The 57,671-nt window shown below is 47.5% G+C and carries 54 protein-coding genes, 1 tRNA gene, 1 other RNA gene and 1 riboswitch (2 of these 57 running past the window's edge); of the genes, 23 read left to right on the top strand and 33 right to left on the bottom strand.

The genetic code is table 11. From position 1 onward, the window contains the following. The 9 genes from BT105_RS00720 to BT105_RS00680 form a co-directional block, all read right to left on the bottom strand. A protein-coding gene (locus tag BT105_RS00720) for a glycoside hydrolase family 9 protein (protein WP_081367745.1) crosses the window boundary here: on the bottom strand, positions 1-1,950 show its 5' portion. Its footprint begins 780 nt before the window's first position; the window shows 1,950 of its 2,730 coding nt (coding positions 1-1,950); its start codon is at positions 1,948-1,950; the stop codon falls past the left edge of the window. Positions 1,951-1,986: 36 nt separating this feature from the next. Next, the gene (locus tag BT105_RS00715) at positions 1,987-3,918 is read right to left on the bottom strand and encodes a glycosyl hydrolase (RefSeq protein ID WP_081367767.1); all 1,932 of its coding nucleotides are present in this window, start codon (positions 3,916-3,918) and stop codon (positions 1,987-1,989) included. Between the two features lie 267 nt (positions 3,919-4,185). Then, positions 4,186-5,085, bottom strand: a complete 900-nt coding sequence (locus tag BT105_RS00710) for a leucine-rich repeat domain-containing protein (RefSeq protein ID WP_177243900.1) — start codon at positions 5,083-5,085, stop codon at positions 4,186-4,188. A gap of 464 nt (positions 5,086-5,549) precedes the next feature. After that, positions 5,550-6,161, bottom strand: a complete 612-nt coding sequence (locus BT105_RS00705; RefSeq protein WP_072298956.1) for a manganese catalase family protein — start codon at positions 6,159-6,161, stop codon at positions 5,550-5,552. 3 nt (positions 6,162-6,164) lie between these two features. After that, positions 6,165-6,413, bottom strand: a complete 249-nt coding sequence (locus BT105_RS00700) for a spore coat protein CotJB (protein WP_072298955.1) — start codon at positions 6,411-6,413, stop codon at positions 6,165-6,167. Beyond that, entirely contained in the window at positions 6,410-6,673 is a 264-nt protein-coding gene (locus BT105_RS00695; protein WP_242940054.1) for a spore coat associated protein CotJA, read from the bottom strand. The genes BT105_RS00700 and BT105_RS00695 overlap by 4 nt, the downstream gene beginning before the upstream one ends. Positions 6,674-6,806: 133 nt before the next feature. Further along, positions 6,807-8,804, bottom strand: coding sequence for a metallophosphoesterase (locus BT105_RS00690; RefSeq protein WP_072298954.1), 1,998 nt, complete (start codon positions 8,802-8,804; stop codon positions 6,807-6,809). A 66-nt stretch (positions 8,805-8,870) separates the two neighbouring features. Further along, a complete protein-coding gene (locus BT105_RS00685) occupies positions 8,871-10,313 on the bottom strand; it encodes a penicillin-binding transpeptidase domain-containing protein (RefSeq protein ID WP_072299311.1) in 1,443 nt (480 codons plus the stop codon). Positions 10,314-10,507: 194 nt separating this feature from the next. Next, positions 10,508-11,962, bottom strand: coding sequence for a penicillin-binding transpeptidase domain-containing protein (locus BT105_RS00680; protein ID WP_072298953.1), 1,455 nt, complete (start codon positions 11,960-11,962; stop codon positions 10,508-10,510). A gap of 170 nt (positions 11,963-12,132) precedes the next feature. Between BT105_RS00680 and BT105_RS00675 the strand changes: the two genes are divergently transcribed. From BT105_RS00675 to ssrA, 7 genes are all read left to right on the top strand, one after another. Beyond that, positions 12,133-12,606 carry a COG2426 family protein gene (locus BT105_RS00675; protein WP_072298952.1) on the top strand — a complete coding sequence of 158 codons (474 nt, stop codon included), beginning with the start codon at positions 12,133-12,135 and terminating at the stop codon, positions 12,604-12,606. 243 nt (positions 12,607-12,849) lie between these two features. Next, positions 12,850-13,452: a bifunctional phosphoserine phosphatase/homoserine phosphotransferase ThrH gene (gene thrH / locus BT105_RS00670; RefSeq protein ID WP_028514747.1), complete on the top strand. Its 603-nt coding sequence runs from the start codon at positions 12,850-12,852 to the stop codon at positions 13,450-13,452. 48 nt (positions 13,453-13,500) lie between these two features. Continuing rightward, complete coding sequence (locus BT105_RS00665) at positions 13,501-14,028, top strand: cysteine hydrolase family protein (RefSeq protein WP_072298951.1); 528 nt, start codon at positions 13,501-13,503, stop codon at positions 14,026-14,028. Between the two features lie 16 nt (positions 14,029-14,044). Further along, positions 14,045-14,794 (top strand): NAD(+) synthase, encoded by a 750-nt coding sequence (nadE, locus tag BT105_RS00660; RefSeq protein WP_072298950.1) that lies wholly within the window; start codon positions 14,045-14,047, stop codon positions 14,792-14,794. 222 nt (positions 14,795-15,016) lie between these two features. Further along, a complete protein-coding gene (gene smpB / locus BT105_RS00655; protein ID WP_072298949.1) occupies positions 15,017-15,481 on the top strand; it encodes an SsrA-binding protein SmpB in 465 nt (154 codons plus the stop codon). 27 nt (positions 15,482-15,508) lie between these two features. Next, positions 15,509-15,853, top strand: coding sequence for a S66 peptidase family protein (locus tag BT105_RS00650; RefSeq protein WP_081367744.1), 345 nt, complete (start codon positions 15,509-15,511; stop codon positions 15,851-15,853). A gap of 148 nt (positions 15,854-16,001) precedes the next feature. Next, positions 16,002-16,371, top strand: a transfer-messenger RNA (tmRNA) gene (gene ssrA, locus BT105_RS00645). A gap of 201 nt (positions 16,372-16,572) precedes the next feature. Here ssrA and BT105_RS00640 read toward each other — a convergent pair. Genes BT105_RS00640 through BT105_RS00610 form a run of 7 tightly spaced genes read right to left on the bottom strand, consistent with a single transcriptional unit; the run spans position 16,573 to position 24,234 of the window. Beyond that, a complete protein-coding gene (locus BT105_RS00640) occupies positions 16,573-16,800 on the bottom strand; it encodes a hypothetical protein (RefSeq protein WP_028514413.1) in 228 nt (75 codons plus the stop codon). 18 nt (positions 16,801-16,818) lie between these two features. Next, positions 16,819-17,217, bottom strand: a complete 399-nt coding sequence (locus BT105_RS00635) for a hypothetical protein (protein ID WP_242940052.1) — start codon at positions 17,215-17,217, stop codon at positions 16,819-16,821. Between the two features lie 16 nt (positions 17,218-17,233). Further along, positions 17,234-20,194 carry a signal peptidase I gene (locus BT105_RS00630; RefSeq protein ID WP_072298947.1) on the bottom strand — a complete coding sequence of 987 codons (2,961 nt, stop codon included), beginning with the start codon at positions 20,192-20,194 and terminating at the stop codon, positions 17,234-17,236. 27 nt (positions 20,195-20,221) lie between these two features. After that, entirely contained in the window at positions 20,222-21,799 is a 1,578-nt protein-coding gene (locus BT105_RS00625) for a hypothetical protein (RefSeq protein ID WP_072298946.1), read from the bottom strand. Between the two features lie 41 nt (positions 21,800-21,840). Beyond that, on the bottom strand, positions 21,841-22,713 hold the full coding sequence (locus BT105_RS00620) for a signal peptidase I (RefSeq protein WP_081367742.1): 873 nt from the start codon (positions 22,711-22,713) through the stop codon (positions 21,841-21,843). Positions 22,714-22,731: 18 nt separating this feature from the next. After that, entirely contained in the window at positions 22,732-23,445 is a 714-nt protein-coding gene (locus BT105_RS00615; RefSeq protein WP_242940051.1) for a hypothetical protein, read from the bottom strand. A 30-nt stretch (positions 23,446-23,475) separates the two neighbouring features. After that, the gene (locus BT105_RS00610) at positions 23,476-24,234 is read right to left on the bottom strand and encodes an EAL domain-containing protein (RefSeq protein ID WP_072298945.1); all 759 of its coding nucleotides are present in this window, start codon (positions 24,232-24,234) and stop codon (positions 23,476-23,478) included. Between the two features lie 748 nt (positions 24,235-24,982). Between BT105_RS00610 and BT105_RS00605 the strand changes: the two genes are divergently transcribed. The 4 genes from BT105_RS00605 (at position 24,983) to BT105_RS00590 (ending at position 30,422) form a co-directional block, all read left to right on the top strand. Then, positions 24,983-26,173 carry an EAL domain-containing protein gene (locus tag BT105_RS00605; protein WP_072298944.1) on the top strand — a complete coding sequence of 397 codons (1,191 nt, stop codon included), beginning with the start codon at positions 24,983-24,985 and terminating at the stop codon, positions 26,171-26,173. A 321-nt stretch (positions 26,174-26,494) separates the two neighbouring features. Beyond that, entirely contained in the window at positions 26,495-29,218 is a 2,724-nt protein-coding gene (locus BT105_RS00600; RefSeq protein ID WP_072298943.1) for a CotH kinase family protein, read from the top strand. Positions 29,219-29,323: 105 nt separating this feature from the next. Beyond that, on the top strand, positions 29,324-29,896 hold the full coding sequence (locus BT105_RS00595; RefSeq protein WP_072298942.1) for a TetR/AcrR family transcriptional regulator: 573 nt from the start codon (positions 29,324-29,326) through the stop codon (positions 29,894-29,896). 10 nt (positions 29,897-29,906) lie between these two features. Continuing rightward, positions 29,907-30,422, top strand: coding sequence for a cysteine hydrolase family protein (locus BT105_RS00590; RefSeq protein ID WP_177243899.1), 516 nt, complete (start codon positions 29,907-29,909; stop codon positions 30,420-30,422). Positions 30,423-30,475: 53 nt separating this feature from the next. Here the strand turns inward: BT105_RS00590 and BT105_RS00585 are convergent. Together BT105_RS00585 and abc-f are read right to left on the bottom strand one after the other, a co-directional pair. After that, positions 30,476-30,547 (bottom strand) — tRNA-Gly (locus tag BT105_RS00585). A gap of 91 nt (positions 30,548-30,638) precedes the next feature. Next, the gene (abc-f, locus tag BT105_RS00580; protein WP_072298940.1) at positions 30,639-32,165 is read right to left on the bottom strand and encodes a ribosomal protection-like ABC-F family protein; all 1,527 of its coding nucleotides are present in this window, start codon (positions 32,163-32,165) and stop codon (positions 30,639-30,641) included. Between the two features lie 449 nt (positions 32,166-32,614). Here abc-f and BT105_RS00575 point away from each other — a divergent pair, with 449 nt between their 5' ends. From BT105_RS00575 to BT105_RS00530, 10 genes are all read left to right on the top strand, one after another. Beyond that, entirely contained in the window at positions 32,615-34,159 is a 1,545-nt protein-coding gene (locus BT105_RS00575; RefSeq protein WP_072298939.1) for a serpin family protein, read from the top strand. Between the two features lie 382 nt (positions 34,160-34,541). Beyond that, positions 34,542-35,003, top strand: a complete 462-nt coding sequence (locus BT105_RS00570) for an RNA polymerase sigma factor (RefSeq protein ID WP_072298938.1) — start codon at positions 34,542-34,544, stop codon at positions 35,001-35,003. Beyond that, complete coding sequence (locus BT105_RS00565) at positions 35,000-36,169, top strand: hypothetical protein (RefSeq protein ID WP_072298937.1); 1,170 nt, start codon at positions 35,000-35,002, stop codon at positions 36,167-36,169. The genes BT105_RS00570 and BT105_RS00565 overlap by 4 nt, the downstream gene beginning before the upstream one ends. Positions 36,170-36,299: 130 nt before the next feature. Beyond that, positions 36,300-37,709 carry a dockerin type I domain-containing protein gene (locus tag BT105_RS00560; protein ID WP_072298936.1) on the top strand — a complete coding sequence of 470 codons (1,410 nt, stop codon included), beginning with the start codon at positions 36,300-36,302 and terminating at the stop codon, positions 37,707-37,709. 17 nt (positions 37,710-37,726) lie between these two features. Then, complete coding sequence (locus tag BT105_RS00555; RefSeq protein WP_072298935.1) at positions 37,727-38,524, top strand: hypothetical protein; 798 nt, start codon at positions 37,727-37,729, stop codon at positions 38,522-38,524. Continuing rightward, on the top strand, positions 38,517-39,563 hold the full coding sequence (locus BT105_RS00550; RefSeq protein WP_072298934.1) for an acyltransferase: 1,047 nt from the start codon (positions 38,517-38,519) through the stop codon (positions 39,561-39,563). The genes BT105_RS00555 and BT105_RS00550 overlap by 8 nt, the downstream gene beginning before the upstream one ends. Before the next feature lie 74 nt (positions 39,564-39,637). Next, entirely contained in the window at positions 39,638-40,375 is a 738-nt protein-coding gene (locus BT105_RS00545; RefSeq protein ID WP_072298933.1) for a GNAT family N-acetyltransferase, read from the top strand. Positions 40,376-40,455: 80 nt separating this feature from the next. Beyond that, positions 40,456-40,785, top strand: a complete 330-nt coding sequence (locus BT105_RS00540) for a hypothetical protein (RefSeq protein ID WP_072298932.1) — start codon at positions 40,456-40,458, stop codon at positions 40,783-40,785. A 178-nt stretch (positions 40,786-40,963) separates the two neighbouring features. Further along, a complete protein-coding gene (gene recD2 / locus BT105_RS00535; RefSeq protein WP_072298931.1) occupies positions 40,964-43,186 on the top strand; it encodes an SF1B family DNA helicase RecD2 in 2,223 nt (740 codons plus the stop codon). A 15-nt stretch (positions 43,187-43,201) separates the two neighbouring features. After that, entirely contained in the window at positions 43,202-44,221 is a 1,020-nt protein-coding gene (locus BT105_RS00530) for a rod shape-determining protein (protein ID WP_028514428.1), read from the top strand. Between the two features lie 165 nt (positions 44,222-44,386). Here BT105_RS00530 and BT105_RS00525 read toward each other — a convergent pair whose 3' ends face one another. From BT105_RS00525 to BT105_RS00485, 9 genes are all read right to left on the bottom strand, one after another. Continuing rightward, positions 44,387-45,055, bottom strand: coding sequence for an HAD family hydrolase (locus BT105_RS00525; RefSeq protein ID WP_081367740.1), 669 nt, complete (start codon positions 45,053-45,055; stop codon positions 44,387-44,389). Beyond that, positions 45,055-45,522, bottom strand: coding sequence for a 6,7-dimethyl-8-ribityllumazine synthase (gene ribH / locus BT105_RS00520; protein WP_028514437.1), 468 nt, complete (start codon positions 45,520-45,522; stop codon positions 45,055-45,057). Before ribH ends, BT105_RS00525 begins: the two co-directional genes overlap by 1 nt. 21 nt (positions 45,523-45,543) lie before the next feature. Further along, positions 45,544-46,062 carry a hypothetical protein gene (locus tag BT105_RS00515; RefSeq protein ID WP_072298929.1) on the bottom strand — a complete coding sequence of 173 codons (519 nt, stop codon included), beginning with the start codon at positions 46,060-46,062 and terminating at the stop codon, positions 45,544-45,546. 15 nt (positions 46,063-46,077) lie between these two features. Further along, positions 46,078-46,560 (bottom strand): hypothetical protein, encoded by a 483-nt coding sequence (locus BT105_RS00510; protein WP_072298928.1) that lies wholly within the window; start codon positions 46,558-46,560, stop codon positions 46,078-46,080. Between the two features lie 10 nt (positions 46,561-46,570). Continuing rightward, entirely contained in the window at positions 46,571-47,770 is a 1,200-nt protein-coding gene (locus BT105_RS00505; RefSeq protein ID WP_072298927.1) for a bifunctional 3,4-dihydroxy-2-butanone-4-phosphate synthase/GTP cyclohydrolase II, read from the bottom strand. Between the two features lie 5 nt (positions 47,771-47,775). Then, complete coding sequence (locus BT105_RS00500) at positions 47,776-48,666, bottom strand: hypothetical protein (RefSeq protein ID WP_072298926.1); 891 nt, start codon at positions 48,664-48,666, stop codon at positions 47,776-47,778. A 12-nt stretch (positions 48,667-48,678) separates the two neighbouring features. Beyond that, the gene (locus BT105_RS00495) at positions 48,679-49,323 is read right to left on the bottom strand and encodes a riboflavin synthase (RefSeq protein WP_072298925.1); all 645 of its coding nucleotides are present in this window, start codon (positions 49,321-49,323) and stop codon (positions 48,679-48,681) included. After that, positions 49,304-50,413 (bottom strand): bifunctional diaminohydroxyphosphoribosylaminopyrimidine deaminase/5-amino-6-(5-phosphoribosylamino)uracil reductase RibD, encoded by a 1,110-nt coding sequence (ribD, locus tag BT105_RS00490; protein WP_072298924.1) that lies wholly within the window; start codon positions 50,411-50,413, stop codon positions 49,304-49,306. The genes BT105_RS00495 and ribD overlap by 20 nt, the downstream gene beginning before the upstream one ends. A 73-nt stretch (positions 50,414-50,486) precedes the next feature. Beyond that, positions 50,487-50,864, bottom strand: a complete 378-nt coding sequence (locus BT105_RS00485; RefSeq protein ID WP_072298923.1) for a hypothetical protein — start codon at positions 50,862-50,864, stop codon at positions 50,487-50,489. A 76-nt stretch (positions 50,865-50,940) separates the two neighbouring features. Next, positions 50,941-51,055: riboswitch (FMN riboswitch) on the bottom strand. 381 nt (positions 51,056-51,436) lie between these two features. Between BT105_RS00485 and BT105_RS00480 the strand changes: the two genes are divergently transcribed. Continuing rightward, entirely contained in the window at positions 51,437-52,261 is an 825-nt protein-coding gene (locus tag BT105_RS00480; protein WP_072298922.1) for an Mrp/NBP35 family ATP-binding protein, read from the top strand. Positions 52,262-52,448: 187 nt separating this feature from the next. Beyond that, positions 52,449-53,183 carry a GIY-YIG nuclease family protein gene (locus tag BT105_RS00475; RefSeq protein WP_072298921.1) on the top strand — a complete coding sequence of 245 codons (735 nt, stop codon included), beginning with the start codon at positions 52,449-52,451 and terminating at the stop codon, positions 53,181-53,183. A gap of 100 nt (positions 53,184-53,283) precedes the next feature. Here the strand turns inward: BT105_RS00475 and upp are convergent, their stop codons facing one another. The 6 genes in view from upp to BT105_RS00445 are tightly spaced (at most 16 nt apart) and all read right to left on the bottom strand, a layout consistent with a single transcriptional unit that may run on beyond the window. Then, positions 53,284-53,913, bottom strand: a complete 630-nt coding sequence (gene upp / locus BT105_RS00470) for a uracil phosphoribosyltransferase (protein ID WP_072298920.1) — start codon at positions 53,911-53,913, stop codon at positions 53,284-53,286. Between the two features lie 2 nt (positions 53,914-53,915). Then, positions 53,916-54,491 carry a GNAT family N-acetyltransferase gene (locus BT105_RS00465; protein ID WP_072298919.1) on the bottom strand — a complete coding sequence of 192 codons (576 nt, stop codon included), beginning with the start codon at positions 54,489-54,491 and terminating at the stop codon, positions 53,916-53,918. Then, positions 54,491-54,925: a ribose 5-phosphate isomerase B gene (gene rpiB / locus BT105_RS00460; protein ID WP_072298918.1), complete on the bottom strand. Its 435-nt coding sequence runs from the start codon at positions 54,923-54,925 to the stop codon at positions 54,491-54,493. The genes BT105_RS00465 and rpiB overlap by 1 nt, the downstream gene beginning before the upstream one ends. A gap of 16 nt (positions 54,926-54,941) precedes the next feature. Then, positions 54,942-55,628, bottom strand: coding sequence for a tRNA (adenosine(37)-N6)-threonylcarbamoyltransferase complex dimerization subunit type 1 TsaB (gene tsaB / locus BT105_RS00455; protein WP_072298917.1), 687 nt, complete (start codon positions 55,626-55,628; stop codon positions 54,942-54,944). After that, the gene (tsaE, locus tag BT105_RS00450) at positions 55,609-56,049 is read right to left on the bottom strand and encodes a tRNA (adenosine(37)-N6)-threonylcarbamoyltransferase complex ATPase subunit type 1 TsaE (RefSeq protein WP_028514443.1); all 441 of its coding nucleotides are present in this window, start codon (positions 56,047-56,049) and stop codon (positions 55,609-55,611) included. The genes tsaB and tsaE overlap by 20 nt, the downstream gene beginning before the upstream one ends. Positions 56,050-56,064: 15 nt before the next feature. Then, positions 56,065-57,671: the 3' portion of a formate--tetrahydrofolate ligase gene (locus BT105_RS00445; protein WP_072298916.1), read on the bottom strand. It continues 67 nt past the right edge of the window; 1,607 of the gene's 1,674 nt are visible here — the last part of the coding sequence; the start codon falls outside the window, past its right edge; its stop codon occupies positions 56,065-56,067.

The raw sequence follows: 57,671 nt of genomic DNA, 5'->3' as shown, positions 1-57,671 counted from the left end.
TACATTGAAGAAGTAACGTACTGATGTCTTCTTTGAAGGATTGCTCTCGCCTGAGAGAACCTTGAAGGATACCTGTGTTGTACCTGAACCGTCGCCGTTGAGGTTTGGCTTGTCAACGCCGATAGCCTCTATCCAGTAGCCGCTTCCGCCGCCGTCGCCGCCGTTTGTGCCGTAAACTCTCTTCTCGTCCTCAGGTGGGAAGTTTGGAGTTATAGCCATTTCTGGAGTGCCGTATACAGCATAGAGAGCTGCTGCTGCACCCGGGAGACAAGCGTTATAGTCGATAGTTACCTCGTTCTCTGTCCAGTCCTTTGTAGCGTCGTCATGTCCGTCGCTTGCGTCAGGACCGCCTGCAAGAGCGCCCCAGAGAATGTGCTTCTGCTCACGGGGATCCTCAGCCATGAGGAGTCCTGAAGCTGCACGGTGATGAGGATTCTTTACAGCGCTGTCATTATAGCCGACAACGAATGCTCTTGGACCGTGAGTACCGTTCTTGCCTGCAAGAACTGCGTACTTGGCATCTTCCTTGTACTTGATATCGTTCTTTCCGAGAACGTAATCCATCTGCTTCTTAGCCCATTCGCTCCACTCGCTTGGCTTGCTGTCATTTACGTACTTATCATAGAGGAGGCAGATGAACTGCATAGCAGTATTGTAACGGCAGCTGCCCCATGTGTCAAGGTGAGCAAATCCGCCGGGAGTCTCCTTCTGCTTCCATGCCTTGAGGCACTTGCCTACGCAGTCGTCGTCCCAGAAGTTGTCGAAAACATACTGGTTCTTGCCCTGTGCGTCTCTGACCTTCTGAACGAGGTCGAGCTCAGGGTGCTGCTGGTTTACTATAGCCCACATAACGCCTGCACCGCTCCACATATCGTTCCAGCAGTAGCACCAGCCGGAAGGAGCGTAGTAGTCGAATATCTTTACAGCGTAATCGAAAGACTTCTCGTCCTCTGTTACAATATACATCCATGCAGCAGCCCAGCAGTAGTCGTCTTCCCACTTGCTTGACTTGTAGAACTGTACAGGACCGTCAGCGTTATCTGAGATAAGCATATCCTTGTCCTTTGTGCTTGTAGGACCGTACTCTTCGATAGCGTCGTTGGCAAACTTCCAGAGAGCCTTTGCGTATTTCAGCGACTTGGCTGCGTAATCGGGATCGCTCTCCTTGAAGTTGAGGTAGTTGATAGCCAGTGAAGCACAGGCTGAAACAACATAATCGATCTGCGGCTTCTCAGCTGTAAGGAAGAATGCCGGACGAGGCATAGTATCAACCTCAGGGCTGTTCCAGATAGCGTGGTCTATGTTGCCCTCGCCTACCTGATAGCAGTGAGCGATGACCTTGCCGTCATCGTCGATAAATGTACACTTCATAAGATAATCGTTGAAGTGGCGGAGAATAGTCTCCATGTGTTCGTCCTGCTTGAGCTTCTTGAATACGTCGCCGTACTCATAGTATTCCCAGCCGAGAGTAGCAGCTGTGTAGTTCTCAGGCATACCGAACTCAACGTGGTCGCCTGCGTCGTGGAAACCGCCTGCAACGTCGATAGTGCCGTCACCGTCAGGATCGAGAATGTCCTTGTACTTGGACATGAATTCTGCTGAAAGGTTAGTACCGCCTGTGCTGGTCTTTGTAGTAACGCCGTCCCACTCTATCATAGGAACATGAGCGTCATAGGTGTGGCAGCTGCCGCGCCATGAGAGCCTGTTCTCGTTTTCTTTGAATTCTCCGCACATATTTGCGTCGTAGAAATAGAGCGAGTACTGAAGTGCACGGGCATAGTCGATATCAAGTCCCGAGTCCTTAACGACCTCGCTTATGGGAGCGCAGAACTGCTGCTCCTCAGTAGTGTCAGCGTCTACCGCATTTACAGGCGATATCACCGAGCACAGTGAAGTTGCCGCAGTAACGATACTAAGTAACGCTGCGGTCAGTTTTTTGTGATTCATCATAATTCCTCCCTTTTAATGTGAACCAATATTTATTTTTTATTTATCCCACTTTGAAAGACCGAGAAGATACTTCTGTATCTCCAGAGCATCGTTTGAAGTGAGTCCTTTGCTTGTGGTGTCAACATCGGCGTTTTCCGCGCCCTGCACTGTAATGTGCTTTGCGTCGGAGCCGCTTGTGCCGAATTTATTGGGATTTGCCAGAGACTGCATTACCAGTACCACATCGCCCATATCAACTGAGCCGTCGCAGTTTGCGTCGCCCTTCTTATACTTGCCGTCAGTGGGCTTCACTGTTGTAGTGGTAACCGCTGAAGAAGTTGTTGAAGTCGGCTTAGGAGCTGTTGTGGTAACTGCTGTAGTTGTTGTACTACTGACAGTCTTTGCTGTTGTGGTGGTTGTAGTAACAGCAGGCTTTGTAGTAGTTACCGAGACAACTGTCTCACCGCCGCCGCTTATAGGATATTTCTTTAAGTCGGGCAGCTCGTCAAGAGTGATACAGTAGTCGCTCTGGTATATCTCGATAAGGTTGTCAACAGGGTTGTTCTGCTCGCTTGTGAGGTAGTTCATGTACCACGGGCAGAAGTAAAGCCATGCAGCCTTGTCGTTTACGAGATTTTCAAGTGACGGTATAGAGTCGTTCTCGGACATGGTCACCATTTTCTGACCGTCAGTTATCTGGACCATGCTGTAGAATGTGGACGCTATAGAACTGAGGTTAGCTACACCGTCTGCGCAGTTGTACTTGTCGCAGCCGAGGATATCCACAACATCGTCGCCCGGATACCAGTCCTTGGCGGCAGGTGAAGTTGAGCTTGTCCATATCCAGATGATATTGTCCAGACCATACTCGTTGGTCAGCTTGTCATAGAGGAGACGGTAGAGCTTCTTGCAGGGCTCAGGTCCCTCAGCTCCCCACCAGAACCATGCGCCCTCAGCCTCGTGGAGAGGTCTGAAAAGTACAGGAACATCGGCGTCCTTGAGCTTCTTGAACTCGCCTGCTATGAGCTCGATATCCTTCATTATGACTTCGTTTTCCCATGTGCCCTCTTCGAGAGCCTTGGAAATACTGAATGTAGTAAACTTTGGATTTGCGGATTCAACATAGAACGCAACATCGTCGCTTCCCTTTTCGCATGGCACGTTCCAGTGCCATGAGACAGTTGCGATGCCGTGGTACTTGTTTACCCACTCGATAACACGCTCTGGAGCGTGGTCGCGCCAGTCCGAAGATGAATTATAGGCGAGGAAGTCGATTCCGCGGATAGCAGGCTGCTTGCCTGTCTTTTCCTTGATGTACTCGAACTCCGCCTCGTTGTCCTTGATAAACACATCGGGACTGTTCCACAGATTGTAGTTATGGTCGCCGCAGTACTCCTGCTGACCTGAGATGACGTGCTTTCCGTAGACGTCGCAGAGATAGCTGTAAAGCCTCTTTGTACTTTCGGAAGCCTTAGGGTTGCAGAGTTCTCTCGTGGGCGAGAGATTTGTCAGCTTCTCGGAAGCAGGCTTGAGGGTAAGGTAGTCAAAGAAGGTATAGCCCCAGTAAGCCTTTAGCTCAATGGTGTTTTTGCCTTTTTTGAGGTTTACCACTCCGCCTGAGGTCTCGGCGAATTTGTTTGTGTAGGGACAGGTCAGCTCTCCCTGATTCACGCCGTTGACATTGAGATACTGCACCTTCTTGCGCGGATCGCTGGGCTCGCAGTAGCAAATGGTCAGCTCATAGAGACCTGCCTCGGGCACATCGACCTCAACGCTTAGGGTAGTACCCTTCTGGTCGAGGTAAGCAAAGCCCTTTCCTGAGTATCCGCTAAGGTCGGTATCTTCGGGGAAGTCGCCAAGCTTTACGTCTGAAACTCCGTTTGAATGGATCTTTCCTCCGCTGGTCTTGCCGTCCTCGAACTCATATTTGAGGACATTGTCGGCAGCCGACACTCCCGCAGGAGCTTTCGGCGCAGAGGGAAGGCTCATCGCCGCCGCAGCGATGACAGCAGCCGCTACAGTGCTCACGGACCGCTTTAGTTTTTCTTTCTTCAATTTGATCCCTCCAGATCATTGTATAATATTTATTAAACCGATAATTTAAGTGCCTAATCTTAAATATCGGACTTAACGCATACACACATATATATCATAGCATATTTTTACAGAAAAAGCAAGCTATTTCTGCAAATATTCCTCAAAATGGTAAGCATTTTACAAAGCGCAATTTATGGTCAGAGCCGCTGTAAGCGTTAATTATTTAAGCTTTTGGTCTGACCAATCAGTAAAAACAATTCTCAGAAAGGATAATATCAGTATCAAAACTATAACAGCTCCCACAAACACCTCACATAAGCGTTTTTCCTCAGCCCCATTATCAGTTCCCGTCACCAAAAATGCCTCCGAAGCCTTTTCTGCTTCATAAAAGCGAAAGCCGTTTTCTTCGGCATAGCGCTCCGCGACAGAACCTTTACTCCCCTTTACGAGGAGCTCACGCTGACGAAGCACTATATTCCCGTCACAGGTATAGCCCACAGCCTGAGAGCCAATTTGCTTGCAAACAGGCGGAATGTAAAGGCTTTTAAGCCTGCCGCACATAAAAAAAGCCCTCTCCCCGACAGAAAGCAGTTCCTCCCCTGTCTCGGCTTTTTCAATGGAGGTGCAGCCTGCAAAGCAGAAATTTCCGATCTCTTTCAGCTGATCCGGCAGCTTTATCTCCCTAAGCGATGTGCAGGCGCGAAAGCAGGAATCGGGCAGTATCTCCAGAGTATCGGGTATCGATGCAGACGTCAGTCCCGTACAGCCGCAGAAGCAGCCCTCGCCAATCTCGGCAAGTCCCTCAGGAAGTTCCGCACTTTTCAGTGAATAACAGCCATAAAAGCTGTGATGTCCTATCTTCATAAGAGTTTCGGGCAGAGTCATGCGTTTCAGCGACGTACAATTACAGAATGCGTTGTCACGTATCTCAGTAACGGGGTAACAGCCGATAAAATCGGGGATTACGACCTCTGTCGGCTCCCCCTTGAAGCCGACTATCACCGCTTCGCCGCCGATAATGGAATATTCAAGATCATCTTTTTCCGCTCCGTAAGCTTTAAAAACTGCGGTCATAAGCAAAAAAACAGCGGCAAAAATGCCGAAAAGAATCCTTTTCACTTCACTCACTCCTTTTAAAGCAAGTATAACAGCTCGGGAGCTGCCTGCAAAGCAATTATTCTCAACATTTTCCGCCGCATTATCCTTTTTTTCTGTGGGTTCGGACATTTCTCAGCATTCAGAAACAGCTTATTCAGGTAAAAAAAGTCGGTTCGTCCCGAATTATTCCCGCAAAAGCCGTCGTAAACGCACGAAGCTGCCGACAAAAATCGGCAGCTTCATTATCCTCTTTCGATTCCCCATCTATACTTTTCATTTCCGACGTTCAGGCATCGGATAAGTCAAGTACTTTTCTTGTATACATTATAACATAATACTCTCAGTAAGTCAAGCATAAATTGGAGAATTTTGCATTATTTCGCTGTTTCAGCTAAACACAAGCGCTCTTTTTATATATTATAACGAAATAAGAAGCCATCATTTATACGCGCAGTAAATCAAATATAAAGTATTACCCAGCGGTATCAAACTTTGCCGCAGTTTTTATCGAAAGAAGGATTGCAGGCATAGAAGTTCTTGGAGTTCAGCTTATCCTGCGCTATCCTCAGAGCTTCTCCAAAGCGCTGATAATGAACTATCTCGCGTTCGCGGAGGAAACGGATAGGATCGCGTACATCGGGATCGTCAGCAAGTCTGAGGATATTGTCATAGGTGGTTCTCGCCTTCTGCTCGGCAGCCATATCCTCGGAAAGATCGGTTATGATATCGCCCTTTGACTGGAAATAAGTTGCAGTAAAGGGAGTTCCCGAAGCCGCTACAGGATAAATGCCTGTGGTATGGTCTACAAAATAAGTGTCAAAGCCGCTTTTCTTTATCTCTTCCATGGAAAGGTCCTTGGTAAGCTGATAAAGTATAGCTGATATCATCTCGAAGTGAGCCAGCTCCTCAGTTCCAATATCGGTCAGAAGCCCCTTTACTTCGCCGTATGGCATTGCATAGCGCTGATTGAGATAGCGCAGGGACGCAGCAAGCTCGCCGTCAGGACCTCCAAGCTGTGAAATAATGACCTTTGCCAGCTTTGCATTTGGCGTTTTTATTTTTACAGGGTACTGTAATTTTTTTTCATACTGCCACATATATTATCTCCTTTCCCACGGCCACGGATCGTCAGTCCATGTCCAGCGCTCGCTGTTGTTCACCTGCTCGGGTGTGAGCGGTCCGAATTTCCGTGTATACTCGTCAACGGCATTCTCACGGAGTTTCCTGTACTTATGGAACATAGCCAGACCGCGCCGACAGTTCGGGTGGGTGTCAAGATAAAGGTTAAGCTCCTTGAGAGTGAAATCGTACTTCTTTATCTTGCTGAGAAGCATTTTCTGCTCATTCATCTGCTGTCGCCTCCTCCCGAAAAGGGCAAGTCAAGCTCGGGGAAAAGTGTTCCCTTGCTGAGCGCCTCATCGTCGCCGTAGGTCTCTCCCCACTGCTGAAACGGCACGTATGCCATTGCAAGGGGCGTTTTTGCAGGGAAACGTGATACAGAATCGTTTCCGTTATTTGAAATATTGAACTTCATTTCCATTGCGCCCATGGAATTTTCGCGCTCATGGAGAATCAAGCCTTCCATATCGTCAAAAAGATCCAATTTCATTGATATGTCCTCCTTTCCTGCGCGGAGAACAAGTGCAGAAGTCCTCCGCACATTACATACTATGAAAAAGAAGCCGACGGGGTTACAAAAGTAAAGTCCGAATACGCAAACAAGTTACGTATCCGGACTTATATCACTTATTTTTTCTCTTTCTGCTCAGGAAAAAGACAAATAAAGCTACAGGCACAGCCGCAAGCACAGCTCCCGACCCGTCCCCTGTTTTCGGACTGTCTGCGGAGTTCTTTGCCTTTGCCGCAGACAGCGCTGTGGTAACGCTTGCCGCTGTTGTTGACACAGCAGGCTCGATGAAGTCGCTTTTTGCCTTGATATCCCTGTGACGGACTGTCTCGCCGTCAAGATTCATGATATTGTAGGAATAATGGTCGCCGTCACGATAAATGAAGCTGAAACGCGCATTTGCACTGCCTATTGTCGTTGAAAGGAATCCCGAATGGCCGTATGTGAAGCTGAGCTCCTGCGAATTATAGCTTGAATCGGCGTATTTTTCGGTGCTTATGAGAGTATCACCGTCGCCGAGTATGAACTCTGTCTCCCCACGTGAATGGTCGTGACCGAACAGGTACATTATATCCATATCGTACTTTTCGGCATAGCTGTTGATAAGCTTCGCAAGCTCGTAGGAACTGTCGATATTGTACTGATTTTCGCCTATCCATTTACCGATAGACCTGCCGTTTGCGTTGACGCACTCGGGCTGAATTCCCAGAACATGAAGTCCCGAATGTGCGGATATCACCACAAGCTCGCCTTTGTAATTTTCGGCTGTCTTTTTCAGGAAGCTGTCAAGGTCTTTCAGCGTTCTGTCGTAGGAATAAGTAAATTCATTGCCATTTCGGTAAAGAGCGTTCTCGAAGTTCATTCCGTATACCGTGATGCCCTTGGCATATTTACTGTTTCTGCCCTTTGATCTCACAGCATCGGACATACCGCGAAATATCTGTCCGCCGCCGAAGCCGTTATCCATATCAGCTCCAAGACCAGCTCTGAGCGACATAACAGAAGCCGCCTCTCCCGAGTCGTGATTTCCCGATACGAACACAGCGTCAAGTCCGCCTAAATGGGACACTATCTGAGGGTAATACCTGTTCAGCATTCTGTCCTTGTCTGCTGTAGGACCGTTTACAAGGTCGCCTGTGCAGACCACCAGTGACGGGATATAGCCGCCTGTGCTCTCCATTATCTTTTCAACGGCGCGGTCTATGAACTCATACTGCTCATGGATATCCGAGAACGACATGAATGAATCGGGCAGAACTCCCTTTGCAATAACAAAAGCCGCATCCGCAGAGCGCTCCCTGTAGTGAACGCCGTCGGCGTCGTGTCCCTCGATAAGACAGCCCACGCGATGAACTCCCACAGGCTTACCCTTCAAAGAATCTGCCGTGAATGTAAGCTTTGCGCAATCCTGCTCCTCGCCGTCCACGAACCATTTAACGCTATCCGTGATGATATTTTTATCTGACAGCTCTACCGTGAATTTCGGCGCGGCATAGCCGCTGCCCTCTATGACATAGCTCTCGGCGGCAGGCTGTTTCCCTATACAGCGGCTAAGCTGCTCACCCTTGGCGTAAATGCAGACCTGAGCCGCCTCCGCCGCATTATCAGTGCAGGAAAAAGGTCTGTTGCTTTCCTCGGTGTATTTCAGATAATGGATACTGCCGTTTTCGCTGAAGTTCAGAGTACCGCCGCTGTAATCCCAAACATTGTCGCCGTCAGTCCACCAGTCTGCGGAGGTATAGAGCTGCCCCTCATGGTAGGTAAGGCGGAACGAGCTTGATGACAGCGTGGTATACTTCGGAGCAACACTGGTGACGATAGTTCTTCTGAAATAATGCCAGATATACTCACTGCTGCGGCTGTCCTCAGCGGTAAATATTTTCTGACTGCCGTCGCTGCTCTTTACGCAGATGATGTAGTCGTTTTCGTCCTCAAATCCGTTGACTTTATACCATTTCTGTCCGTCGGCAAGAGTCAGGACGCCGTTTTCCTCACCCTGCGGAGCTTTAACAGTGTAGTATGGCTCGTCAGCCGCATATGCATACATATGGATACCGAATGAGCATACAGCGGCAGCTGTTATTATCACAGTTCTTTTCTTAAAAATGTCCATAAAAAACTCCTGTTATACCAAGAAAGCCATAGCACATCATGTACTATGGCTTTAACTTTTGTATTATCAATATTCCGAAAGCACGATATTAACAATGCCCTGATAAAGGAAACCTGTCTCACTGGCGAAATTAAAGCCGAAATCCGCAGGATTCTGAAGCTGCATAACGATTATGTATGAGCCGTCCTGAGCGTAATTGCTGTAGTCACTGTAAACAGGCTTTTCTGCTGACTTGTCGGCAACGTTCCTGAGACAGCCTGTGATATACAGGAAGTCCCCTGCGCCTGTCTCCGCAGTTCCTGTTTTGGCGAAGAATTCGTAGTTTTCGGGAACGTATACGCCTATATTATTAGCAACGCCCCTCATTCCCTCAAGAAGATTCTGTCGGTACTCCTTTGGTATGCTTGCTATGACTTCATAGGGAGCGCTTCCCTTTGCGCACTCCTTATTGGGATCGGTGGTATCAACTACCTGCTGTACCACAAAGGGCTTTACCATATCGCCGAAAACAGCCTCTCTGCCAAGAGCCGCAAGATATATCGGGCAGGTCTTTACATAGGACTGACCGAATGCGCTCCTGCGCAGGTCGTCAAGGCAGTATATCTCGATATTATTCTGGATAGTTCCGAAATCGCAGTCTATAGGATCGCAGAAGTGGAAAATGCCGCCAAGCTCTTCAAGGACCTTTTCCGAGCCAAGCTGGTCGAATACCTTTGCGAAGAAGATATTGCTGGAACCTACAAACGCGGAACTGAGAGTTCTTTCGGGGATAGGATACATACCCGAATCGTGATCCCAGTTCACGATAGTAGCGCCGCTGTCGAACCACTCGCCGTCGTCATAGACAGTGTGTATGCCGTTCTTGTCGGCAATGACCTCGGACATTATCTTGAAGCATGAACCCGGCGAAGCGTTCTGGAACGCCTTGTTCTGCAACGTGCCGCTGTAGAGATTGCTGCTGTACTCAGTATCGGAGTAGAACAGCTCGGGATCATAGTTGGGGTAAGAAGCCTCCGCCATTATGGAGCCGTCCGTTCTCAGCACGACTACGGAGCCTGCCATACCCATATTAGCCATATATGTACATAATTCTGTCTGCTTATCTGCGTCAATGGTAAGTCTTACCGACTCGCCAACATTATTGCTTTCATTAACAGGGGTTGGATTCTTGGTGCAGAGCAGGTCTTTAAGCGCCTCGTCAAGACCTGACGAAGCCACACTGATTATATTTCCGAATGGATAACCGCAATCCTCGCCGTAATAGCGCTGATCCTCGTTTTCATAGGCATATGTGCCATAGGTCAGAAGCCTGTGATTGGTATCGTATATGTTCCCCCTATATACGAATTCAGTTGTAGTAGTTACAGTGGTTTCTGGAGCAGCAGTCTCTTCTGTAGTTTCTTGCCTTGCCGAGCGGGAGCTTTTATCATTGTGGACTTCAAACTGTCCTACCTCTGCTGAACAGGACGGAAACGACAGCGCCGCTGCTGCTGCTATTAACAGCGGCATAAGTCTTTTTCCCCTGATTATCATTACTGATTACCGTCCTAAATTGATATGTGTGCTTAGCGCCGCAGACCGCAGCGCGGAAAGTCTACTATTATTATACATTTATTTCCTTAATTCGTCAATACGTTTTAAAAAATATTAAAAAATAATGATAAAAAATCCCTTTCGCGGCTGCAAAAGGGATTTTTCGACATTTATTTACCTGCAACGATATTCATGATGCCGTTATAAAGTCCTGCGGACTGTGATGCAAACTCAAAACCGTGGTCTGCGGGGTTCTGTATCTCCATAACAACTACATAAGAACCTGTTTCGCCGTAGTTATCATAGTTTTCATAAGTCTGTGAGCCGTTGTCGCTGTTGTTCTTAGCGCAGCCTGTTATGTAGAGATAATCGCCGCGCCAGCCCTCGGCTGTGCCTGTCTTGGCATAGAAGCTGTAGTTTCCTGCCACGTAAACTCCGATATCAGAGCCTACTCCTCTCATGCCGTTAAGAAGATTATCGCGGCACTCGGGCGGAATTGAAGCTATAACATCGTAAGCCTTTGAGCCGTCACCTATCTTTGTATTGGGATCGCTGCTGTCAACGATGTCCTTCAGCACGAACGGAGTTACCATATCGCCGAATACGGCCTCTCTGCCAAGAGCGGTAAGGAATATAGGGCAGGTCAGGACTTTTGACTGACCGAACGCGCTTCTGCGGAGATCGTCAACGTCCTCTATCTCGATATTATTGCTCAAAACTCCGAAATCACACTTGATATCGTCGGAATCATCAGCTCCGAAGTGGAAAATGGTCTTTAAATCGCTGAGAACCGCGTCTTCGCCGATATTATCGAAAGCCTTTGCAAAGAAGATATTGCTGGAGTTGATAAACGCGGAGCTGAGTGAGCGCTCCATAGGGTAGCTCGCCTTGTTGGTCTCGTGATCCCAGTTTACAATGGGGTGGTCGTTGCCGAAATCCCATGTGCCGTCGTCATGAAGTGAATAAACGCCGTGCTTGTCGGAGATGACCTCGGACATTATCTTGAAGCATGAGCCGGGCTCATAGTTGCTGAAAGCCTTGTTTCCCACGTCGCCCCATGCAAGGTCCTCGTCGTATTTCTGGTCGGCAACTGCATTGGGATCGTATGAAGGATAGCTTACCTGCGCCATGATAGAGCCGTCTGTGCGGAGAACTACAGCCGCGCCCACGATGTTATTGCTCTCCATGTAGCCGTATATCTGATTCTGCACGTCGCCGTCAAGCGTCAGCTTGATCGCCTGCGGACTTCCGCTCGGAGAAGTCTTTGTGAGTATATCCTCAAAGGCTGTATCGTAGCCCTCGGACATGGTAGTGAGGATATTGGCAAAGGATACCGCGTACTCGTCGGCAAATACTCTGCGCTTGCCGTCCTCGGAAGTTGAAACGAGAAGATGTCCCTTTGCGTCGTAGATATTGCCCTTTGCCCCTGCGGACTGCGGTACTGTAGTTGTTTCAGCAGTACTTGCAGTCGTTGTCACGGGAGCTGTTGTCACCTCGGCAGCCGTTGTTTTCTCGGCAGGACCGTCTGCGCCCTCTATCTTTCCCACTGATTTTGAAGAGCAGGAAGCAAAGCCTGCAAGCATTGTAATTGAAGCGGCAAGAGCCGTTATTTTTCTTATTTTCATAATAAACTTTCCTTTGTTATCATAAATTTTCAAACAATAATATTATATACTATAGCCGTGATTTCGTCAACTGTCCGCAGAAAAAATAAAAAAATCCCGAAAAAGCTTGACTACAGACAAAAAATATGCGATAATAAGACTTGTGAATTTTTAGGAAAGCGAGTTTTATTATGTTAAAATATCTTTTGACATTTCTTATTTCAATGATCCCTATCGTAGAACTCAGAGGCGGTATCCCATTCGGCGTGAGCATGGGAGTAAAATGGTATCACGCTGTTATTATCTGTATGATCGGAAATATGATACCTGTACCGTTTATTTACCTTTTTGCAAGAAAGGTCCTTGAATGGGGCGCTGACAAGCCCGTTATCGGCAAGTTCTTTACATGGTGCCTTAAAAAGGGACACAGCGGCGGCGAAAAGCTCAAAGAAAAGGCAGGAAAGGGTATGTTCTGGGCACTTCTCCTCTTTGTTGGCATTCCGCTCCCCGGTACTGGCGCATGGACAGGCACTCTTGCAGCAAGCTTCCTTGAAATTGACTTCAAGAAGAGCATTGTCGCAGTTGCCTGCGGTGTTGTTCTCGCAGCAGCCATCATAACTGTTGCTACACTTTGCGGTGTTGCAGCATTTACAGCAGCAAAATAAGCAAAAAGCGCAGCGCAAAGCTGCGCTTTTTTAGTTGAGAGTTGAGAGTTTAGGTGTTCGCTCTGCTCACATTATTTAAATAATGTCTCCGCAGGAGACACCATAACTCTTAACTCTCAACTCTACACTCTCAACTCTTAACTTAGTGGAACGCCGAGGGCGGCGTTCCCTACATTGGGACTTTACAAATAACTACAAAAGTAGTATAATATGAGTATATTTATTTTAATGGAGGAATTTATTATGTATATAACCTGTCTCGACCTTGAAGGAGTTCTCGTACCTGAGATCTGGATCGCTTTTGCTGAGGCAAGCGGCATTCCCGAACTCAAAAAGACTACCCGTGACGAGCCCGACTACGACAAGCTCATGAACTGGCGTCTCGGCGTTCTCAAGGAGCACGGTCTCGGTCTTAAAGAAATACAGGACACTATCGCTAAGATCGAGCCTATGGAGGGTGCTAAGGAGTTTCTCGACGCGCTCCGCGAGCTTGGTCAGGTAATCATCATCAGCGATACATTCACACAGTTCGCAGCTCCTCTTATGAAGAAGCTGGGCTGGCCTACTATTTTCTGCAATTCCCTTGAAGTTGCTCCCAACGGCGAAATAACTGGCTTCAAGATGCGCTGCGAGAAGTCAAAGCTCACTACAGTAAAGGCTCTCCAGTCTATCGGCTACGATACTATCGCAAGCGGCGACAGCTACAACGACCTCGGCATGATAGAAGCAAGCAAGGCTGGTTTCCTCTTCAGAAGCACAGAGCAGATAAAGAAGGATCACCCTGAGCTCCCTGCTTTCGAGACATATGACGAGCTCCTTGCAGCTATCAAAAAGGCAATGGTCTGAGACCATTCCCATACAGTTCAAAAACTTTATCTAAAGGAGGCTAACCCCATGAAAGTACTTATCGTCATTGATATGCAGAACGACTTCACCACAGGAGTTCTGGGCAATCCCCAGACTGCCGCTGTTACGGCAAATGTCGTTAAGAAGATAAACGAGTTCCGCAAGTCAGAAAAGGACGGGCGGATAATCGCTACCCTTGATACTCACACCGAGGACTACATGAATACTCAGGAGGGAAAGAATCTCCCTGTTCCCCATTGTATCCGCGGCTCTGAGGGCTGGAAGCTCGTTCCCGAGGTGGAAAAGGCTCTCGGCAAGGACTGCACTATCGTGGAGAAGCCTACCTTTGGCGCAATAAACCTGCCCGAGATAATAGGCGAAGGCAAGGATATCGAGGAGTTCCTGTTCATCGGCGTATGCACCGATATCTGCGTAATTTCAAACGCTATGATAATCAAGGCGGCATATCCCGAGATACCCGTTAGGGTAATTTCGGACTGCTGTGCAGGAGTTTCTCCCGAAAGCCACGAAAATGCTCTGAACGCAATGAAAGTCGTTCAGATGATAGTTGAATAGAATGGAGCGTATAAATATGAGCTATAGTTTTAACGCTGAACAGGTCACAAATGAAATAGTACAGTGGATACGCGACCTCTTTGAGAAAACAGCAACTCCGCAGACAAAGGCTGTTATCGGCATATCAGGCGGCAAGGACAGTTCCGTAGCTGCTGCGGTATGCGTAAAGGCTCTCGGCAAGGACAGAGTTATCGGCGTCCTCATGCCTCAGGGCGAACAGGCTGACATTGCATACAGCCGTCTGCTGGTGGATACTCTCGGCATAAAGAGCTACACTATCAATATCGGTGAAACAGTTTCCACATTCATGAACGAGCTGAAAAAACACATGGAACCCTCAAATCAGGCTGTTGTAAATACTCCGGCACGAATCAGAATGACTACTCTCTATGCAGTTGCAGCAAGCCACAACGGCAGAGTTGTCAATACCTGCAACCTTTCCGAGGACTGGGTGGGCTATTCCACTAAATTCGGCGACGCAGCAGGAGACTTCTCTCCCCTTTCCGACCTGACAGTTACCGAGGTATTGCAGGTGGGCGAATATCTGGGACTTCCAAATGAGCTTGTCCACAAAACACCTATAGACGGTCTCTGCGGCAAGACTGACGAGGAGAATCTCGGCTTCACATACGCTATGCTGGACAAGTATATCCGCGGTCTGGACGACCTGAGCACAGTTCCCGAGATAAAGGAAAAGATAGACCGTATGCACAGAGCTAATCTCCATAAATTACAGCTCATGCCTAAGTACGAGCAGAACAAATAACAGCTTAACGCTATTTTCAATATCAATGGGCTATCGGGGACGCCAGCCCCTACAGTTGACTATCTGAAAGCATTTGTAGGGGACGGCGTCCTCGACGTCCCGAATCAACAGCCTGAGTATTCTCGGGCTGTTTCTTTGTACATCAGCTTACTTTGACACTGTTTTCAGTTGACTTTTTTTCTGCGATAGTGTATAATTTTTACATGAACAGGAGATGATAAAATGCGCTCAAAAGGTACTAAAACTATTGCCGAGAACCGCAAGGCAAGACACGACTATTTTGTACTCGAATCCTATGAAGCAGGTATCGAGCTTGTTGGCACTGAGGTAAAATCCATACGTCAGGGCGGCGTCAACCTCAAGGACTCATGGTGCTCTATAGATAAGGGCGAGCTTTTCGTCCGCGGTATGCATATCTCCCCATATGAGAAAGGCAATATCTTCAACCGCGATCCCATGAGAGTGAGAAAGCTCCTCATGCACAAGCGAGAGATAAATAAACTCTACGGAACTCTTAAACAGGAGGGACTTTCCCTTATTCCGCTGAGCCTTTATTTCAAGGACTCACGGGTGAAAATGCAGGTGGGGCTCTGCAAGGGCAAGAAGCTCTACGACAAACGAGCTGATATCGCAAAGCGCGACGCTAACCGTGAAATAGACCGCAATCTCAAATCACGCAACCAGTAACGAGAGGACTTCACAAAACAGAACGAGATTACCCGAAAAAACAATATCATTCCCACTGACGAGGAATGGCGCGGCAAGATACTATTTGCTGAAACAAGCGAGGTAATGCCGACTCCCGAAATGCTGAGAGAATACCTTGAAGCTCTGGAAAACGAGGGCGTTTTCGGCAATATCAACGGTATCATCATCGGCAAGCCCATGAACGAGAAGTATTATGAGGAATACAAGGACGTCTGGCGCGATGTGGTAAATAACGCGGAGCTCCCCATACTCTATAATGTGAACTTCGGTCACGGAACTCCGAGAGCTATCCTCCCCTACGGAGCTATGGCTCACGTTGACGCGGAAAAACAAGAAATCACCTTGTTATGATATCCGACGGGTGCACACTATGCGCTCCTACAAGCTAATGGCTTGAAAAGACTCGGTTCGTCATTTTTAGCAGTTGACAAATCTTCAAAAACAAGTTATAATATTATTCGGAGCACTGCAGCTCCCTAACCTGTACCCTCATTTATATGGGGGCGTAAAGGTTTCGACGGGGGTTTTGAAGTGTGATAAGCGAGCGGAGAATGGCGTGATCTCCATAACCTGCGCCACGTTTAAATATAAACGCAAGAAATAACATTACAGTTTCTAGAAATAGCGAACTGGTAGCTGCTTAAGTCAGCTTCTGTCCACCGAGGGAGTACCGCGGCTCTCGCTTGGGCATCGATGAGCGGTGAACGATTGGCGGAAGTGTCCGTGTCCGTCAATTGTATACGGACTACCTGTTTTTTCAGCCCGTTTATCGGCGGTATTTACAGGGAATCATAATAGGTAAAATACGCTCGTAGAAAGTTGCATGAATGAGCTTTCGGACAGGGGTTCAATTCCCCTCGCCTCCACCACAAGCTGAGCCAGCTTGACCGCTGCCACATTGCCGCTCGCAAGCTTGCTCACAATTTCATAAACTGCTGCACGTACATCGCTTACGGCACTTTGGTTTATTTGCGCCTCAGTTAAACTGAGGCGCTTTTTCATTTTATAAATATCATCAGCGTGCTAAATACAAAAACCGGACGTCAGTTTTTCACTGACGTCCATTTTGATTATCCGAGTGATTTCAGCTTCTTCTGAAGCTCTATCATATGATTACGGCAGGCAGTTATCTCGCCTGTGTACTTGTTGAACCACTCAACGTCCATTTCATCAGGCTGCTCCTGCAAAAGGATCGCCTGTACCAGAGCCGACTGTGAACGCGAACGCTTTCGCTCGATCTCCTTAATGGTGCTCATGCAGAGCTTTATTTCCTTTTTAAGACGGCTTTTTTCACCCATTGTAAAACCTCCTCTGCACTAATATCCTTGTTTATCCACCGCTCCGACTACTGCCGAGACCTCGTCGTAGCCCTTGTCCAGCTCGTCAATGATATCATTGACTGCTGTTTTCAGCTCTTCAAGCTTTGTTTTCATCTGCTCGGGATACTTCATAAGGCACGCGGTTATTTCATTGATAGCTTTCTTTTTTTCTTCAGGACAATCTATAAGGAATACAAATGAATTTGCCGCGCTCATGTCACTGACGATACGCATATATCTCAGCTCAAAATCGCCTTCGCCGTTTGTATAGGAATCTATATCGGTAACCACCTTTGTAAGATTCGCTTTGTACTGCTTGCGGTATGTTTCCTGTACCCTCTTGGTCTCGTCCATGTAGAGTGCGATGAATACAAGAAGAGCTACAAATGTTATCATAAAGAGTATGATCGCTCTAATCATTCTCCTTTTCATCAGTTTCTCTTGATTCAATCGTATTCACCTCGTTTTCGGGATCAAAGCCCATCTCTTCAAGGCGCTTCTTCTCCTTTTCGATAGCCTCACGCATTGCGGCTTCACGTTTTTCCTCGGGAGTAAGCTTATCCTTTTCTGCCACCTCTCTGCCTATCTTCACAACGGTCTTTGCCTCATAAAGTGATATCAGCAGCATTGGTATAACTACCAGCAGCAGAAGCAGCTTCTTGGCATTCACAAAGGAATTCACCCAGATAAAGAACCTTGCCTTGCCTGTGTATTTGCCGACTATCTTATCCTGCGTTACGCTTACCGTATCAGAAACAGGATTTGCGTCGCCCTTTGTGATATAGCTTCCGTCAGTATTCTTCCCCACTATTCTGTGAGTCACAAGAAGTCCGCGGATATCGCTCTGCTCCGAATAGAAGGAGATGATATCGCCTTCTGAGAGCGCATTGGTATCGGTCTTTTCAACGACGATGTAGTCGCCCACGTGTATCGAAGGCTCCATACTTCCCGTTACGACCTTGAGAACGCTTTTGCCGAAGACATTTACTGCCTTGCCCTTAGCCGAGCAAACCATTACGTATATTACGAACGCAAGAGCAATCGCCGTTATAACGGCAACAATGATATTTGCTGTCCTGTTTGCTCCGTCGTCCTTTTCGGCTTTCTCTATGTCCTCATTGCTTATGCTTGCTTCGCTCTCGCGGATACTCTTTTCTATCTCCAGCTTATCCTTTTTGCGCTCCTGAATCGCAAGAACTATCTTCTTGACAACACTTACGTGGTACTCTCTGTAGAGTCTCTTCATCTCAAGGTCGATAGTCTTCTGCTCCTCGGGAGTTCTGTTAGGCGGAGTGTATGCCGGTTTCGGCTTGTTCTTGTCAGCCTTGCGCTTCTTGCGCTTGAACTTCATGTCGCCGACGAATCTCAGAAAATCGTACTTAACACTGTGGGCGTACTTTCTGTAGTACACCTCCATATCCTGACGTTCCTGCTTTTCGTGCTCCTTGAGCTCCTGTTTTTTCTTCTTATCGGCAAGTATCTGCCTGTACCTCGGGTTATCCGTATCCGCAGGCACGATACCCAGCACAACTGCTAAGAAATGCCGTATAAGTCTTATGAGAACGTATATAGGATTCCACGAATATTCGCGGTATATCACCTTGAAAGGCTTGCTTTCCAGACGTTTTCTCTCGGCTTTCAGGCGCTGAGCCCGTTCTGTCTCGGCTCGTTCCTTTTCCAGTCTCTGCTGCTCCAGCTTCTTTCGTGCCGCAACAGCTCTCGGATCCTCAAAGGCTTCGCCCTCTGTCTCAGCCTCATTCTCCATTTCAGCCTTGACTTCCTCGATCTCCTCTTCGGTGACCTCACTGTAAGCCTGCTTTTCAAGCTCTTCCTGATCGGGCTCCTTAGTCTTGAGAGCTTCCTCGTCGAGACCTTCCGCCTCGCCCAGCTCGTTACGAGCCATTTCCTTGTTCTGCTTGATACGCTCACGCTCGGCAGCGATTCGCTCTTCTTCCTCGCGTTTCAGGCGCTTTTCTTCTTCTCGCAGACGTATCTCTTCCAGACGGGCAAGACGCTCCTCTTCAAGCCGCTGGCGCTCCCGCTCCTCTGCTTCCTGCTCGGCGCGTTTCTTTTCCAGCATTTCCTGAACTCTGCGTTCTTCCTCCTCTTTTTCGAGTCGGATACGCTCCAGTTCTGCCAGTCTTGCTTCTTCGATACGCTGCTGCTCGGCAAGTCTTGCTTCCTCCTCCTGCCGTCGCTTTTCTTCCTCTGCCCTTGTCTGTTCGAGCTCGGCAAGATACGCCGTTTCGATCTTTATGATCTCGGAAAGCTGCTCGAACATTACATTAAGGTCAACAGGAAGTCGCTTTTCAAATCTGAATGTACCCTCGGCAGCGATATATCCTGCTGTAGTCTCAGAGGATACGCTGTAGTCCGCCGCCAGCTCCTTGTCGAATTTCTTCAGGAACTTAGGAGCCATTGGCTTTGAGGTGTGGGATTTCAGCTCTTTCAGCTTGTCCTCGTTGTCGTTGTTCATATACGAACGGAACAGCAGCAGATTCAGAATTACCAGCTTATAGAAGTCGTCAACGTACTCCTGCTGAGGCTGGACTGCCGTATTCTGCACGTTTATCTCGTAGCCCACCTTGTCGTAGCTCTCGATGTACTGCCAGAGAGTAAGACAAGCTTTCAGGTCTACGTTTTTCATGATAGCGTTGGTACGCATTACGGGAGGTCGGATATAGGTGTTTCCGAGAGCCCTGCAAAGCTCCGAGCCCTTGTAGCCCTCAATAGCTGTTTTCAGCTTTTCCACTCGCTGCCATACGGTATAGCCGTTGGCGTCATAGGAATCAAGGCTGTCCACGGTCTCTATCTTTACGTCTATCTTCATTTTTCCGCCTGCGCCGTCGTCCACGACGGTATCATATCCGAGGGAGAAAACCTCCTCGTCACGGGATACCTGCGCAAGCTTTTCGTATCTTGTATTTATGAATATGTAAAGTCTGTCTATAAGAGTATTGACGAACTTGTTCTCATAGGTGAAAAGACTTTCCTCCTTATGGACATTCAGTATCTTTGAGGGGGTTATCTTTCCAGTTTTCTTGTCAATGCTCTGTATCAGGTCGGTATGCTGCGCTAAGTGCTTTACCGATTCAACTGTAGTTTTTCTCGACAGAGCTATGGGCACTATCTCCTCCACGTCCTCAATGGTCTTACGCGGATTTCTAAGGAAGTTGTCCACATGGGTTATTCCGTTTTCGATAGCCTCTACCCATGATACGTCTATCGCCTTCTCCATTATTTTCCTGTTGAAAGCGAAGGTATTGCGGCTTGAGATCAGCAGAGAATCAAGTGCCTGATATAACTCATCACTGCCGAAGGTCTCGGAAAGCGTCTCAAACTGCTCGTACCATTTGCTGTATAAGTCGTTCACTTGTTTCTCACCTGCTCTTTATCCGAATCAGAACAGCTTCTGGAGTCTTTCGAGATAAGCTATAGATTCGTTCATCTTATTCTTTCCGAAAGTCTTGGTCATGTAAGCGCAGAGCTCACGAAGCTCCTCTCTAAGCATTGCAAGGTTGAGAGACTCAAACTTTCGGAATATCTTTGTTGCGAGAATGTAGTCGATGCCGTCCAGCTCGTCGCCGCCGCAGGCTACATATACGGGAACAAAGAGGTTCATCTGCTTGAGGATACGGTTACCGAAGGCAACTCTCAGCTTTTCGATTACCCAGAGGTCAAGCTGCTGTATCTTCTTGAGATTTTCCTGTGAGATCGGGTACTTGTCGAACGCCTCCTTGAACAGCTTGTCAAGATGATCGAAGCCGAGGTTCATTGGCGGTGTGTCGGGAGCGTCAAATGCAACGCCCTTGGTGTCAAGGTTGATAGGCTGCGCACGGTCGTATACCTTATCCGAAATAGCAAAGGTAGAGTCGTCGTTATTAGCAGTACCTATGTACCAGATATTCTGCGGGATAACTATCTTGCCCTTATCGAGCTTTACAGGGTCGGTGCTCCATACGTTTGGAACGATATCCAGCTCCCACTCGTCAGCGTTAGGCATTTCGAGGATAGAGAGCATTTCCGCGAAGTAATACTCGACACGGGCGATGTTCATCTCATCGAGGAGGATAAGGTTTACATCGTTGTTATAGCCCGATGAATATATTCTCTTGAGAACTTCTGTCTCGTTGAAGTTCTTGGTAAATTCATTGAAGTATCCGAAAAGCTCGGTTCTGTCACGCCATGAAGGCTGTACAGAAGCAATAGTGGTATCCACCTGCAAAAACTTACCGAATGAGTAAGGAAGCGAGGTTTTACCTGTACCTGAGATACCCTGGAGGATAATGAGCTTTGTGGAAGCCATACCTGCCATAAAGAGCCAGATTATCTTAGGCTCATAGTAAAGATGCATTCTCGAGCAGGCAAAATTGCGGAAGTTCTCGCAAATGCCGGGAAGGTCTATCTCATTGTCATATGCAGGCGGCTCGTAGGTCTTGTAGAAGGTGTCCACCTCGATGAGCTTTGAGAATCTGTACTCGTTGGTCTGGACAACGCCGCTCTCCACAACAGCAGGAGCCGCAGCATCTCCGCCGCCCTCTGCACCCTCGGCAGCCATAGTGCCGTCCGCAAGGGAAAGAGCTCCCGAGCCGGCAGGAAGTCCCATCTGAGCGACCTTCATAGCCATTATCTCGTCCTTTTCCTTTGTCATCTTCAGCACCTTGCGCTGGAGCTCACTTATCTCCTCGAGAAGGTCCTCATTGCTGACGATAGAATGACGGAAACGGATATACTTCCTTATTCCGAGGATTATCATCATGAATATCAGCGCATAAATAGCTATTACTATGATGATAGCCAGTATCGACAGCACCCAGCTGAGTGCGCTGTAATCCTGAGAATGCTCCTTAAAGATATTTATATAGTTTTTGATATTGAATATCTGCTTTATTCCTCGCCCGAAGCCCTTTACGATATCCGCATAACCCTTGAGCATTTCAGAAATAAATGCAAAAAACCATTTCAAGAATTCATTCATAATATACTCCGAAAGTCAAATGCTTTCCCATATATCGCGTATTATTCGGCAGCCTCACCTGCTTTTTCAGCTGCTGCCCCAGCGGTCTCAGCCGCATTTTCCGCAATATTCTTGGCGTCATCTGCTGCTTTTTTTTCAAGTTTTTCAGCCTCTTGCTTTACTGCTTCAAATTTTTCAAAGGCTTCTTTCTTAGCCTCTTCAAAATTTCCTGCGGCTTTTTCGGCAGTATCCTCAGCCTTTTCGGCAGCCTTGCCAACAGCCTCGGAGGCTTTAGCCGCCGCATTCTCGGCAGACTCGCCCTTGCTTGCAAGGTATTCCTCGATAGCACGTCTCTTTATTTCTTCCTCGTCAAGCTGCTCGGCAGGTTCGGGGCGCTTTGCCTCGATGAGAGTAACGATGAACTTGTAAAGCTCGAACAGGAAGAACAGAGCCATCGGTATAACGATACAAATGAAGAAGCCCTTCTTTGTACGCATGAAGTTGAGGAACTTGCCCACTCCGCCTATCTTTGTTTCTGTCCACTTGCCGATAAGGTCTCCCGAATAAGCAGGAGCTGTATCGTTTACGGGGTTGTTATCGCCTCGTGTGATGAAGCTCTTTGAACCGTCTGTGTCCTCGACCTCTACGATTCTATGGGTGTTCTTGACTCTTCTGCCGTCGATGACGGTCCAGAAGGTGATGACATCTCCCTCTTTAAGGCTGTTGATGTCGTCGATCTCCTTACAGATGATGAGGTCGTTTTTGCTGAATGTAGGCTTCATTGAGTCCGACTCTACTGTCATTGGTATAAATCCGAAGATATTTGCAACTCCGTTATTTCTTCCCGATGAGAAAACTATTATAGTGACGAGAAATGCGATTATAAGCACCAGCCATGCAAGAACATTTGCAGTCACTCTTAGAACTTTTTTCATATTGTTTTTACTCCTTTATCACGTAGATTCAGTTATCTTAAAGCTCATACTCAGCTTTAGTGTTCCGCCGATTATGTCGTCGATACAGTCGGGATCATTTCCCTCCAGCCATATCACGACCGTATACTTGTCCTTGTCCTTTGCCTTGAAGCCTTCCGTAGAAGTTCTCATAACAACGCTTGAAGTCAGGAATTCGCTGTCGCAGTCGCTTTCCTTGCCGCCGCCGTTAGATTTAGTCTTGCCGTAAACAGTCTTGACGCCGTTTTTATAAACTGCGACTCGGACTGCTTCATCGACGTTTTTGGTGACGTTCTCAATGAGCATCTCACCTGTATAAGTCAGGGTATCGTCTCCCGAATTGATCAGGTAGAAGGTATAGGCGATGAAGTTATCGCCGTTATGGCTTCCGTTTACCTTATCTATATTATCGGGAAGGTCTTCTCCGCTTATATTGGTCATATCGTAGACTATATCTGCATTGAGCACCGCTATTGACTTATCATATTCAGGCGCTTCCGAAAGGGAAAGTCCCTGCTTTACCATGTCGTATTTGTTGACCTTGACCGTAAAGCTTCCGAATTTATCGTAAAAATACGATATACCGTAGGCTATGGCGACAAGCAGTATAAGTATTATCGCCAGCAGTGCAAGGACACGCATCAGCACGGAATGACGCTTGACCTCTTTCGCGGTTCTTCTGAGTTCAAGGACATCAATTACCTTTTTATCCACACTGAACTCTCCAATCCATTATTAATTTTTTCAAGAATCTGATCTCCTTCTGACATATCTTTCCGTCATATACTTGCCCGAAAGGTTTCCTGCGCAGTAAGAGCATTCAAATGAATACAGCGTTTCCGCCTGACGGCTGTTGAAAACTCCGTCAGCAACAGGCTCAGAGCCTATATCGTTGACGAAGGAAATTATTGATCTTACCGCGTTGTCCGAACGCTCGCCCCTGCCGATGTAGTTTGTTACCTCAGGGCTTAGCATAACGTAATCAACGGGAAAATCCGAAAGGCGCATGAGCGGGCAGTTGCTTGCACCGAAATTGGTCAGCATAAAGTGAAAGCCCAGATTGCGCATTACCTGTATAGTGGATGGCACCTGCTCGTCGGTCTCCATGAGAAGCTTCTCAGAGAGCTCGAAGCAAATGCGTGTCGTCGGTATCTGGTGACGTGACGCATAATCCGTAGCAAGCTTTGATGTACGTTTCTCTCTGAGCATTCTCACGGGAAGATACACCGAAAGCCAGCCGAAATTCAAATCTCGTTCCGCAAATGTGGCGTTTGCCTCCAGAGCCTGTACAAGCTCCAGTCGGAAAAGCTGGTCAGCCTGATTGGTCATCTCGCATACGTCGCGGTATTTGTCGGGAGAAAGCACTCCCAGCTTGGGAGAATTGAGCATTGTACGGGACTGATAAAAAGCAGTCTGACCGCTGGCGATCTCCCTTATACTGCGGTAATTAAGCTCAACAGCCCTTAAACCGCCGACTGTGGTCTGAACTCCTTTTTCCGCCATATTACCGCCTTCTTTCTACATTATATATATTTTATATTTGTTTTATTATACCATATTTACTGCGCAATGTCAATGAAATAACTATTAATTATAACAAAAATGCGGTGTTTTTTAACGAAAACCGTTATAACAGCGAAAAATTGCAGTGAAATGTTTTAATGGAAAAACGTCCCCCTCTCGCTACAAGAGGGGGACGCCATGTTAAAGAGGTTTTTATGAGCCATTGATGAAAACTTTTTTAATTAGTCCTGCCGAGTTCACACCCGTCAGGAGCAAAGCATATCGAAAGGCTTCTAAAAACTGTTATGGAGGAGTAAAAAATGAGAATTCATTCGCACACTATGCAACTTCTTTATACCTTTTGTTTACAATTACATTATATACCATTTATGCTTTACTGTCAATATTTTTCTCTAATATTCACATTATAGCAAAACTTTTCGACATTATATACAAATGAAGCAATTATTATTGCAAATAAAAGGCAATTTATAATTACTCAAGGTATATTTATTATCTTTTTTATGACCAATTTAAAAAAACAATAAGCCAAAACTGTTTTTTTATTATCGTGATTACACATTTTGAATAAAAATTTACTTTTCATCTATTGAAATATATGCAAATTTGTGATATAATATGATACAGAATATTATTTTTAAGGGATATATGCCTGCACAAAGGGGAAAAAGCAGGCAATATAACATTATGAGACAGTCATAACGCATTATGAAAGGACGGAATTTCTATGAAATACTCAGCAGATGAAATAAGAGCCGCTTTGCAAAATAACGAGCTTACAACCTACTATCAGCCTCAGTACGACGCACTGACCAGCCAGCTCAAAAGCGCTGAAGCTCTTGTACGCTGGATAAAGCCCGACGGTACGGTAATTTCGCCGTTTTTCTTCATTCCTGTTGCAGAGGAATCCGACCTTATCATGGATATAGACTGGTACGTCACAGAGCTTGTCTGCAAAACTCTCGAAAAACAGAATATGATGCCCCAGTTCCCGATATCTATCAATTTTTCGAGGAAACATATTCAGGAGGATAACTTCGCCGAGAGACTCACTGCTCTTGTAGATAAATACGAACTCCCCCACTCTCTTATCGAGGTGGAGATAACTGAGTCCGCTATGGTCGGCGAGGAGGAACGTATCCTTGACTGGATAGTTTCTATCAGAAACGCAGGCTTTACCGTAGCTATAGACGACTTCGGAAGCGGTCTTTCGTCACTTCAGTTCGTCAAGGATATCCCTGCCGATGTCCTGAAAATAGACAAATCTCTCCTGAGCCACAACTGCGAGGACGAAAAGGAGCGCATAGTTCTTGAAAGCATATTCAACTTTGCCCACAGACTTCACATGAAAACTGTTGCCGAGGGCGTAGAGACCAAAGAACAGCTCGGATTTCTCAGGACCTGCGACTGCAACAGGATACAGGGCTATCTCTTCGCAAAGCCGATGCCCGAGGAGGATTACCTCTCTCTGTGCATGGTCCACAAGGCAGTGGAGGAGCCTACAGACATATTACAGCTCCAGAGCCCTGCAAGTGCGGTAAATCTGCTCCTTGAAGCTGTTTTCCGCCGCTATCCCCTTGTTATTTTCACAAATCTCACCAGAAATACTTTCTATATGATGGCTTATCAGAACTTTACCACTACCTCATGCCCGTCAACAGGCATTTTCGATGAGCTGATAGTTCACGGTACAAGCAGTATGCACCCCGACGACAGAGAAGCCTTCGCCACCACCTTTGACCGTAAAAACCTCATCGCAAGGCACAGCGAGGGGGCACAGGAGATACGTCTTGTCACAAGACAGCTTGGCGACGACGGCGTATACCGCAAGGTAGAGACTACGGATTACTTCGTAAAGAGCAGCTACTCGGAGGACGTTATCGCTATCACCCTCTGTGAAAATCTGCCCGACGAATAAACGCATATATCAGCAGAATGCTTTTTGAAATTTATTTGAAAAAGCCCCGAAAAATATCTCACCCCTCCGTATACTACAGAGGGGTTTTATTATATTTAAAGCGTTCATCGCCGACTTATCTTTCATAATCCGCATTTTTTGAACAAAAACCGTAATATTTGAGTAGACAAGCTGTTGCTATCGTGCTATAATAATAAAAAAAAGATACCGTAAATACTTACAAAAAGATAAAAGATATAAAAATCCATACCTGTGCTCATAAGATAATAAGCACATTATTTTTTTGAGAAAAAAGCACTGAAAAAAAAACAGGAGGAAAACATGAAAAAAATTTCTATGGGCAAAGCGGCAGCAGGCATTTTATGTCTGGGACTTGTTATGCAGTCAGCAGCCTATCTGCCGGCTAATGCCGAAAACACAAGCAAAGTGACTGTAAACGAAGTCTGCTCCAAGAACAGCACTTACAAGGCAGCAGACGGAAATCTCTACGACTGGATAGAGCTGTACAACAGCGACAGTCAGGAAGCTGACATCTCTGGCTGGGGCTTCTCCGACAAGGAGGCTGAGCCCTACCGTTACACATTTCCCGACGGCACAAAAGTTCCTGCAAAGGGCAGACTAATTGTTTTCTGCGACAGCAATGCAGGCGCAAACGACACTAAGATAGTTCCATTCGGACTTTCGTCCACAGGCGAAACTCTCACGCTTACCGACAAGCAGGGCAATACAGCTCAGACTCTCACATTCGGCGCTCTGGCAGCTGACACCTCCTACGGTCAGTACCCCGACGGAAGCGGCGAATTCTATGAGCTCAGCTCTACTCCCGAAAAGGAAAACGCAGCTCCCGAGGGCTCTGCGGCAGTTCATCAGCCTGCTTTCTCCAAGGACAGCGGCTTCTACGACAGCAGCTTCGCTCTTACGCTGACAGCCGATGAGGGATGCACCATTTACTATACAATGGACGGCAGCGATCCAACTACCGAATCCGAAAAATACGAAGCTCCCATAACTGTCAAGGATATGTCTGATACCGCGAACCGTCTCAGCGCACGAACAGATATAGCTCCAAACGGCGTTGAAAAGCCCCGTGAAAACGTGGACAAGGCTGCCGTTATCCGCGCTGTATCAGTTGACAGCGAGGGACGCATAAGCGAGCCCGTTACAAAGACATACTTCATCGGCACTACAAATTCCGGCTATTACCCGAAAATGAAGGTAGTATCCCTTGTTACCGATCCCGATAATCTTTTCGATTACGAAACAGGAATATACTGTCTCGGCAAGGCTTACGAGACCGAAAACACAGGCGCAGGCAGAAATGTTCAGCCATGGAACCTCATCGCAAACTACTCAATGCGCGGCAGAGAGTGGGAGCGCCCCGCAAGCTTCACCCTCTTTGACAACGGTGAAAAGGTTGTCGAACAGGAGGTAGGTATCCGTATCAAGGGCAACTACTCACGAAGCCTTGCACAGAAGAGCTTCAACATCTATACACGCAAGGATTACGGAATGCCCGAATTTGAGTACGACTTCTTCGACGGCAAGGCAACAAAAGCCAAGAACGGCAAGTCTATCAAGAAGTACGAGGGCGTTGTTCTCAGAAACGGCGGCAACGACAACGGCACTGCGTTCTTCCGCGACAGCATAAACCAGAGCCTTATCACCGACAGAAACTTCGCATATCAGGCAACTACAGAGTGCGTGGTATTCCTCGACGGCGAATACTGGGGAATCTATCAGCTCATGGAAAAGATAGACAAGCGCTATATCAACGAGCATTACGGCATCAAGAAGAGCGACGTGGCTATCGTCAAAAACGGCGAGCTGGACGAGGGCACAGAGCAGGATCTTCAGGACTGGCTACAGCTCCAGAACGGCATTATAAACGGCACAGTAAGCTATGAGCAGTTCTGCCAGAAAGTTGATATACAGAGCTATATGGACTACATGGCAGCTCAGATATACTGGTGCAACGCAGACTGGCCGCAAAGAAACATCTCAATGTGGCGCTCCGACGCTATTGACGAGGAAAATCCCTACGCAGACGGCAAGTGGAGACCTATCCTCTACGATACAGAATCAGGTCAGGGACTCTACGGAAGCTACGACAAGTCCGCAAATGCAGACTGCTACAGACGTCTCAAGGAGCTCCGTGAAGACGGCGAATTCGCTCAGATGTTCATAAAGCTTCTTGAAAACGACAATTTCCGTTTGCAGTATTCCAGAACATTCATGGATATCGCAAATAATAACTTCACCACTGACAAAACAAAGTCCGTGGCTGAGAGCTATCTGAACAACTACAAGCAGCAGATAACAGACAGCTTTGCCCGTTTCAATTCACGCAGCTCGGGCGGCGAAAGACAGCTTGAAAGCGCTTATCAGACCATAATAAATTTCTATGCTCAGCGCTTCCAGTACGCAGAGAGCACAACGAGACAGGCTGCAAAGCTCAGCTCAAACGCCTACAGCCTTACAGTCAACAACAACGCTTCAAAGGGCAGTATCAGGCTGAACACCCTTGACCTTGGCGCAGTCTCCAAGTGGAGCGGCAAATACCACGGCGATTACACTATCGACCTCAGCGTTTCTCCAAGCGAGGAGGCTCAGTTCTCACGTTGGAGCATAAGCGGAGCTAAAATAGTTGAGGGCAGCGAGACTTCATCATCTATAAAGATACAGCTCCAATCCAACGCTGTTGTAAGAGCTGTCTACGAAAACGATGTTATCATCGGCGACGTAAACGCCGACGGAGACTTCAACGTTGCCGATATCGTTATGCTGCAAAAGTGGCTCAGCGCCGACAGGAATACCGAGCTTGTCAACTGGAAGGCAGGCGACCTCTGCGAGGACGGCGTTATCGACGTATTCGACCTTGTGGCAATGCGCAGAGAGCTTCTGCTCAGCATGAGAGACACCGATACACAGCAGACCACAGAACAGCCGCAGAATAATGACCAGCCACAGAACCAAGACCAGCCTAAGGAACCAAATCAGCCGCAGCAGCCTGAAAGACCTCAGGGCGGCGAAAGACCAAGAAGATAAGACCACAGGAGCAGTTTAAACTGCTCCTGTTTTATTTTATACTTGACAAAACAGAAATTTCGTGTATAATATAATTAAACGTGTTTAATTAGAAAGGACAAAACCATGAAACGGGATATAGAACGAACAAAAAAACAGCTTCTTGAAGCGGCGGAAAAGCTGATGACGGACTGCGATGATCCTGCCGAGGTAACTTCACGGGCTATCACCGAAGCCGCAGGAGTAAACCTTGCCATGATAAACTACTGCTTCGGCTCACGGGAAAAGCTCCTTGCTGAGGTATTCTCACGGCTTATAAGCAAGGCTACAGCCGCAGACACACGGTTCGGAGAGGTCATGGCTTCGGAGCTTTCCCCAAAGGATAAGCTGATAGAGCTCCATGTTTTTATGATGTCTCTCATGCTGAAAAATATTGGCATTGCAAAGGCTGTAACTCGTTATATACTGCTGGAGCGCGATTTAAAAACGGGCATGGAAAGTCTGCCATTTGTCATGGCGCATTACGGTGGCAACAAATCCGAAGAGGAATGCAGACTGCTCACATTTCAGCTCACCAGTCTGAATGAGCTTGCATTTCTCAAATACGGGGAGCTGAAACAGAATGCAGGTATTGACCTTGCCGACGAAGTACAGCTCCGCCGATTCGTTACCGATAATATTTCACGTTTTCTGATTTAGGAGGATAATTATGAGCAAAAAGGCGCTTATTGTCGTTGATATGCAGAACGACTACCTGTGGGAGCAGAGAAAGCCCATGTTCAGCTATGATACTGCCGAACTTGTGGGCAATGTGAACAAGGCTATACACAGCTATAAGGACAAGGGCTGGGATATAATCTATATCTCCCAGATATTCCCCAATATCATCACAAACCGCTGGATAATAGGCTTTTCAATTGCAAATACTGAGGGCGCGAAGCTTTACGGCGGTCTCGATGTTGTCTCAGACTTGTGCTTCGACAAGAATCTCCCCAACGCATTTACTGCTAAGAAATTCCGTGAATTCTTCAATTCTCAGGGCTACGACGAGGTCGTTGTATGCGGTCTTGACGAGTGCGGCTGTGTGGGAGCTACCGCTCTCGGAACTGTCAAGGCAGGGGTAAGGACTTACCTGCTGAAAAGCTGTACAGGCTGCCGCTATAAGGCTGAAAAACAGGCAAAGCAACACGAAAAGCTGACTAAAAACGGAGTTGAATACATATAAAAAACGACCTCAGCATTGCTGAGGTCGTTTTTCACAGAAGCAGGCTCTGCGCAAGCAGATAACGGGAATCGAACCCGCCTCATCAGTTTGGGAAACTGAAGTAATGACCACTATACTATATCTGCAAATCTGTAATCAATATAACATTTTTTCCATAGATTGTCAAGGCGAAAAAACGTCGGAGTTTCCCGAATTTACGAGAAACTCCGAATAGATTCACATTTCCTTTACTGCCGTAGCTATCTTCTCGCGGAAACGCACATCGTGCTCCACAAAAAGCATTGTGGGCTCATAGCTGAGAAGAAGCTCCTCAAGCTGTATACGTGAGAAAACGTCGATGTAATTCAGCGGCTCGTCCCAGATATAGATATGAGCAGGAGTCAGCAGACTCGCCGCAAGGAGCACCTTCTTTTTCTGCCCCTCGGAGAACTCCTCTATTTTCTTTGCGAGCTGAGCCCGTTCAAGGTTAAGCTGTCGGAGAATAGTGCAGAACATACTGAGATCAAGTCCGCGGCTATCGCAGTATTCCGATATACTGCCGCGGAGCCCCGATGTGTCCTGATCCACATAGGATATAATAAGTCCCGAGGCTGTCTCGCATATGCCGTTTTCGGTTATATTTGTTTCCCTGTCTGCACAGCCTGCCTTCTGAAGTATGCTGTGTATCAGCGTTGATTTTCCGCAGCCGTTTCCGCCGTGGAGAGCTATCCTCTCGCCGCGCTTCACCTCCAAATCAAGCCCTGTGAATACAGGCTCCTCGGCAGTTGGATATTTCACGCTGTAGTCCCTGATATTTATGAGAGTATTTTTGTGATGAGCAAGCTGTGAGAGCTTCAGCTCGGCAGTGCGTTCAAGGTCGTTGAGAAGCCCCTCCTTTTCCTCTATTTCCCTGTCGATACGCTTTTCCATCTGCTTTACGCGGCTCTGCATTTTCTTGGTTTTAGCGCCGATAAACGCCCTTGTGTCGATACATCTGTCATGCTCCTTTATCGGATCAAAGCCTATCTTTGTACGCTCGTTCTTGTCAGCCCATTCCGAGGTCCTTTTCGCCGCCTGTCGGAGCTTTTTTATCTCCTTTTTGTGCTTTTCGTTCTCGGCTATGGCGAACTGGTCGCGCTTTTGCTTGTTCTCCCACCAGCTGGTGAAATTACCGCTCTGGACTTCAATGCTCCTGCGGTTGAGCACAAGCACATGGTCAGTGCAGGCGTCCAGCAGGTCACGGTCATGGGATACCAGTATGAAGCCCTTTTTCGAGGCAAGATACTCCTTGACAGTCTCCCTTGCTTCTGCGTCGAGGTGATTGGTAGGCTCGTCGATGAGAAGAAAGTCGTTCTCTCCCGAAAACAGCACCGCAAGCAGTACCTTAGTCCTCTCGCCGTGGCTGAGAGTTTTGAACGGTCGATACAGCAGGTCTGCGTTCTCGCGGAGCTGTGACAGCTCGCAGATGACGCGCCATTCCTCGCAGTCGGGCTTTATGTCGCATATGAACTCCGATGCCGTAAGCTCTGCCTGCTCCTCGGTTATCACATAGGGGAAATACTCGAATCTCACGGAGCTGTCAATGCTGCCGCGGTAGCTGTACTTCCCGAGAAGCAGATTCAGGAAAGTGGTCTTGCCCTTGCCGTTGCGCCCAATGAAGCCAAGCTTCCAGTTGGTATCTATTGAGAAGGAAACGTCCTCGAAGATATTATCGAAGCTCCCCTCGTAGTAAAATGTCAGTCCGTTTACGTTTATCTGTGACATATTCATCTCTCCTTCCGAAACAAAAAAATGGAACCCTTTGCTGCCAAAAAGTTCCATTACGTACCTATAACCTCAGAAAAAGAGCATAACTGCACAGTTATCCCCCTCTGCAATATTCAAAAAACGCACAAAAAAGAGGTTATGAGAACATAATCCACTTTTGGCAACATGATAAGACAGTACGCCTGTTTGCACACTGTCAGCTTTGATATTCATGTACTCAAAAGTGAATTATCTTTTCATCCTCACACCTCTTTCAGTCCAATTTACGTTATTATAACACAGGACTTCAAAAAAGTCAAGGGAAATATAAAGCACTTTGCGTATCAGAAAAATTCACAGAATATTTACAATTCAAACCGCACATTTTGCCCCTCTCAAACGTTAAGCTATATGAAAATGCACATCTGTGCTTTCGTTTCGTTATGTTATTTAAAGGAGGTTTTATTATGAAATTCAGAAAGCTTATCGCAGCTTCAGCTGCACTATGTCTCGCAGCACCTGCTGCATCAAATGCTATGACCGCATGGGCTACAAAGCCTATCGACGAAGTAATCCCAGGCGACGTAAATGTTGACTATACATTCAATCTTGCCGATATAGTTCTTTTCCAGCGATATCTCCGCGGCGACGACTGCGAGGTGCTCTTCCCTGCTTATAAAGAGCCCGGTCCCGGAGGAGATGTGAACAAGGACGGCAGCATGGACATCTTCGACCTTATCGGCATGAGAAAGCTCATTGTCAAGGATATTACGGGAGCTCCCGAGCCTGAAGTTGAAACTGCTGCAAGAAACCTCTGCGAGGGTATAAAGAAGTCACCCAATACAAGCGGTATCTATATGCCCGATTATCAGAACTACAAGGAGTTTATCGACAGCCAGACAAATTTCACTATTGATATGCTCAAAAAGACCTACAGTGAGAAAAAGGGTGCAAACGACCTTATCTCTCCATATTCTATCGTACAGGCTCTCGGCATGACAGCAAACGGAGCCGACGGCGATACTCTTAAAGAAATGGAAAACGTACTTGGCGGCGGCATGGATATAGCAAGCCTTAACCGCTATCTCAAAGGTCAGCGTGAAATGACAGTGAACGAGAACGACTGGGCTAAGTGGTCATTCAGCACGGCTAACTCAATATGGGCAAGAAACGACACGAGCCGCATACAGCCCCGTCCCGAATTTATCCAGAACTGCGTTGATTACTATGATTCCGAGTTCTATATCGCTCCATTCGACGATACAACTCTTAACGACGTAAACAACTGGGTAAATGTCAAGACAAACAAGATGATACCCAAGATCCTCAACAGGATCAATCCAGATGACGTTATGTACCTCGTCAATGCAGTTGCTTTCGAGGCTGAATGGATGGATCCCTATGAAAAATACATGATAAAGGACGGCAAGTTCACATCTGCCGACGGCAAGGAACAGGACGCTAAGATGCTTTGCAGCTCTGAGATATACACCTCAGACGAGAACACCGAGGGCATGATAAAGTTCTACTCGGGCAGAAGATACGGCTTTGCAGCTCTGCTCCCCAGCGAGGATACCGACATTGACACATATATCGAGAACATGACTGCCGAAAAGCTCCACAACCTCATTTCGGAATACCGCACCACAAACTACGAAATGGCAAACATGAAGCTGCCTAAGTTCAAGTATGAATACGAAAACGAGCTAAGTGACGAGCTTTGCGCAATGGGTATGCCCACTGCATTCTCTGACGATGCCGACTTCTCAAGAATGTCTGCTATAAATGACCAGAACCCACTCTCTATAGGCTATGTTATACACAAGACATTCATAGACCTTGACGAGAACGGCACCAAGGCAGCAGCTGCAACTTTAGTTGCCGTGAAGGATACCGCAATGCCGCGGGAGCCCGAAAAGGAAGTGGTTTTCGACAGACCTTTCGTATACTGCATCTTCGATACAGACAACTATCTGCCTGTATTCATAGGTGTTTTAAATTCACTTGAATAAGCCTTTTTTAAGATTGTTTTAAGTAAAGCCTGTTATAGTAAACACATACAAGCCGCATCTGCACATCAGCGGCAAGCATAAATCCAAATTCTGCAAGAGCCTCTTATCAAGTCCCACTCGGAAAATCGGGATACGCGGCAAGGTCATTAAGGGTTTGTTGACCTGCTCCGCAAAAGAGGCTCAGCGCGGGGACAGATCGGAAACCGTATCTCAATGATACGGTTTTCCTGTATATAGACGAAGTTTTTGCACGGTTTCTACAAAAAACGGCGTGTATATGCTCCATTTTAGCCATTTAAGCCGAATTATCCCCTGCTGATGTTGCTTTATTACTTATTATATGATATAATGTATTTTATAAGTGCGCGAAGGGGGTGGACTCATGTCAATAAGCATTGACGAGCAGTACGATAAGGTATACCGCTACTGCCTTCTAAGAGTCCGCCATAAGGAGACCGCCGAGGATATAACTCAGGAGACTTTCCTTCGCTACCTCGAACACCCACACTATAACAGCGTCGATAAGACCTTGCAGCTTCTCTATACTATCGCAGGCAACCTCTGCAATGACGAGTTCCGAAAGACTAAGACTGCGGAGCTCCCCGAGGACAAAGCCGACGGCGAGGATATAGAGGACAGCGTTCTGTCGGGCTTTGAGCTGAAACAGGCTCTTGCAAAGCTCTCCGACGAGGACAGGGAGATAATCATGCTCCGATACATAAACGGAGTTCCTCTGAACGTTATCGCAAAGCTGCATAATATGTCGCGTTTTGCACTCAACCGCAGGATAAACAATATCCTCGGCAGACTGCATGAGTATCTGGGAAAGGAGGAGCTTATATGACAGATAAAGAGAAAAAAGCCCTCAGAGAAGCCTTTGACTTCCCCGAGCCCGACAGAAAAGAAGAGTTCCTTGCGGAATTTGCAAGGCTCTCCGTGAATAATAATAAAAAGCGTCTGTTCCCTGTGGTCATGCGCTTTGCCGCAGCAGCCGCAATGATAGCCATAATAGTCGGAGTTTTCGCCTTTATGCCAAAGGATACAGTGGATTTCGGACACGACAAGGACGAGATAATAACTGTCACCGAGACTACATCTGTACCCACAAGCTCGGCTGTAACAGCTGCAACGACTGCCGTTACGACTTCAAAGGCAGTAAGGACTGATAAGACCACTTCGGCTAAGACAACAAGCACTGCTGTTACAACAGCAAAGCAGGCAACTACTGACAAGACCGTGACTGCGCAGAGAACTGAAGCTTCACAAAGGACCACAGCCGTAAGAACTACCGCTGTTCATACGACTGTACGCACCACATCGGCTGCGGAAAAGACCGAAGCCGCACAGAAGCCTGTCACTACCACAACTGCTCCGCCCGAGGACATAGTCCCCACACACGGCGGCAATAAGGACTCAGAACGCAATATGACGGTTCCTGTTGACATGACATATCCCCTCCGTGAGAAAACTCTCACCGAGGACCAGATATACCCCAAGGATTCGGGCTTTGAAAATCAGGGACCTATCAACAGCAAGCCTGTGGACACAAGTGCTTTGCTGGAAAGTATGTATAATGATTCCAGCGCCGTAGTACTTGCAAATACGGACGAAATGTTGTATACTTCTATTGATGGCGCTGCCGTTACCGCAGAGAATATAAGCATAGTGAGCTCCTACAAGGGAGACCTCAGAGAAAACGACAGGATAACGGTATTCTTCAGCGGCGGTTATGTGCCTGCGGAGAAGTATCTCGAAAACCACAGCGACGTATTTATACCCTCTCCCGAGGAATACTCCGTCTATGAAAAGGGCGAGAGCAGATTCCCTCAGGAAAAGGGAAAACAATATATCTTTTTCATCACAAAGGACGATGAAAGTCCAGTAAGCGGCGCTTATCGTCCTGTAAGAAACGGCAACATCGCTGTTTTCAGAAAGATACAGGACAATTATGTCTCTGTTGACGACGGCACCCTGTATTTCACCGAAGCTCAGCTTAACGAGCTGAAATAAATGCCTATATTTCACGTTATTTTTTACGTTCTATAATTTTTCAAAAAAAATCGTGCCATTTTTGTCACAATTCCTTTCGTCGGCACGTTATGTTATTATAGAACGATTTATATGAAAGGAAGATTTTCTTATGAAGCATCAGAAGATGATGAGCGTACTGCTTGCAGCTGCCATATCTGCATCGGCAGTTATGCCCGCTTCGACCTACGCTATCTCAAAAGGCGACATCAACAATGACAGCGTTATCAGCGCAGACGACCTCACTCTGCTCCAGAACTATGTACTGGGAAAAGCTGAGCTTGACAAATCACAGTCAGAACTGGCTGATATAAACGGCGACGGAGCTGTAAACTCCTATGACATTTCCGCACTGAGAAAGCTCATTCTCGCCAGCCCCAGAAGCTTAAAGTTCAAGGCTGTCACAGACCGTGTACAGAGCGGATTCACAGACGCACTGAAAAAGCTTGACATACAGGCAGGCGACACTGTGGTAAAGTCCTCTGACGAGCTGAAAAAGGCTCTTTCCCCTTACTTCTCCGAGGCAGTTGTAAAGGGCTACACAGATAAATACAACGATACCTTCTTCAAGGATTCAGTACTTATGGTAAAGCCTGCCTACTTTGATCCCGACAAATATCAGATAAAGACGGCGGTCACAAAGGCTCCCTGCGGCTGTACATCAGAAAAAGCTGGTATATATGTACCGTCGGCAGCTGTTACCGAGTACATGAACATCAGAAAAGAACATGACTATAATTCTGCTTCTCTGGGCAAGATACTTCCCGGACAGAAGTTCACCATAACCTACAGTGACGGAAAATACGGTCATGTCAATATAAACGGCGTATCTGGCTATGTAAATATGGATTACGTTACAAAGGTATCCGACCTTGAAGCAAAATACACAGCTATTCCCGATGTCAAGATAAATTCGGTAAACTACAAGGACGGCAAGGTCACTGTTGACGCTGCTCAGTTCCACTCGTCAGCTCCTATAGACTTTGCGGCAGCTGTTATAGTTCAGGCTGTAGTGGCAAGAAAGGATTACTACGCTTCACAGACCAACTGGACAGTATCCACAACCGCTCCGCCGCCTACAACAATGGTAACTACCACGACCTATTCTTATCCGCTGGCAAAGGAACGCCTCGATAAGATAGGCTGGGATCTGAAAAAAGCATTCAACGACGCCGCATCAACTCCGTACTACGGTCCTGCCGACTTCCCCAAGGACGACAAGACAACAATGCAGTGGTATGCAGATTACGGCTTCAAGAACGGCAAGGGCAACTGCTACGTTATGGCTGCTATGTTCTGCGAAATGGCAAAGCTTCTCGGCTATGACGCTCATCAGATATCGGGACGCGTTCCGCTTAAAGCAGGCGGTTACGGACCTCACTCATGGGTAGAGATAACATTCGAGGGCACAACTTATGTTTGTGATCCTGACTTTACAGAAGAGACAAAGAGAAACGGTTATATGATAACATATGGTCAGTCAGGTACATGGGTGTACCAGAAAGACTCAGTAATGAGCTGACCAAGGGAGGATAAATCATGAAGAAAATTATTGGTACAATGGCATTCATCGCAGCTCTCGTGCTTGCAGGCTGCGGCAAGGTAACAACTGCTGCTAACACACAGCCCACAACAACACAGCCAACAACAAAGGCTGTCGCTACAGAGCCAACAACATCTGAGGATCAGATGAAGATCATCGGCGACAAGGCTACAGGCGATTCCGTATACATCATCACTCTTGACAACAAGACAGGCAAGGATATCAAGGGCTTCACCATTAAGGCTGACACCGAGGAGGAGTATCCTGCAAATATGCTCGAACCCAAGGACAGCTTCGCAAAGAACGAAAGACGCAGACTTTTCTACGTTCCTGTAAAGACCAGCGATGTTACCTACGGCGACACTGACGAGATAGCTACACAGGAGTACACTGTAAAGATCACTTTCTCAGACGACAAGGAAGCTGAGCTCCACCAGTTCCCGTTCGGCGATGTAGAGCTGGGCGAGATACTCATGGACAAGGACGTAGCTTACATCGAGTACATCTCAAAGCTCTCCGACAAGAAGGTAAGCACCAAGGAAGCTGAAAAGATGATCGCTGAGACAAATAAGGAAGAGGTTACTACAGAGGCTGCTTCCGAGATAGAGCAGTCCTACTATGACGAGCCTGTTTACACTCAGCCTGCATATCAGGAGCCTGTTTACACAGAGCCTGCAACTCAGTATATCGAGCCTGCTACACAGTATGTAGCTCCTACAGAGGCTCCTACACAGGCAGCTGCTAATGACGGAAACGGCGGCTGTTTAAGCGGCGGCGGACTCTTCAATGAATAATCGCATACTTTATCTGAGCCGTCTGAAAGCTCTTGCCTGCATTGCTGTTGTGGTCCTCCACGGATTCTATGCAGCCAATGCCTTTGCGGCAACAACAGGCGCTCAGAGCGCTATACTCTCCATAAGAAACGCCATGATGTGGGCTGTACCCTGCTTCGTAATGGCTTCGGGAGCACTTCTCCTTGACAGGAACAGGATACTGTCAAACAAGAAGCTTTTCGGAAAATATATCCCGCGTATGGCAATAGCTCTTGTGGTATTCTCGCTGCTTTTCTCGGTATTCGACGCAGCGCTTATAAAGCATTCGTCCTTCGGCGAGACCGTTAAGGACGTATTCAGCGATATTTTCATAGGCACGGGCTGGGCGCATATGTGGTATATCTACCTTATGCTGGCAATATATCTCCTGCTGCCGTTCTATAAGATGATAAGCTCCAATGCAAAGCCAAACGAGCTGAAATATCTGCTGCTGGTATACTGCTTATTCATGTCGGTCATACCGTTTATCGGAACGCTCTCGGGAAAGTCACTTCCCTTCTATATATGCGTGTACACGATATACCCGTTCTATCTGTTCCTCGGTCATGTGCTCCACATCGGAGTTATAAAGCTGCCGAAGAACGCCTGCGGACTGATGTTCCTCATATGTATAGGAATAACCGCTATGCTTACGGCTTACAGCCGAGGCGCAGCTGAGAGCGCTCCTGTGGCAAGCGCAAGGATAACTGCTTTTCTGGAGGGCTACTCGTTCCCGATATATATTGCGGCTTCAATAGGAGCATTCGGCTACTTCCGCAGAACTAAGAACAAGCCTTTCCCCGTTCTCGATACTATCGCCGCAGAGCTTGACAACTGCTCATTCGGCATATACCTGATACACATGGCGGTGCTGAAATACATCTTCGCCGTTATGAAGTTCAACCCATTCGAGCACGGCGGCACTATAGCAGTCATCGGCATATGCATAGTAACTCTTATCATTTCATATGTCATAACAAGACTGCTGAAATTCGTTCCATACGTGAACAAAATAATATGAACACAAGCTCCCTTCGGGGAGCTTTTTATTGCACTCATTCAGTGAAAATGATATAATAATACCGAGGTGATACCATGAAAGAAATACCTGTTTCAGAGCACAGCCGTTTTTTATCCTGCGCAGAGAGCATTACATTTTGCAGAGTGTTCCCTCTTTCAGTTGTTGAGGGCAGGCAGAGCGGCTGCATATACACAAACGAGAGCGAAAGCCTTATACTCATACGCCACAAAAGCAATTTCACTTTTATGTCCGGAGATAACAGTGAAGCAGAGCTACGCGAAATACATGAGCTGATTCTTTCCGAAAGTCTTAAATTCCTGTGTCAGAAAGCTTCAATTGCTCAAAAGTTCCTTCAATACGGCGATGTTGAGCTTGTCCCGAGAGATATCTACAGCTATCCACACGAAAAAGCTCCCGAGATAGGTCTCCCTGACGGCTTTGCTCTCCGCAGAATAGATGAAGAGCTGTTCAGCAGACTGACAGGACGTGTTGCTCCCTCAGTTTACTGGAACAGCTATGAAGAATACAGTAAAAACGGCTGTGGTATTTGCGTAATGCATGGAAATGAGCCTGTTTCGTGGGCATTTTCGTCAGCGGTAAGCAGCAACGAGGTCGATATCGGTATCGAGACTGCCGAAGCCCACAGACACCGCGGTCTTGCTCTTGCGGCAGCCGCCGCATTGATAAAAGATATACTCCCCGAAAAGTGTCCTGCATGGACTTGTCAGCGCTCAAATCTCGGCTCGGCACGTATAGCCGAAAGGCTGGGATTTGTCAAACGCGATGAATGTATATTGATACGAAAAAAATAATATCCGGGCGGTGATATCACCGTCCTTTTTGTGTCACCGCGACCATGCTCCGCATATAATAAGTCGGAAGGAGTGGTCTTATGGAAAAAGCCGAGATAATTGCGATAGTTGTGGTCACAGTTATTGCCGCCGCGGAGCTTTTCTGCCTGTTTATCTGCTCGAAGCTGCAAAACAAAAGCTATCCCCTGTGCGTTGCTTTGCCTGTAAATTCTCAGGATAAGGAGCTCCCACAGCGTCTGGAATACATAGCATCTCTTATCGAGGAGGGCAGCACTTTTATCGGAACGGTGCTTCTCATAGATATCGACGGAACACAGGAGCAGATACAGCTTTGCAGGGATTTCTGCGCTCACTATCATGCTATGGAGCTGATAAAAATTTCTGACATTGCAAACCACTTTAAAATCTAATAGCTCGGGCGGATACTATCCGCCCCTACATGGATTTGAGGTCATTTATAGTAAATTCGGTTTTCGCGGGACGCCGATGACGGCATCCCCCTACAAACTAATCGCTGATCACTACTTGCATTATATCCTATAATATGTTATAATATAAGATGTATTTTTATGTGCAGAGGTGAAAACGGTGGAGCACGAGGTCCTTCACATCGAGGGCACTGTGGAAAATGTCCTTTACAAAAATGAGAATAACGGCTATATCGTGCTTGACCTTGACGCAGGCGGCGAGCTCATAACCGTTGTGGGAGAGCTTGGCGATATCGAGGAGGGCGAGGGACTTATCCTTGAGGGAAGCTATATCACTCACCCACGGTTCGGAACTCAGTTCAGCGCAGTGTACTGCGAGAGAAAGCTCCCCGAAACAGTCATCAACATCGAGAAATACCTCGCTTCGGGAGCTGTCAAGGGCATAGGTCCGGGACTTGCAAAGAAGATAGTCGAGGTATTCGGTGACCGCACCCTCGATATCATGGAGAACGCTCCATTCCGTCTTTCCGAGATAAAGGGCATATCTCCAAAAAAGTGCGACGAGATAGCTGCAGAGGCTCAGAAGCTTTTCTGCCTGCGGAATCTCATGTCTTTCCTGTCACAGTACGAGGTAAAGTCACGCTTCGCCATGAACACCTACAGGAAGTACGGCTCGGACGCCATGACGCTGCTGAAACTGAATCCCTATCTGCTTTGCAGCGAGGATATCGACCTTGAATTTGCAAAGGCTGATACCATTGCTCACGATATGCACATAGCCCGCAACGACAGCAAGCGCATACTGGCAGGAGTACAGTATATTCTCCGCGCCAACGGCGGCATAGGTCACACCTGCCTGCCATTGGAGGTCCTTGCAAAAAAGGCTCAGGACACTCTCGGCGTATCGGAGAGCGACTTCTACGCCGCATACAACGCTGCTCTTGACGACGATGACCTCTTTGAATACGTCAAGAACGAGATAGAGTTCGTGTATCTCCCCGATTACTTCTACGCGGAAAGCTTCATTGCGGACAGGATACATATTCTGAAAGACTTCTCCTCTCCCGAGGACTTCAACTATGATACCCTCATTGACATCGAAGAAGAGGAGCATAACATAAAATATGAAAAGCTCCAGCGGCAGGCTATCACCACCGCTGTTTCACGGGGACTTATGGTGCTGACGGGAGGTCCCGGCACAGGTAAGACCACTACTCTCAACGCTATAATCTCCATTTTTGAAAAACGGGGCATGAAGGTGCTTCTTGCAGCTCCCACAGGACGAGCCGCAAAGCGTATGTCCGACTTGGCAGGCTGTGAAGCCAAGACCATACACCGTCTCCTTGAGGTGGTCTATGATTCGGGAGACAGGCTTACCTTTGCCCATAACGAGAACAATCCCCTTGACTGCGACGTACTTGTAATTGACGAGATGTCAATGGTAGACGTGGTACTCTTTGAGAAGCTCCTCCGTGCTGTGCGGCTGGGGTGCAGGCTCATAATGGTGGGCGACAGCGACCAGCTCCCCTCGGTAGGCGCAGGAAATCTCCTCGGAGATATAATCGACAGTGGTATAGTTCCCGTTACTGAGCTGAAAGAGATATTCCGTCAGGCTCAGCAGAGCTGTATCGTCACCAACGCTCACAAGATAGTTGCAGGAGAATATCCCGACCTTGAACGCAAGGACAGCGACTTCTTTTTCTTCAAGAGAAGCGACTATCAGATGGCATTGCAGCTCATTGTTGACCTTGTAAAGACAAGACTGCCGAAAGCCTATAACTACTCCCCCACTGAGGATATACAGGTGCTTACTCCTTCACGAAAGGGCGTTACGGGCACTGTGGAGCTGAACAAGCTCCTGCAAGACCAGCTCAATCCCCCTGCCAAGAACAAGCAGGAGAAAAAGGGCTACGTCTACACCTACCGCGAGGGCGACAAGGTCATGCAGACGAGAAACAACTACGACATCACATGGTCTAAGGACGGCGAACAGGGCGCAGGCATATTCAACGGCGATATCGGACGCATAATCAGTATCGACAACAGAAGCTCCCTTGCAGTCATCGACTTCGACGGCAGAAAGGCTACATATACATTTGACCTGCTGTCTCAGGTAGACCTTGCATATGCAGTCACTGTACACAAGAGTCAGGGCTGCGAATTTGAAGCTGTGATACTCCCAATAATGGGCGGCTTCGACAAGCTGTGCTACAGAAATCTCCTGTATACAGCCGTTACAAGAGCAAAAAAGCTCCTCATAATCATAGGAACTGAGGAGAATATATATAAAATGGTAGACAACAACAAGCGCACGCGGAGATACACCTGCCTGCGCCATATGCTCGCAGGGACAAAGAAAAGCAGCTCCCCTTTTGAGCAGTAGGAAAGGAAGATAAAAATGGCAAACACTGATATTGGTATCGACCTCGGTACCTCAAATATCGTAATGACTATGGGAAACAAGGGCGTTGTGCTCAGCGAGCCCTCTGTCATCGCTTACAACACAAGAACAGAAAGAGTTCTTGCGGTTGGCAAGGAAGCCTATGAGATGATAGGCAGGAATCCCGACTACATAGCAGTAAGACGTCCTATCAGCGAGGGTGTAATCTCCGACGACGACCTCACTCACAGCATGATACGCGAGTTCATACTCAAGGTCACAGGCAAACAGCTCATGAAGCCACGTATCGTCATCTGCATACCCTCGTTCATCACTGATATCGAGAGCCGTGCAGTTGTAGAAGCTGCCAAGAGCGCAGGTTCAAGGCAGGTATACCTCATACAGGAGCCTATCGCCGCTATGATAGGCGCAGGCGTGAACATCACCAAGGCAAAGGGACACATGATAGTTGATATCGGCGGAGGTACTACAGATGTCGCTATCGTTTCCATGAACGGCGTGGTGCGCTCCCATACGGTCAAGATAGCAGGCAACGCTATTGACCGCTCTATCATCAAGTATATGCAGAACAAGTACAAGCTCCTTATAGGTGAAAGAACTGCCGAAAAGGTCAAGATAGAGCTTTGCAACCTCTATGACCCGAGCGACGAAATGACCTACATAGTCAAGGGCAGAAGCCTGCTGAAAGGTCTGCCTGCGCAGGTTCTTCTCAGCGAAACAGAGCTCTTTGAAGCTATCGAGGACGACACATTCGCTATCATGGAGGCTATCCGCAAGGTGCTTGAAGAAGCTCCCCCCGAGCTTGTGGGAGATATCTACGATAACGGTCTCCTGCTCACAGGCGGCGGCGCTCTCCTCGGCGGACTTACCCAGCTTATCAAGCGTACTCTCGGCATAAACTGCAATATCGCCAAGGACTCAATAAACTGCGTTGCAAAGGGCACAGGCATGGCATTCGGAAGAATGACTACCTTGCTGGACGGTTTCGAGGCGGCTACAGTGTACAAATACAGATAAGCTACGTTAAGACTTCCTGAATGTATGACGGGAGCGCAGGCTCTGCGCACGGCTTTGAAGCGGCTACAGTATACAAATACAGATAAAAGCCATTGTACGGGAGGGCTCCCTCGCCCTCCCGTAATATACGTATAACAAAAAAAGACTGCAAACGCAGTCTTTTTCTTATATGTGATTCTTTATACTGAGCTTTTCCACAGCTTCGGGTATATCCTGTATATGCGGTACGATGATATCAGCCTTGGCAAGCTCCTCGGTTGAACCGAAGCCATAGCCGCAGCCTATGGACGGAAGTCCGTTCTGCGCCGCTGTTTCGATATCGTGGAATCTGTCGCCGATGACGATGAAGTCGCCCTCATGATTGGGAGCTATCTTGCGGAATATCTCATACTTGGGTATAAAATCGTAGGCTTCACAGCAGTAGAAATAGTCAAAAAAGCGGTCAAGCCTGAATACGCGCTTGTGGCGTTCAAGATAGTGGAAGCGGCAGTTGCTGAGGAATATCAGCGTATAGCCGCTTTTTTTCAGCTGTGTGAGCATTTCCTCAGCGCCCTCGTAGAGAGCGCCCTCGCCGTTGTCTACTCGCCTTGCCATGTCCTCGCCCAGCATAACACGGGCTTTTTCACGTATCTCGGGAGCAAGCTCGGGGTGGAACTGTCCCCACATATCCGTGGAATTGAAGCCCAGCCAGTAGCTTATCTCTTTGTCGGTATACTCTCTGTCAGCTATGTAGCCGTTATCCGAGAGCCACTTCATAGTGCCGCGGAATGCAGGAGCATAGGTCAGCATGGAATTATGGATAGTGCCGTCGTAATCAAAGATAAGATTGGTCATTATGCCTCTATCTCTCTTATGAGGTTAATCATTTCGATAGCTCCCTCAGCGCACTCGCTGCCCTTGTTGCCTGCCTTTGAGCCTGCACGCTCGATAGCCTGCTCGATGTTCTCGGTAGTGATAACGCCGAACATTACAGGGATACCTGTCTGGAGAGATACCTGAGCGATACCCTTTGCAGCTTCGTTGCATACAAGGTCATAGTGTGAGGTGCTGCCTCTGATGATAGCGCCGAGGCAGATAACAGCGTCGTACTTGCCTGAATTAGCCATTTTGGAAGCGATAAGGGGAATCTCGAATGCTCCGGGTACCCATGCGATGTCGATAGCGCCCTCGCTGACGTCATGACGCTTGAGGGTATCAACAGCTCCGCCGAGGAGCTTAGATGTGATGAACTCGTTGAAACGAGCAACAACGATACCTATTCTTGTGTCCTTTGAGACCAGTTTTCCTTCGTAAGTTTTCATAATTATTCTTCCTTTCAGAGTTTATATTGACTTGTTGAGCTTGTAATTGTCCTTGAGGAGCTTTACAAGCTCGTCGTGTTTCTCGATAATAGTGAACTTCTTGGGCATTATACTGTTGTTGAACCAGAGACTGAGAGTCTCGCCCGATACCTTGTACATTATCTTTTTCTTCTGTCTTGCCAGACCGAAATTATCGGGGAAATACACTCTCTGGGAGGTTATGTAGGCGTACTTGCCGATGAAGAAGTCCAGCAGAAGCAGTATGGTCAGCAGCAGCAGCGCCAGCAGAAGAAGTCCGTAGCATATCATGTGGTAGTTGTCATTCATTTTCCTTGCGCCGTTCCATTCGAGAAAGCCTACTATGAGCCATGCCGCCCAGCAGCAAGCCCACCACGCTGCGTTCTTTTTCAGATGTCTTTTCAGCTTTATTGCTGTTTTCTTGGTCTTTACACGGCTGAGGAAGATGAAATACCCTGCGATACCGAAAACGAATACCGCGCCCATGATACTCAGCACGCATATTGCAAATATTTTTGTCATAGCGTGTATGCTCCTTTATTTTGTAAGAGGATTCTCGTAGCCGTGCTTGCCGTACCAGTCAGCCAGCATTTTCACAGTCCTGATGTTTTTTATGCCGAAATTATAGGAAAGCTTTCTGTTGCTTCTGTTGTTGTAGATATAGAGGTGCTCTATGCCGAAAAGTCCCTTTTTATATTCATAGCTGTGATTCTCCACAGGAGAGATACCCTTGTTCATAAAGAGAGGATATCTTAATCCCTCGGGAGAAATGCATTCAAAGCCGCATATCGGTATGGTCAGAACTACAAGAACAAGGAAGAGTATTGTTATGAGCGACGGGCGTATCTGCAGAGCCAGTGCCAGAAGCATAGTCACGGCAATATTTATCCAGTTGCCCACAAAGACCTTTTCCTTTGCCTTTGTCCATGAAATGAATTCAGTTATATCCAGTATTGCCATTATAATGCAGAGTATAATGAGAATCGCCATTATTATGATATCTATTACGCTGTATTCCATATAATTCACCTCAGTAATCAAGGATATGTCCCATCTTGTCGCGCTTGGTTTTAAGATAGAAGAGGTCATAGGCGGTAGCGTCCACCTGTATCGGTACACGCTCCTTTATTTCCAGTCCGAAGCCGCTGAGACCGTAGACCTTGTCGGGATTGTTGGTGAGAAGTCTCAGAGTCTTGCAGCCCAAATCGCGGAGTATCTGTGCTCCGATGTAGTATTCGCGCATATCTCCCGGGAATCCGAGAGCAAGGTTAGCTTCAAGGGTATCCATGCCCTTGTCCTGCAATTCATAGGCGCGAAGCTTATTGATAAGACCGATTCCGCGTCCCTCCTGACGCATATACAGGAGTATTCCCCGTCCCTCTTTTTCTATCTGTGACATAGCCGCCGCAAACTGCTGTCCGCAGTCACATTTAAGCGAACCGAAGGCGTCTCCCGTGAGACACTCGGAATGAACTCGGCAGAGTATATCCTGTCCGTCGCCGATGTCGCCCTTTACAAGAGCTACATGGTGCTCGCCGTTGAGCTTGTTCACGTAGCCGAGGGCTCTGAACTCGCCGTACTTTGTGGGGAGCTTTGTATTGGCAACGCACTCCACAAGCACATCGTGCACCTTGCGGTATTCTTTCAGCGCCTTAATGGTTATGAACTTCATGCCCCATTCCCGAGCCTTTTCCTGAAGCTCGGGAGTTCTCATCATAGTGCCGTCGTCGCGCATTATCTCACAGCAGAGACCGCATTCTTCGAGCCCTGCGATACGCATAAGGTCAACGGTAGCCTCTGTGTGTCCCTCGCGTTCGAGAACGCCGTTTTTCTTGGCGGTCAGCGGAAACATATGCCCGGGGCGGCGGAAGTCTTCGGGCTTTGAGTTCTTATCGACGCACATACGGGCTGTGAAGCCGCGCTCCTCGGCAGAAATGCCTGTGGTAGTCTTTACGTGGTCGATAGACACCGTAAATGCCGTGCAGTGGTTATCGGTGTTGTAGTCCACCATCTGCGGCAGATGAAGCCTGTCGCAGAGCTCTCCGCTCATGGGCATACAGATGAGTCCCTTTGCGTGAGCCGCCATGAAGTTTACGTTTTCTGTAGTTGCAAACTGAGCGGCACATATCATGTCGCCCTCGTTTTCTCTGTCCTCGTCGTCTGTAACGAGGATGATTTCGCCGTTTCGGAGAGCCTCACAGGCTTCTTCAACAGTGTTGTACTGAAACATCAAGATTACTCCTTATCTATTTTTATCTCGCCTGTATCGACAGCGAAGTCGATATTGCAGTTTTCAACTGCTATGCTGAGGCTCTGGGACGTTCCCTTTGTCTTCTCGTCCTTGACCTCATAGTTCTTTATGCCTGAGACTTCGATATTTGCTGTTTCACCCTTTACGCTTATATCAGCTCCGTCAGAGCCATTAAGGGGCAGACAGAATTTGATATTGCCTGTTTCAGCATAAATATCAGTATCAGCCTTGTAGGTAATGCTGTTCATGGTGATATTGCCCGTATTGCACTTTATCACAGAGGAACCTGTTATCTCGTCATCAGAGAATGTGATATTTCCGACGCTCGCATCTGCTGTAAAGCTTCCCGACATTTCCTTGAAAGTTATATTGCCGATCCCGCACTTGGTCCTGTAATCGTTGACATACTCGGGAACGGTGATATAGACATCGTACTCCACGCGGCAGTCTGGTGCATTCTTTTCGAGCCATGTGTTTATGTCCTCTGATGTCTCGGCTTCTACCAGCTTTATCACAAGAACGTTGTCCTTTACCTCCGAGACAGAGCCCATATGCTCGTTGACGTTATCGATAGTTTCATCGGTATCGGCGTATATCCTGTACCTGAGGCATAAGCCTGACTTGTCGTCGCCTGAGTGCTCAACCTCGATATCTCCTGTTGGTACCTCAATTGACATGGCATTTATTGGCTTTGGAGTTTCAAATGTGTAGTTTTTCTGAAACTTCAGGTTCTTTGCGTATTCCTTGTCGACATCGTTGAGGTCTATGGTTACGTCGCCAACTTTTATATTGCTGCTGTTCTTGCTGTCGGAGCAACCTGTGAGCAGAGCTGCCGCTATAAGTGATGAAGTAAGAATTGCTTTTACTATCTTCATAGCTTTCTCCTTTTAAAATCCGTTTTTCGCAAGAAAGTCCATGGTAATGCCGCCTGTTTTCGGAGTTTCCGCAGGCTTCATGAGCTTCTCTGCGTATTTGGCTATAATATCATTTTCGAGATTTACCGTATCGCCTGTCTTTTTCGTGCTGAGAATGGTCTGAGCGGCGGTGTGAGGGATAATGGACACGCTGAACGACGTATCCGTTACCTTTGCCACTGTAAGGCTTATGCCGTCAATGGCTATTGAGCCTTTCTCCACGATATACCGCAGCAGCTCGGGAGCTGCGCTGACTGTATACCACACAGCGATACCGTCGTTTTTTATGTCGGTTATAATTCCTGTGCCGTCTATATGTCCCGATACTATATGTCCGCCGAAGCGTCCGTTTGCCGCCATTGCGCGTTCAAGATTTACAGGACTGCCGTTCGTCAGACTTCCCAGCGATGAACGGCTGAGAGTCTCATTCATAACGTCTGCGCGGAAAACTCCGCCGCCGAAATGAGTTACCGTAAGGCATACGCCGTTGACGGCTATACTGTCTCCGAGGTGAACGTCTTCCAGCACCTTTTTTGCCTGTATCTCAATGAACGAGGCGTTACCCGAATGCTGTACGCGGCTGACTGTGCCCACCTCTTCAATTATTCCCGTGAACATTCTTCACCCTGCTTTCTATGAGGATATCCTCGCCGATATGTCTGATACTGCACTGCTCCAGCATGAACGCTTCAGCAGGCACGGGGACGCCCTGTCCTCCGACAGGTGACTTGCCGCTGCCGCCAAAAAGCTTAGGAGCAATATACGCCTGAACCTTGCTGACTATGCCTGCATTAAGTGCCGACCAGTTCAGCTCGCCGCCGCCCTCAAGGAGTATGCTGTCAAGTCTCTCCTTGCCCAGAAGCTTCATAAGCGTGGCTAAGTCCACACGACCGTCCTTGGGAGCAGTCTTTATTATGCGGCAGCCTGCATTTTCATACACAGCCGCCTTGTCGATGTCATCGCAGATCGTAGCTATCACCGTGGGAACTTCTCTTGCAGTCTTAACGATATTGCTGTCAAGGGGAGTTCTCAAAGAGCTGTCGCAGATTATTCGCAGCGGATCTCTACCGTTTTCCAGTCGGCAGGTAAGAAGAGGATCGTCTGCAAGTACAGTTCCAACGCCAACCATTACAGCGCTGTGACGAAGCCTTTCCTGCTGAACGTGAGCACGGGCGGCTTCACCTGTTATCCATTTGGACTGTCCTGTATAGCAGGCTATCTTGCCGTCTGAGGTCATGGCATATTTCATAGTCACAAAGGGAAGTCCCGTTGTGATATAATGGAAAAAAATCTCGTTGAGAGCGTCGCATTCTTCTTTGAGTACACCCTCGATGACCTCTATGCCGTTTTCACGGAGTATCTCAACGCCCTTGCCTGCGACAAGAGGATTAGGATCGGAAGAGCCTATGAAAACGCGCTTTATGCCGTGAGCTATTACCGCATCGGTGCATGGGGGCTGTTTGCCGTGATGACAGCAGGGCTCCAGAGTGACATACATATCCGCTCCCTTGCAGTCTATGCCGTTTTCCTCGCAGTACGCAAAGGCGGAGCGCTCTGCGTGGAGGTCGCCGTATTTCCTGTGATAGCCCTCGGCGATAATCTCGCCTTTTTTGACGATAACAGCTCCTACCATGGGATTAGGCGATGTAAAGCCCATGCCTTTTTTTGCAAGTTCGAGAGCTGCACTCATAAAATCTTCGTTAGTCATAGTATCTCCTGTTTATGTTAATAAGTGTAGGGGCTGCCTTGGGCAGTCCGTGTTATTATGTATGATAGTGAGTTTAGTCCTGTTTCTTTTCCCTGTCGGGGATATTGCCGAAGTATTTGATAAAAAAGAAAAGTGCCGCATAAACAACAATAAAAATGGGGATAGTTACGAGCAGAAGCTTTTTCAGGTGTATCTCGCCGTTGGAAAAATAGGAATATCCGCATCTTATAAGAAATGTTATGGCAAAGCAGGTCACACAATGGAGCGGTATGCGGAATATGCTTTTCCAGTTAAGTATAGCGAATGAAAGTCCGTAGAGCAATGAAGCGGTAAGCCAGATAACTACCGACCTCATGGTGTCGTCCAAGCCGTTGTCGATAATGAGCATCGGTGTGAATATAAGGGTTCCAAGACCTACTGTCAGAAAGATATTCCGTAAAGTATTCTTCATAGTATCCCTCCGTATGAAAAAATAGAAAAAGCCCCGTATATCGGGGCGCGAAGTCATATACTGCACTTTATGTGCGGTTTATCTTCTTTCATCCGGACTTTACCGTCGGCTTCGGAATCACACCGAATCAACCAATAAGGCTCGCAGGCTATACTGCCGGTAGGGAATTACACCCTGCCCCGAAGATAAAAAGTGGATATTCAGTTATTCTTCGTCAGCGTATGCTGGGAGCGGAGACACTCCGCCTGCCGGTCAGGACTTTCACCTAACCCCGAAGATAAAAAGTGGATATTCAGTTATTCTTCGTCAGCGTATGCTGGGAGCGGAGGCACTCCGCCTGCCGGTAGGGAATTACACCCTGCCCCGAAGATATAATTTAAGACCTAAGATCTAAGAATTAGTATGTAAGAGACTTATTCAGAACTATGTTTCTTAGTTCTTAGCTCTTAATTCTTAGTTCTCAACTCTCAACTGATATTATATCACTGTGTTAGAGATTTGTCAATATGCTATTGCTATTTTCTGAATAATGTGGTATAATAAATGTATTATATCATAAGGAGTGTTTTTTAATGAGCGAATGTACACACGACTGCTCAAGCTGCGGAAGCGACTGCGGCAGCAGACAGGAGCCGCAGAGCTTACTGGAAAAGCCCAATGCCATGAGCAATATCGGAAAGGTCATCGGCGTTGTCAGCGGTAAGGGCGGCGTTGGTAAGACTCTCGTATCTTCATTGCTTGCAGTTTCAATGCAGCGTCTTGGCAAGAATGTGGGAATCATGGACGCTGATATCACAGGTCCGTCTATACCAAAGGCTTTTGGTATCCACCAGAAGGCTGACGCCTGCGAATTCGGCATTATCCCTGCAAAGTCCAAAATGGGACTTGATATCATGTCGATAAATCTTCTTCTCGAAAACGAGTCCGATCCTGTAGTATGGAGAGGTCCTGTTATCGCAGGAGTTGTAAAGCAGTTCTGGACAGACGTTATCTGGAAGGACATAGACTGCCTCGTAGTTGATATGCCTCCGGGAACAGGCGACGTTCCGCTGACTGTTTTCCAGTCTCTCCCTGTTGACGGTATCGTTATCGTAACTTCACCTCAGGAGCTTGTTTCAATGATAGTTGAAAAGGCTGTAAAAATGGCTAAGCTGATGAATATCCCTATCCTTGGAATCATCGAGAATATGAGCTATTTTGAATGTCCCGACTGCGGCAAGCGCCACAGCATCTACGGCGAGAGCCACATCGAGGAGATAGCTGCACAGTACGATATCCCTGTACTTGCAAAGCTCCCTATTGATCCACAGCTTGCAAAGCTCTGCGATCAGGGAACAATAGAGCTCTTTGAGGGTGAATGGCTCACAGAAGCAGCCGAGAAGGTCGCTGCGCTCTGAGTTCTTAGTGATATATTGTAGGGGACGCCGTCTTCGGCGTCCCGTTTTAGTTTGGGCGCACAGTGTGCGCCCATTTGCTTTGTAGGAGCTGCCTTTGGCTGTCCGATTATTGTACTTGACCTATTACTATTTTGTATGTATAATAAAATTAAGGTCGTTTTTTGATTTGGGATAAGGAGAATGATGTATGTTTGGAATTTATAAGTATGTGTATGACAACGAGATTATTTACATAGGCAAGTCAGATAACTCAATTCTTAATAGGGTGAATGGTCATGCAAAAGAAATGAAATTTCAGCCATACCTTGATAAAGCAATTATTTATTATACGGTATATGAAAATTCGGCTCAAACAGATTTTTATGAGTCGTATTTCATTAATAAATATAAGCCTAAACTTAATGTCGCTAAAATGTATGACGGAAATATAGGTGTTGATATTCCGGAACCAGAATGGCATTTATTGTCAGAGCTTAATGAAATAGAAAAAAAGGAAAAAACTAAAAAAGCAGCCGTGTTCAAAACTCAAAAAGCATATGAAACTCGAATAAAAAAGATAAAAGAGAGAAAAAAGCATATTGAAAACTTGAAATGGCTTGAATCATTTCTGCCTCAATTTTATGGATCATATGATATTGAATTATCTGTTGATTATACAGAAGATAATAAAAAGATATATATGAGGATTTTTGAACTTCTACATTCTACTGACGGGCGTAGTTTATTGATTGGCGATTTTCCTCACATGGATGAAACAGGAAAAAAACTTAGTGTTCACTTTTTGAAAAAGTCATCATGTAAAGAACTTGATTTCTGGAATAACTATAAAACAATGATTCAACAGACTATAGATGAACACTTGGCAGAAATATTTCGGATAAATAGCGAGATTAGAGAAGCAGGTTTTGACGAATATGAGTAAAGGGCGGGATAATCCGCCCTTTTCTGATTTCTAATCACTAAACACTGAAACAGCCATACTTCCGCAGTACCGCTGTTTCCGTATTCTTCACAGTCAGCTTTTACTTAGTACCGAAGATACGGTCTCCTGCGTCACCGACGCCCGGAACGATGTACTTGTCCTCGTTGAGCTTTTCGTCCATAACACCTGCGTAGATATCAACGTCAGGGTGAGCTTCCTGAACAGCCTTAACGCCCTCGGGTGAGCATATGATACACATGAACTTGATGTGCTTAGAACCAAGCTTCTTCATCTCTGTGATAGCGGCTACTGCCGATCTGCCTGTTGCAAGCATAGGATCAACAATGATAGTATCACGCTCGCTGATATCATCAGGCACCTTTGAATAGTACTGCACAGGCTCCTTTGTAACAGGATCGCGGAAAAGTCCGATATGACCTATCTTTGCGGCAGGAACGAGAGTTGTAACGCCATCTACCATGCCGAGACCTGCACGGAGTATCGGGATAAACGCAAGCTTTCTGCCTGAGATTATCTTTGTCTTTGCCACAGCAAGAGGAGTTTCAAGCTCTATCTCCTTCAGGGGGAGGTCTCTTGTAGCCTCATAGCAGATGAACATTGCTATCTCGGAAACAATCTCACGGAACTCCTTTGTTCCTGTGTTCTTATCTCTTAAAAGTGAAATTTTGTGCTGAACCAGTGGGTGGTCAATGATGTGTAATTCTCCCATAGTTAGCAGCTCCTTTCATTAATAATATTCATATATACATCTTTTTCGATACAGTAGCATACCTCGCCCTCGGGAGAAACTCCCTCGTGTATGAAGCGCTGAACTGTATCAGTTGTATGCATCATGGATTTTTTGAGAACTCGTCCCGACTTTGTATTCTCGGCTCTGTGATAGGCTTCAAGCTTGTCAAAATCCATAGTTCTGAAGCAGTGAGCCATAAGACCTGCAAGAGCTTCTCCTGCATAGCCATTTCCCCAGAACTCAGTGCCGATACAGTATTCTATCTCGGCAGTACGCTGTTCCTCCCAGACCTTGCAGAAGGCTATCTGTCCGATATTCCTGCCGCTTGAACGCTCTGTTATCGCCCAGCGGTAGAAGTCGGGCTTTTCGTAGCTCCTGATATAGCTGTCAAGGAGTCCCCTCACCTTTGCTTCGTCTGTGTAGACAGGCTCGCCGTACTCGGTCTGTATCTCGGGAAGTGAAGCCCAGTTCTCCAGCATATCGCGCCAGTCATAGGCTTCAAATCTGCGGCAGACGAGCCGTTCTGTCTCAAAGGGAACAGTTCCCGTATGCTTCATCACTTGTTTTCAAGAGCAGTGATAAGGTCAACTCTTCTCTGATGACGTCCACCCTCGAACTCTGTTGTGAGGAATATCTCGGCAAGCTCGCTTGCAAGTCCCGGACCGAGAGTTCTTGCGCCCATACACATTACGTTTGCGTCATTGTGCAGACGTGTGTACTTAGTAGAGAAGCTGTCGGCGCAGAGTGCTGCACGGATACCCTTTATCTTATTGGCAGCGATAGACATACCGATACCTGTTCCGCAGATAAGTATGCCCTTTTCGCAATTGCCAGAAGTTATCTCTCCGCAGAGCTTCTCTGCCATTACAGGGTAATCGCAGGGCTCTCCGTTAGTACCGAGGTCCTTGAGCTCGAAGCCCTTTTCTGTCAGATACTCAATTACTGCCTTTTTCATTTCCACGCCTGCGTGGTCACAGCCTATAGCTATCATCTTTAAACATCTCCAATTATTGGTTTTTATTTTCTAAGTCCTTTTCAGCCTTTACCTTCTGGAGATAGGATACCTCCAGCTCCTCGGGCTGAGAGAGCTTTCTTGAAACTCCTGCAAGACACACGCCCACAGCGCTCTGCAAACGTCCCTGCGGTGGGGCGATGATGAACGCAGGCGAGCTGTATGCATTATAGAAATCCGCAGCTCCGTCGCCGCAGAGCATACACTCCTTGACGTTGAAAGCAAGGTACTCCGCAAGCTCGTCACGGGAGATTATCTGCTCCTCGGTGACCTGCTCAACGCAGTAGCCGTCGCTCTTGTAGGTACAGGTGTAGACCAGCTCTCCCCTCGCCTTCATAATGGCGCATATATGCCCCTTGTAGGCAAGGTTGTTGCAGGCAAGTCCCAGAAGCGTCGATACTCCGCAGCATTTCACACCAAGCCCGAAGCTGAGCGCCTTTACTGCGGCAACTCCTATACGAAGTCCCGTATAAGAGCCCGGACCGTTTGCAACGGCAATACCGCCAAGGTCAGAGAGCTCCTTGCCTGCCTGTGCCATAATGTCTTTTACCATAGGCATTATGACCTGTGAATGTGTTTTCTGGGTATAAACGGTAGCCTGAGCCAAAAACAGCTCGCTGTCCGAATCAAAAAGCGCTGCGGAAGCGGTCTTTCCCGAGGTATCAATCCCAAGCAGCAGCAAATCTTCCACCGTCCTCAATAATTATTTCCCTGTCGTTCTCACCGAGACTGTTTATGGTCACATAGATAGTGTCCTTTGGCAGAAACTCCGCGATATTCTCAGACCATTCCACTGCCGCGACGTTGTCCTCAAAGGGATAGTCATAAAAGCCTGTGGATTCAAGGTCGTCCTCGGAGTCAATGCGGTACATATCAAAGTGATAGAGCGTTATGCGCTCGCCGCGGTACTCGTTGACAAGGGCGAATGTGGGCGAGGTAACGCTGTCCCCAAGCCCCATTCCAATGGCAAGACCACGGGTAAAGGTAGTTTTCCCTGCACCCAGTCCGCCTTTATATGCTATCATGTCTCCTGCTTTCAGCAGACCGCCCAGCTTCTCAGCCGCGGCAATGGTCTCCTGAGGAGAATGAGTTACTATCTTCATATTCTGTCAGCCCTATCAGAAAAGTCCTGTAATAGTGCCGTCGCTGTTGCAGTCGATATTCAGAGCCGCAGGAGCCTTAGGAAGTCCCGGCATTGTAAGGATATCGCCTGTGTATATAACTACGAAGCCTGCGCCCGATGAAAGCTTGGCGTCGCGGACAGTTATCTTGAAGTTCTTTGGCTTTCCGAGAAGATTCGGGTTATCCGAGAGTGAATACTGAGTCTTTGCAACACAGATAGGAAGGTCCCAGAAGCCGATATTCTCAATTTCCTTGATAGCCTTTTCAGCCTGAGCGGTAAAGGTAACTCCCTCAGCGCGGTATATCTCCTTAGCTATCTTCTCGACCTTGTCCTTTATAGTAGCGTGAGTATCGTAAAGGGGCTTGAACTCGTTGTCGCCGCAGAGGTCAATAGCCTCACAGACCTTATTTGCAAGGTCAGTGCCGCCCTCGCCGCCCTTTGCGAATACCTCGCACATGGACACCTCTACTCCCATTTCGGAGCAGAAGTTCTCAACGAACTTTACTTCCTCGTCCGTATCAGTAGCAAATCTGTTTATAGCCACAACTACAGGAACGTGATACTTGTGCATATTCTCGATGTGAGTTCTCAGGTTCTCGATACCCTTTTCAAGAGCCCACATATTCTCCTTGCCGAGGTCCTGCTTCTGAACGCCGCCGTTGTATTTCAGAGCCTTGATAGTAGCTACAAGAACTACGCATGATGGCGCAAGTCCGCCGATACGGCACTTGATGTCGAGGAACTTCTCAGCGCCAAGGTCTGAACCGAAGCCTGCCTCTGTTACTACGTAGTCGCCCAGCTTGAGGGCAAGCTTTGTAGCTCTCAGTGAATTGCAGCCGTGAGCGATATTTGCGAAAGGTCCGCCGTGGATAAATGCAGGAGTATTCTCAAGAGTCTGTACAAGGTTTGGCTTGAGAGCGTCCTTGAGAAGAGCTGTCATAGCGCCTGTGCAGCCAAGGTCTCTTGCATATATAGGCTCGCCGCTGAGATTATAGGCAACAAGGATATTGCCGAGACGCTCCTTAAGGTCAGCAAGGTCTGAAGCCAGACAGAGTATAGCCATTACTTCGGAAGCAACCGTGATATTGAAGCCGTCCTCACGGGGAACGCCGTTGGCTCTGCCGCCGAGACCTATGAGAATATTTCTCAGTGCTCTGTCGTTCATATCCATGCAGCGCTTGAACATTATCCTGCGCTGATCTATCTGCAATGTATTCCCCTGCTGGAGATGATTGTCTATCATTGCGCAGAGAAGATTGTTTGCAGCTGTGATAGCGTGCATATCGCCTGTAAAGTGGAGGTTTATGTCCTCCATAGGAACTACCTGTGCATAGCCGCCGCCTGCTGCGCCGCCCTTCATGCCGAAAACTGGTCCGAGCGAAGGCTCACGGAGAGCAAGAACTGTCTTTTTGCCTATCCTGCGCATAGCGTCTGAAAGACCAACGCTTATAGTGGTCTTTCCCTCGCCTGCGGGAGTGGGATTTATAGCTGTGACAAGAATGAGCTTGCCGTCCTCTCTGTCTGCCAGCTTTGTGTAGAGTGCCTCAGAAAGCTTAGCCTTATAGTGACCATAGGGCTCGATATCAGCCTCGTCGATGCCGA

Source organism: Ruminococcus flavefaciens (assembly GCF_900119075.1).
In the GTDB taxonomy this organism is placed as follows: Bacteria; Bacillota; Clostridia; order Oscillospirales; family Ruminococcaceae; genus Ruminococcus; species Ruminococcus flavefaciens_Q.
Note: the sequence above shows the minus strand (reverse complement) of the source record. Positions and strands in the feature narration are given on the sequence as shown.

Excerpts from the sequence above, each read along its gene's own strand:
- upp (WP_072298920.1), bottom strand. The coding sequence starts at position 53,913 with ATGGGAGAATTACACATCATTGACCACCCACTGGTTCAGCACAAAATT.
- ribH (WP_028514437.1), bottom strand. The coding sequence starts at position 45,522 with ATGAAAACTTACGAAGGAAAACTGGTCTCAAAGGACACAAGAATAGGT.
- BT105_RS00465 (WP_072298919.1), bottom strand. The coding sequence starts at position 54,491 with ATGAAGCATACGGGAACTGTTCCCTTTGAGACAGAACGGCTCGTCTGC.
- BT105_RS00530 (WP_028514428.1), top strand. The coding sequence starts at position 43,202 with ATGGCAAACACTGATATTGGTATCGACCTCGGTACCTCAAATATCGTA.
- BT105_RS00665 (WP_072298951.1), top strand. The coding sequence starts at position 13,501 with ATGAAAGTACTTATCGTCATTGATATGCAGAACGACTTCACCACAGGA.
- BT105_RS00640 (WP_028514413.1), bottom strand. The coding sequence starts at position 16,800 with ATGGGTGAAAAAAGCCGTCTTAAAAAGGAAATAAAGCTCTGCATGAGC.
- rpiB (WP_072298918.1), bottom strand. The coding sequence starts at position 54,925 with ATGATAGCTATAGGCTGTGACCACGCAGGCGTGGAAATGAAAAAGGCA.
- BT105_RS00625 (WP_072298946.1), bottom strand. The coding sequence starts at position 21,799 with ATGAATGAATTCTTGAAATGGTTTTTTGCATTTATTTCTGAAATGCTC.
- BT105_RS00475 (WP_072298921.1), top strand. The coding sequence starts at position 52,449 with ATGTTTGGAATTTATAAGTATGTGTATGACAACGAGATTATTTACATA.
- BT105_RS00495 (WP_072298925.1), bottom strand. The coding sequence starts at position 49,323 with ATGTTCACGGGAATAATTGAAGAGGTGGGCACAGTCAGCCGCGTACAG.
- BT105_RS00500 (WP_072298926.1), bottom strand. The coding sequence starts at position 48,666 with ATGAAGATAGTAAAAGCAATTCTTACTTCATCACTTATAGCGGCAGCT.
- BT105_RS00485 (WP_072298923.1), bottom strand. The coding sequence starts at position 50,864 with ATGAAGAATACTTTACGGAATATCTTTCTGACAGTAGGTCTTGGAACC.
- BT105_RS00550 (WP_072298934.1), top strand. The coding sequence starts at position 38,517 with ATGAATAATCGCATACTTTATCTGAGCCGTCTGAAAGCTCTTGCCTGC.
- BT105_RS00610 (WP_072298945.1), bottom strand. The coding sequence starts at position 24,234 with ATGGCGGAAAAAGGAGTTCAGACCACAGTCGGCGGTTTAAGGGCTGTT.
- smpB (WP_072298949.1), top strand. The coding sequence starts at position 15,017 with ATGCGCTCAAAAGGTACTAAAACTATTGCCGAGAACCGCAAGGCAAGA.
- BT105_RS00700 (WP_072298955.1), bottom strand. The coding sequence starts at position 6,413 with ATGAATGAGCAGAAAATGCTTCTCAGCAAGATAAAGAAGTACGATTTC.
- thrH (WP_028514747.1), top strand. The coding sequence starts at position 12,850 with ATGTATATAACCTGTCTCGACCTTGAAGGAGTTCTCGTACCTGAGATC.
- ribD (WP_072298924.1), bottom strand. The coding sequence starts at position 50,413 with ATGACTAACGAAGATTTTATGAGTGCAGCTCTCGAACTTGCAAAAAAA.
- BT105_RS00595 (WP_072298942.1), top strand. The coding sequence starts at position 29,324 with ATGAAACGGGATATAGAACGAACAAAAAAACAGCTTCTTGAAGCGGCG.
- BT105_RS00555 (WP_072298935.1), top strand. The coding sequence starts at position 37,727 with ATGAAGAAAATTATTGGTACAATGGCATTCATCGCAGCTCTCGTGCTT.
- BT105_RS00540 (WP_072298932.1), top strand. The coding sequence starts at position 40,456 with ATGGAAAAAGCCGAGATAATTGCGATAGTTGTGGTCACAGTTATTGCC.
- BT105_RS00575 (WP_072298939.1), top strand. The coding sequence starts at position 32,615 with ATGAAATTCAGAAAGCTTATCGCAGCTTCAGCTGCACTATGTCTCGCA.
- BT105_RS00505 (WP_072298927.1), bottom strand. The coding sequence starts at position 47,770 with ATGTTTCAGTACAACACTGTTGAAGAAGCCTGTGAGGCTCTCCGAAAC.
- BT105_RS00675 (WP_072298952.1), top strand. The coding sequence starts at position 12,133 with ATGTTAAAATATCTTTTGACATTTCTTATTTCAATGATCCCTATCGTA.
- tsaE (WP_028514443.1), bottom strand. The coding sequence starts at position 56,049 with ATGAAGATAGTAACTCATTCTCCTCAGGAGACCATTGCCGCGGCTGAG.
- BT105_RS00715 (WP_081367767.1), bottom strand. The coding sequence starts at position 3,918 with ATGAGCCTTCCCTCTGCGCCGAAAGCTCCTGCGGGAGTGTCGGCTGCC.
- BT105_RS00515 (WP_072298929.1), bottom strand. The coding sequence starts at position 46,062 with ATGACAAAAATATTTGCAATATGCGTGCTGAGTATCATGGGCGCGGTA.
- BT105_RS00590 (WP_177243899.1), top strand. The coding sequence starts at position 29,907 with ATGAGCAAAAAGGCGCTTATTGTCGTTGATATGCAGAACGACTACCTG.
- BT105_RS00560 (WP_072298936.1), top strand. The coding sequence starts at position 36,300 with ATGAAGCATCAGAAGATGATGAGCGTACTGCTTGCAGCTGCCATATCT.
- BT105_RS00685 (WP_072299311.1), bottom strand. The coding sequence starts at position 10,313 with ATGCCGCTGTTAATAGCAGCAGCAGCGGCGCTGTCGTTTCCGTCCTGT.
- nadE (WP_072298950.1), top strand. The coding sequence starts at position 14,045 with ATGAGCTATAGTTTTAACGCTGAACAGGTCACAAATGAAATAGTACAG.
- BT105_RS00605 (WP_072298944.1), top strand. The coding sequence starts at position 24,983 with ATGAAATACTCAGCAGATGAAATAAGAGCCGCTTTGCAAAATAACGAG.
- BT105_RS00525 (WP_081367740.1), bottom strand. The coding sequence starts at position 45,055 with ATGACCAATCTTATCTTTGATTACGACGGCACTATCCATAATTCCATG.
- BT105_RS00510 (WP_072298928.1), bottom strand. The coding sequence starts at position 46,560 with ATGGAATACAGCGTAATAGATATCATAATAATGGCGATTCTCATTATA.
- BT105_RS00695 (WP_242940054.1), bottom strand. The coding sequence starts at position 6,673 with ATGAAATTGGATCTTTTTGACGATATGGAAGGCTTGATTCTCCATGAG.
- BT105_RS00705 (WP_072298956.1), bottom strand. The coding sequence starts at position 6,161 with ATGTGGCAGTATGAAAAAAAATTACAGTACCCTGTAAAAATAAAAACG.
- BT105_RS00570 (WP_072298938.1), top strand. The coding sequence starts at position 34,542 with ATGTCAATAAGCATTGACGAGCAGTACGATAAGGTATACCGCTACTGC.
- abc-f (WP_072298940.1), bottom strand. The coding sequence starts at position 32,165 with ATGTCACAGATAAACGTAAACGGACTGACATTTTACTACGAGGGGAGC.
- BT105_RS00480 (WP_072298922.1), top strand. The coding sequence starts at position 51,437 with ATGAGCGAATGTACACACGACTGCTCAAGCTGCGGAAGCGACTGCGGC.
- BT105_RS00635 (WP_242940052.1), bottom strand. The coding sequence starts at position 17,217 with ATGATAACATTTGTAGCTCTTCTTGTATTCATCGCACTCTACATGGAC.
- BT105_RS00545 (WP_072298933.1), top strand. The coding sequence starts at position 39,638 with ATGAAAGAAATACCTGTTTCAGAGCACAGCCGTTTTTTATCCTGCGCA.
- BT105_RS00600 (WP_072298943.1), top strand. The coding sequence starts at position 26,495 with ATGAAAAAAATTTCTATGGGCAAAGCGGCAGCAGGCATTTTATGTCTG.
- BT105_RS00680 (WP_072298953.1), bottom strand. The coding sequence starts at position 11,962 with ATGAAAATAAGAAAAATAACGGCTCTTGCCGCTTCAATTACAATGCTT.
- BT105_RS00565 (WP_072298937.1), top strand. The coding sequence starts at position 35,000 with ATGACAGATAAAGAGAAAAAAGCCCTCAGAGAAGCCTTTGACTTCCCC.
- BT105_RS00690 (WP_072298954.1), bottom strand. The coding sequence starts at position 8,804 with ATGGACATTTTTAAGAAAAGAACTGTGATAATAACAGCTGCCGCTGTA.
- BT105_RS00620 (WP_081367742.1), bottom strand. The coding sequence starts at position 22,713 with ATGAAAAAAGTTCTAAGAGTGACTGCAAATGTTCTTGCATGGCTGGTG.